This is a genomic window from Alistipes montrealensis (genome assembly GCF_018362775.1).
In the GTDB taxonomy this organism is placed as follows: domain Bacteria; phylum Bacteroidota; class Bacteroidia; order Bacteroidales; family Rikenellaceae; genus Alistipes; species Alistipes montrealensis.
In genome coordinates, this window is record NZ_JAGYXY010000003.1 from 336,188 (window position 1) to 393,858 (window position 57,671).

Here is a 57,671-nt window from a genome sequence, read left to right on the forward strand (position 1 = left end):
GAGATCATAGGCCCCTGGAAAAGCGGCACCGTAAACATACCGGTACTCTCCAACCAACCCTACGACATCGCTTTGATCAACCCCGACAACGGCTGGCTCACGCTCGACACCGAAGGCCGCGGAACGCATTTTACGGGCGACGACCTATTCAAGGTCCACATCTCGACCAACGACGGATTCCCCCGCATGGAGGGCATCCGCCTCTGGACCCGCGACCGTGCCGACACCGTATATATCAAGCAGGAAGGCTTCATCAGCCCGGAACTGAGCTTCTCGACCCGCAGCATCACGGTGCTCGGCGACGGCGGGCAGGCAACGGCGCAGCTCACCACCAACCTCGAACTGGAGGACCTCGGGCAGCAGATCGTCTACACGAGTTCCGACGAAGGCGGATGGATCTCGGACCTCGACATCAGCAACGGATTCCTGATCCTTCAGGCCGCACCCAACGCCGACCCCGAGGCCCTGCGCAATGCGCGTATCACGCTCAGCTACCGCGACGGCTGGAACCGCACCACCGAGTCGACGGTCTACATCACGCAGGCCAACGCCAAGAATGAATTCGGCCACGAAATTTCGTTCGGCGAGGTGCGCGACATGGTAGGCCCCGTCAATCGCGACGTTTTCATCGAGGGACGCGTCATCAGCGACATAGGTAACGGCAACAACGGCGAGAATTCGATGAAGACCATGACTTCGATCGACTACACGGAGACCTACCGCACGGCCTACATCCAGAGCCTCGACGGTTCGCAGGGCTTCATGATCAAGACCGCGACCGAGGACGACAACATCTTCGAACGTTACAGCAAGGTCCGCATCCTGCTCAAGGGCGCGACGGTAACGCAGGAGGTAGACCCCGAACGCTACATCATCAGCAACGTTACTTCGGCTATGGTCATGTCTTCGGTTTCGGGATCGGCTTCCGACATCCCGCAGAAGCGCAAACATTACAGCGAACTGACCGACATGGACATCTACACGTGGGTGACGCTCGCCGACTGTGAACTGCCCGTACGCAAAGGCAGCCTGACGCCGATCAACGAAGGCTATGCCCGCAACACCGGAGCCAACCGCGAAACGAAATACCCGATGCTGGTGCGCGACAAGAACGGCGACAGCTTCTACATGCTGACCAACACCACCTGCAAATACCGCCGCGACGGACAGATGCTGCCCTACGGTTCGGGCGACATCTCGGGCGTACTGGTACACGAGACCCACGACCGCTTCGTCTGGATGGGTTCGCAGGGCATGGGCGACATCGGCCGCTACCAGATCCGCCACCTCACGCGCGAGGATATTGCGCTGGAGAAAGATTTCGCGAACAGCTTCTCGGCCCTTCTGACCGAATACCGCTACGGCAAACTCGAAAGCCGCGTCTTCCGCCCCACGACCGGCGACAACGGCTACCTGACCTTCACTCTCCCCGACGAGAAATCGGGCGACGCAGGCTGGGGAGTAAGCGACCCGAGCTACCTCGGCCCCATCGGCAACAAGGACAACCTCGACAAGGAGGGTCCCACGTCGGGCATCCACACGGGTAACATCAACGGAAACGGCGTCGTCGAGAACGGCAAACAGATGTGCACCGACAAAGGAACCAACGACGACGGCAAAGGAAATGTCTCGAGCGCGGATTTCTCGGCCTGGACCAACAAGTGCCAATGGTGGAACACCGAAACCGACCGCAGCGAAGCGTGGCTGCTCCACTTCTCGACACAGGGCATCTCGACCAACGTGCTCTCGCTGCAAGTGGCCATTCAGAACCGCGTCATCGGAGGCCCCCGCTACATCAAGGTCGACTGGTCGGAACACGGCGACAACAACCGCGACGATTGGAACCCGATCACCGAATTCCAGGTTCCCGACATCGTGAACTGGTCGCTGACCCTGTACTGGCAATGTGCCGGCTACAAGTACGTCAACATACCCCTGCCGCTCGAACTGCTCGGCAAGGAGGATGTCTGCATCCGCTTCTCAGCCGCCAACCAGAAAGCCGGCGGTAAGGAAGACGACGAATTCGACAACCAGATCATCTCGACGGGAGAGATCGCCTTCTCCTACATCGGCGTCCGCTACAACAAATAAAATCAACCGGAAGCACCCCGCCTGCAAGCCTCTTACAGGCGGGGGCTTTTAAACCGCTCAACCAGAAACAAAATCGTGAAATACCTTTTATTCCTGATCCTTGCCATCCTGGCCGTCCTGCCGGGTTTCGCCGCCTGCGACAGCCGTATCCGCATCGTTCCGCGCCCCGCCTCGGTCGAAGAACTGCCGGGCTCGTTCCGTCTGACGCCGCGCACCCCGATCGTCATCGCCGACGAGCGGCTGCGCACTTCGGCGGAGATTTTCGCCGTTGCAGCCGGGAAACTCACCGGAACAATTCCAGCCGTCACCACCGCGCCCGTAAAACATGCCGTGACGCTGCAACTGCAACCCGGATACGAAACCGAGGAATACCGGCTCGAAGTCACCAAACGGGGCATTTCGGTCACCGCATCGACCCCACAGGCCGTATTGCACGGCCTGCGGAGTCTCCAGCAGTTGATCGCAGGCGGCGAAATTCCCGCCTGCATCATCCGCGACAAGCCTTCGTTCGCCTACCGCGGAGCGATGCTCGACGTTTGCCGCCATTTCTTTCCGGTCGAAGACGTAAAAAGCTACATCGACATTCTCTCGTTGCACAAGATCAACCGTTTCCACTGGCATCTGACCGACGACCAGGGCTGGCGGATCGAGATCAAAAAATACCCGCTGCTCACAGAGGTCGGGTCCCGGCGTGCCGAAACGCTCGTCGGCCGTTACGACAAGAACAAGGAAGGTGTTTATGACGGTAAGCCCTACGGCGGTTTCTACACCCAGGAGGAGATTCGCGAGATCGTCCGCTACGCCGCAGATCGCCATATCGAGGTGATTCCCGAGATCGAAGTGCCCGGACACGGGCTGGCGGCCCTGACGGCCTACCCGTGGCTCGGCTGCACGGGAGGCCCCTATGCCGTATGGACCCACTGGGGTATCAGCGACGACGTATATTGCGCAGGCAAGGAGACGACGTTCGAATTTATCGAGAACGTGCTTACGGAGGTGCTCGAACTTTTCCCTTCGAAACTCATCCACATCGGCGGCGACGAATGCCCCAAAGGCCGCTGGAAAGCATGTCCCCACTGCCAGCAGCGCATCCGCGAGGAGGAGCTCAAAAACGAATACGAGTTGCAGAGCTACTTCGTCCACCGCATCGAACGCTGGATGCACGCCCACGGCCGGGAAATCATCGGCTGGGACGAGATTCTGCAGGGCGGCATCTCAAAAACCGCGAACATCATGTCGTGGAACGGCATAGAACCGGGCATCAAGGCGGCCCGAAAGGGAAATCCCGTGATCATGACGCCCAAATGGTACTGCTATTTCGATTACAGCCAGACCTCCGATCCCGAGCGTTACGAACCGCTGGGCAATACCCGTTACGTCTCGGTACGGCAGGCCTACCGCCTCGACCCCTGCGATCAACTGACGCTTTCAGAGCAGAAACAGATCATGGGTGTGCAGTGCAACCTCTGGACAGAGTACATCGCAGACATCAAACACGTCCAGCACATGGTACTTCCTCGTATGGCAGCCCTCTCCGAAGTGGGCTGGGCCTATGACCGCAAGGATTACAACGATTTCGTACGGCGGATTCCCGCGCTGGCAGCCATCTACAAAGCCGAAGGATACAACTACGCGCCCTATCTGTTCGAGGGTATCGAGTAGCGTATTCTGCATTTCACACGGAACACCCCGCAGGTCGCAGGACCTTGCGGGGTGTTTTCGGATGCACTGTACCGACCGCCGAAGCCTCGGCGCTGCTCCTGACGGGGATATACAAGGTCCGAGACCCGGAATCGCCGCGGACGAAAGCGGTTATTTTTCAGACACGTAAAACCACCGGCCCCCTTCGAACTCGGCTTTGACCTTCCGGTTCTCCCAGCGGACGGAAAACACGAACAGGTAGTCCCGCCGCCCTGCGGCGGTTTCAATCGGCAACGATATCTCTATCCGGGTGAGTTTATCCGCATCCTGCAGCAGATTCTTGAATACCCACCGCCGGAGGTCGTAACTGTAAAAAACCCGGCTCTTAACGGCGATCGACTCCGAAATGCCGGTTCCTTTCACGACCACGGAAGGAACCTGTGCATCGTGTCTGTCGAGCAACCTCACGCCCCGGTGAAATACGCCCTCCCCGGTATTCGAAATTCCATCCACGAAAACGGCGTCATCCCAGATGATCCGGAAATTGGAGTCGCTTTCATTGGACAGAAAAAAATCGACATGCGTAGGTTCAAAGGTGAAAACGATGCGGATTACGGAATCCCGGTACACGGGCGTCGTGAAACCCTGCTCATTCCCGGGATTGCCGATAACGCCTTCCGGGGCGTTCGCGACCTCGACAGACTCCAAACAGACCCGATAATAGTCCATTTTATACCTCTTTGGCTTGGCCTGCGAGGATAGGGGGAGCGCCAGCAACAGCATGACGAACGGTAAGAAAAGTCTCATAGCTCAATATTCGGAATTCTTCCGAATTTACGGTTTTATTTCCGGTCCGCCAAATTTGGAAACCTCCAAAAATACATCCGGATCCCACTTCGCCGGAAACCGCACCGCCACCGCCGCTTTTCACGTCGCCGTCTCCGTCCGCGACGGCCCCGCTCCGGGGCTTCGGCAGCACGCGGCTATGATCTGCAAATCCCTACGGGAATAAATAAACGAAGAGGAGGGAAGTCTCCGAAAAAATTCAAAACTTCCCTCCTCTTCATTTACACGCCTGCGGCGTTTTGCGAATCATCGTCCCCGTTACGAACCAAAGTTGTCGTAGAGGATATTCTCCGGCGGCACGCCGAGGTTGTCCAGCATCTTGACAACCGATGCAATCATCATCGGAGGTCCGCACATGAGGTAGATGCAGTCCTCGGGAGCCTGGTGGTTCTTGAGGTAATTCTCGTAAAGCACGTTGTGCACGAAGCCCGGCGTGTATTTCACCCCGGCGGCGTCTGCCGCGGGATCGGGACGGTCGAGCGCAAGGTTGAACTTGAAGTTGGGGAAATCCTTCTCGATCTGGTGGAACTCGTCGAGGTAGGGAACCTCCTTCAGGGCACGCGCGCCGTACCAGAACGACACCGGTTTGCCGGTCTTCTCGGTCTTGAACAAATGCATCAGGTGGCTGCGCATCGGAGCCATGCCCGCACCGCCGCCGATGAAGATCAGCTCCTGCGTATCGGGCAGGTTGTCCGGCAGGAAGAACTCGCCGTAGGGGCCCGAAATGGTCACCTTGTCGCCCGGTTTACGCGAGAAGACATACGACGAGCAGATACCCGGGTTGACCTTCATGAAGCCGCCCGTAGCCTTATCGAACGGAGGCGTAGCGATACGGATATTGAGCATGATGATGTTGCCCTCGGCCGGGTGGTTGGCCATCGAATAGGCGCGGAACGTCGGTTCGGGGTTGGTGGTCACCAGGTCCCACATCTTGAACTTGTCCCAGTCCTCACGGAACTGCGGCTCGATGTCCATGTCGGAGAACTTGATGGCGTCGTATTTCGGAATGTCGATCTGGATGTAACCGCCGCTGCGGAACTTGAGGTTCTCGCCCGCGGGCAGTTTCACGACGAACTCCTTGAGGAAGGTCGAAATGCTGCGGTTCGAGACCACCTCGCACTCCCACTTCTTAACGCCCAGGACAGCCTCTTCGACGTGGATTTTCATATTTTCCTTCACCTTCACCTGACAGCCCAGACGCCAGTGGTCCTTGGCCATCTTACGCGAGATGAAGCCCGTTTCGGTGGGCAGGATGTCGCCGCCGCCTTCGAGCACCTGGCATTTGCACATGCCGCACGAACCGCCGCCGCCGCAGGCCGAAGGCAGGAACACCTTGTTGTTGGCCAGCGTCGCGAGCAGCGTCGAGCCGCTTTCGGTCGTGATGACCTTCTCGCCGCCGTTGATGTCGATCGTCACATCGCCCGAAGAGGTCAGTTTCGCCTTCGCATAGAGAAGCAGTGCGACCAGCACGAGCGTGATCACCAGAAAGGCTGCGATCGCTATTAAAATCGTTGTAGTCATTTTTTCAGAATCTCTTTTTAAAGGTTAGAACTGAATGCCCGAGAAGATCATGAAGGCAATGCCCATCAGACCGGTGATGATGAAGGCGATGCCGGGGCCCTTGAGCGCCGCGGGGATATGCGAATAGGTCGTCTTCTCGCGGATGGCGGCCATCATCACGATCGCCAGCCACCAGCCCAGGCCCGAACCCAGGCCGTAGACGATCGACTGCCAGAGCGTCGAAAGCTCGCCGCCGTCGACCTTCTGCTGCATGAACAGCGAGCCGCCCATGATGGCGCAGTTCACGGCAATCAGCGGCAGGAAGATTCCCAACTGGCTGTAAAGCGTCGGCGAGAACTTCTCGACGATCATCTCCACCAACTGCACGAAAGCCGCGATGGTGGCGATGAAGACGATGAACGACAGGAAGTTCAGGTCCACGCCTTCGATGAGCGCATTGGCCTTCAGCACGTATTCGTACAAGAGGTAGTTCAGCGGGACGGTCATCACCATCACGAACGTAACGGCAGCGCCGAGTCCCAGGGCCGTCTTCACGCTTTTCGACACGGCGATGTAGGAACACATGCCGAAGAAGAAGGCGAAGACCATGTTGTCGATAAAGATCGACCGGATAAAGATATTCAATGATTCCATACGTTATCCTCCTATTTTTCCTGTAAGTCCTTGTTACGCGAACGGTGCACCCAGATGATGCAGCCCACGATGATCAGCGCCATCGGCGGGAAGAGCATCAGTCCGCAGTTCGAATAGAAGCCGCCCTCGGCCATGTACCAGCTCTCGGGGATGATGCGGAAGCCCAGAAGGCTGCCCGAACCGAAAAGCTCGCGGAAGAAGGCCACGATCACCAGAATCAGGCCGTAACCGAAACCGTTGCCGATACCGTCGAGGAACGAAGCCCAGGGCTTGTTGGCGAGGGCGAAAGCCTCCACGCGGCCCATGACGATACAGTTGGTGATGATCAGGCCGACGTAAACCGACAACTGCTTCGAGACTTCGTAAACGAAGGCTTTGAGCACCTGGTCGACGAGAATTACCAGCGCGGCGATAACGACGAGCTGGACGATGATGCGGATACGCGAGGGAACGCCGTTGCGCAGCAGCGACATCACGAGGTTCGAGAATCCCGTAACGACCGTAACGGACAATGCCATAACGATGGCGGGCTTGAGCTGTACGGTGACGGCCAGCGCCGAGCAGATACCGAGGATCTGCACGATGACCGGGTTGTTCGCAGAGAACGGTCCCGTCAGGAATTTCAGGTTCTTAGCCGAAAACAAAGGCTCTTTTTCCATCTTACTCATTGTTTTCTACATTTTCTTCGTTAGACACTTCTGCCGAAACGGGAGCCGCAGCGGTACGCTTGGCCTCCAGCAGGGGCAGGTAGTTCGAGAGGCTGTTCTGAAGCATCGCCGTCACGCCGTCCGAGGTCTTCGTACCGCCCGAAATGGCGTCTACCTCGTGCGCGAGGTCCTTGGCGCCGCCCTTGCGGAGCTTCACCGAGACGAACTTGTCGCCGTCGAAGATCGTTTTGCCGACGAAATTGGCCTGGTACTTGGGCGTCGAAATCTCGGCGCCGAGGCCCGGGGTCTCGCCCTTGTGGGCCATGATGATACCGGCTACGGTATCCATGTCCTTCTCAAGCGCCACATAGCCCCAGATCGGGCCCCAGAGGCCCATGCCCGTTACGGGAATGACCACGCGGCCGTCCTTGGCCTCGAAGACCGGGAACTTGCCCGCTTCGAAGGTTCCCGGCAGGTCGTTGAGCAGCGCGAAAACGTCTTCGCCGTCGATCCGCTTACCGTCCTTGTCCACGACATAGGCGTCGATATACTCGTCGTAGGACTGATCCTGTGCCGAGAGCGACGCGAGGATGTTCTGCTTCTTCTCGTTCAGGTCGTTGGCATCCTGACGGGGTTTGAGGGCAAGGGCCGCCACGGCCAGTAACACGGCCACGACGACGACCATCACCGTCGAGTACATAATAATATAGGCGTTGCCGTTCTTGTCGCTCAGCAGACCCTTTTTCTCCTGCTTCAGTTCCGTGAACTCCGAAGCGGGAACTCCGCAGACAGGGCAGTTAGCGGGCGCGGCGTCTCCTTCGTGGATATAGCCGCAGACATTGCATCTGAATTTTTTAGTTGCCATAGTCTCCCCTATTTTACGAGTTTAACACGTTTCTTGCGGCGCGAAATATTGGCCTCGACCACGTAGTAGTCCACCAGCGGCGCCAGCGCATTCATAAAGAGGATCGAAAGCATCATGCCTTCGGGATAGGCCGGGTTCACCACGCGGATCAGCACGGCCAGCGCTCCGGTCATCAGACCCACGATGTACTTGCCCTTGTTGGTCTGGGCCGAGGTCACGGGGTCCGTAGCCATGAAGACCGCACCGAAGGCGAAACCGCCGACGATCAGATGCCACCAGGCGGGATAGGTCGTCACGCCGAGCGCCTGGAACAGGTAGCCCATCGCCAGTCCGCCGACGAATACCGAAACCATCGTACGCCACGAAGCGATGCCCGTGAAGAGAAGGATCGCAGCGCCGATGAGGATGGCCAGCGTCGAAGTCTCGGCGAACGATCCGGGGATAAAGCCCAGGAAAGCGTCCAGCGGCGAGTAGGCCATGGCGCCGGTCGTCGAGAGCTGCTCGAGGGCCGTTGCGCCCGTGATGCCGTCGACATGTGCGCCCATCATCGTCCAGTCGGAATACCAGACCGTCTCGCCCGACATCGAAGGAGTGTAGGCGAAGAAGGCGAAGGCACGCGCCAGCAGCGCGGGATTGAAGACGTTCATACCCGTACCGCCGAAAACCTCCTTACCGAAGACCACGGCGAAAGCCGTCGAAAGTCCCACCATCCAGAGCGGAGTCGACACCGGCATGATCATCGGGATCAGCAGACCCGAAACGAGGAAACCCTCGTTGACCTCGTGGCCGCGCGCCTGTGCGAATCCGAACTCGATGCCCAGACCCACGATATACGAAACGCAGACCATCGGCAGCACACGCACCAGACCGTAGAAGAAAGCCGTGAAGCCCTCCAATCCGACCTGGATACCCGTATTGTAGCAACCGAAGAAGAACGCCGGCATCAGCGCCACGACGACCATGATCATCGTACGTTTCATGTCGTTGCAGTCGCGGATATGCGCGCCCTTCGAGGTAGTGGTGTTGGGTACGAAGAGGAACGTTTCGAATGCATCGAACGTCGACTCCAGAAAGCCCAGTTTACCTCCTTTGGAGAAGGTGGGCTTGATATTATCCATTAATTTACGCAGTCCCATCTTTATGCCTCCCTGATCATTAAGTTAATACCGTCGCGGATGATCTGCTGAATCTCGATCTTCGAGGGATCGACGAACTCGCACAGCGCGAAGTCCTCTTCCGTGACTTCGTAAATGCCGAGGTTTTCCATCTTGTCGATGTCGCCGGCGAGGCAGGCCTTCAGGAGATACATCGGATAGATGTCCATCGGCAGGTACTGCTCGTAGAGCCCCGTCACGACGAACGGGCGTTCACCGCCGTTCAGGTTGGTGTCGAGATCGTAAGCTTTCTTCGGGCAGATCCACGAGAAGTAGGCGCGCGATACGGAGAACTTCCCGAAACGGGGCAGCGCCCAGCCCAGCAGTTCGTACTTGTCGCCCTCGGGGATTGCAGTCAGCTGATTGGCGTAGAAGGCGATGTAACCGTCGGCCGGGGTCTTCGTGCCCGTGAGCACATTGCCCGAAATAATGCGGACATGGTCGCCCTCCTTCTGTTTCTTGACATTGCCTTTGAGGATCGAGTCGACCTTGGCGCCCGCAACGACGCGGACGTACTGCGGACGCTCGATCTCCGAGCCGGCTACGGCGATAATCTTCGTCATGTCGACACGGCCTTCGTTGAACAGGCGGCCGATGATGGCCAGATCCTGGATATTGACCGTCCACACCACTTCGCCCTTGTTTACGGGATCTACGTGGTGAATCTGCACACCGACGTTGCCGACGGGGTGTTTTCCGGCAAAGGTGTGCAGCTCGGCGCCCTTGAGCGAAGACATCTGGCCTTCGGCCTTGGCGCGCACCGAGAGGTGCACTTTACCCGGGGTGAGCTTGCGCATCACGTCGATACCCGTCTGGAGGTTCTTCTGTTCGGCCTTGAGGACGAAGTTGTAGTCCGGGGCCAGCGGTGCGGAGTCGAAGGCGGAGATGAAGACCGCTTTCGGCGTGTCGCTGGGATCGGCAATAATGCCGTAAGGACGCTGCACGATCATCGGCCAAAGGCCCGATCGGAGCAGCAGTTCGACGATCTGGTCGCGCGAAGCCGACCCGAGGTCGGTCTTCGGAAACTCCTCGTACTCCTGGGTGGCGTCGGGAGTCACCGTCACGCTGAGAATCTTGCGTTTCTCACCGCGGTTGACGGCGGCCACCGTGCCGCTGACGGGCGACGTGAAAAGCACACGTTCGTTGGTCTTGTTGAAGAACAACGGCGTGCCGGCTTTCACCCGATCCCCCTCCTTAACCAGCAGCTTGGGAGTCACGCCCTCGAAATCGAGGGGCGAGAGGGCATACTCCGAAGCCTGCGGTGCGTCCGCGAGCGACTCCTGGGGTTTGCCCACCAGATTGATGTCTAAACCCTTGCGTAGTGTAATGATTTTCGACATGGTTAATGATTTTGATTGTTATGTTTGGAATTTAAGTTCGGCTGTTAGTGTACTAACAATTAATTCGCGTGCGAAAGTACAAATTTTTTCCCGAAATTCCCTATGCATAAACCATTATTTCTTAAATTTACTTAAGATTTAAAACGGCCGCTTTCGGGTCAAAATAAGAATCTTTCGAATGCTTGCGATCCGAAAGAATAACGGAAGAATCCGGGACAAAAACGACCGCCGGAAAGTCTGCCGGAGAGACGACGGCCGGACGGCCGGGTCCGGCGTTAAAAAATTGGCCCCAAATTCGCAATGCTCCCGTTAAAATTCCTAAATTTGCCTGCGCTATGCTCCCCTATGTCAACATACACACCCATCGCCCGACCGGTTCGGGAATCGAACTCCGTACGGAGGGAATACACCCTTGGAATGCTGACATGCAGGATATTGCGACGCTCGGCGAACGCTTAGGCGAGGCGCAGGCCATCGGCGAAACAGGGCTGGATTTCGTACGCGGCGCCGACCGCGCGGCACAGTTGGAGGCCCTGCGCGCCCAGCTCCGGCTGGCCCGTGAGCGAAACCTGCCCGTAGTGCTCCATTGCGTAAAGGCTTTCGAACCCCTGATGCGCGAACTGGCAGCATGCAGCCCGCGTGCCGTAATCTTCCACGGATTCATCGGTTCGCCCGAGCAGGCCCGCAAAGCGCTGGCAAAAGGATATTACCTCTCGTTCGGGGAACGGGCGTTCGCTTCGCCCAAGACCCTCGCGGCGCTGCGCGAAACACCCCTGTCGCAGCTTTTCCTCGAAACGGACGACAGCCCTGTCCCGATCGAAGACGTATACGTCCGTGCGGCGGGAGCAAAAGGTGTTACGACAGAGGTGCTGCAACAGGCGACACTGGAAAACTACAAACGGATATTCGGATAACTACATGGACAACTGGCTGGAAAGAACGGATTTACTGCTCGGCAGAGAGAAACTGGGCCTCCTGAAAAATGCCCGCGTGCTCGTGGTCGGACTGGGCGGCGTAGGAGCCTATGCCGCGGAGATGATCGCCCGGGCGGGCGTGGGCCGCATGACCATCGCCGACGCAGACGTGGTGAACGTCACCAATATCAACCGCCAGTTAGTGGCCCTCCACTCGACCATCGGCCGGTCGAAAGCCGACGTGCTGGCCGAGCGCCTGCGCGACATCAATCCCGGGATCGAACTCACGGTGGTCAACAAATATATCAAGGACGAGGAGACCTATATCCTGCTCGACGCCGCACGGTACGACTACGTAGTGGACGCCATCGACACCCTTTCCCCCAAGCTGGCGCTGATCGCCGCCGCACTGGAACGGGGCCTGCCGATCGTCAGTTCGATGGGCGCCGGGGCCAAGACCGACCCCACGAAACTCGAAATCGCCGATATTTCGAAAACCCACCACTGCCCGCTGGCCCACATGCTGCGCAAGCGGCTCCACAAAATAGGCATCCGCAAGGGTTTCCGGGCCGTATTCTCGCCCGAGCCGATGCGCGAGGGGGCGATGATCCTCTGCGAAGAGCAGAACAAAAAGTCGAACGTCGGGACGATCTCCTACATCCCGGCGCTTTTCGGCATCGGATGCGCATCGGTGGTGATCCGCGGTCTGATCGGGGAACTGGAATAACCGACCTCCGATTACCGGCTACATTCCCCGAAAGGCAATCAAGGGTGCAGCCAAGACCGAAAATAAAATAACGAACTACAAATAACTGACAATAATCATGGAAGCAAATATCGTTTTTCTGGACGAATCGAGCCTCGGAAGCGCCGACCTCGCACCGCTCCGGGCATTGGGCAGCTACACGGGCTACCCGGCCACCCGCCGCGAAGAGGTGCTCGACCGCTGCCGCGAAGCCGACATCGTAATCACCAACAAAGTACCTTTCCGCCGCGAAACCATGCAGGCCCTGCCCCGGCTGCGGCTGATCTGCATTGCGGCGACGGGCATGAACCACATCGACCTCGAAGCCGCCGCCGAACTGGGCGTCACGGTGAAAAATGCCGTGGGTTACTCGACGCATGCCGTTACGGAGACCACCATCGGCGCGGCAATCGGACTCCGCCGCCAAATTCTCTATTACGACCGTTACGTCAAGGCGCAGTATGCTGCGAGCGGACAGCAGTTCCACTACGGACCCGCCACCCACCAGCTTTATGGTTCGAAGTGGGGCATCGTCGGCATGGGCAACATCGGCCGCAACGTGGCCCGCATTGCCGAGGCACTGGGATGCGAAGTCCGTTACACCTCCACCTCGGGCGTTGCCCGCCGGGAGGACTACCCCGCCCTGCCGCTCTGCGAACTGCTGGCATGGGCCGACGTGGTGTCGATCCACGCTCCGCTCACCGAAAAGACCCGCGGACTGATCGGCGTACGCGAACTGGCGCAGATGAAACCCTCGGCCATCCTGATCAACGTGGCGCGCGGCGGCATCGTCGACGAAGCGGCGCTGGCCGAAGCCCTCGACAACGACCGGCTGGCCGGAGCCGGACTGGACGTTTTCGCCCACGAACCGATTGAACCGGGAAACCCGCTGCTCGCGCTGCGCAATCCCGACCGCCTGCTGCTCTCGCCTCATAACGCCTGGTCTGCCATCGAGTCGCTCAAAGTACTCGTAGACTGCATCGCACAAAATATCAAGGACTTCTACACCCAAACCCCTAACTGACAGATGACAAACCCGACCTCACTGTCGTCCCTGCGCCTGCGCGGACGTTTTAATGCCTGAACCATGGACCGCAAACAACCTGTTTTCGATTTTCTCGACGCCCACGGTATCCGATACGAGTGGTACGAACACCCCGAAGCCCCGACCATCGAAATAGCCCGTCAATGGTGGCGCGACGACGGCTCGAAGCACTGCAAGAACCTCTTTTTCCGCAACCACAAGGGCAACCGCCACTACCTCGTCTCATTCGATTCGGAGCGGTCGCTGGCCATTCACGACCTCGAAGCGCGCCTGCGGCAGGGCAAACTGTCGTTCGCCTCGGAGCAGCGTATGGAACGCTGGCTGGGATTGCGGCCCGGCTCGGTGTCGCCCTTCGGGCTGATCAACGATCCGGACAACCACGTCCACCTGTTCCTCGACGCCAACCTGCGCGACTGCCCCGCCTACTCGTTCCACCCCAACGACAACCGGGCGACGGTAGTCATCCCGCGCGAAGAGTTCCTGAAATACCTCACGGCCGTCGGCAATTCCTACGAATTCATCGAATTATACGAACAGTAAGCCGCTATTTTCTGAGCACAAAACCCATCAAAACGAAAAATATGAAGAAATTATCACTCGTTCTGCTTCTGCTCGCCGGAACGTTTTTCACACTGCAGGCACAACAGAGCACACAGGACATCATCCGCTCTTATCTGAAAAGCGAAGGCTACACCCCGACAACCGACGAGGACGGACATATTGCTTTTAAAGTACAGGGAATTACCTGCTACGCGATCGCAAGAGAGGTCGGGATCGGCTGCAACGTTGTCCAGGTAACCACAGCTTTCAAGACGGAAATCCCATACGAAAAATTGCTGGAAAAATCGAATGCCTTCAACCGGAACAAATTTATCGCCAAGTGTATAGCTTCCCGGAGTAACCCGGAAAACTACTACTCCATCAGCATGGAGTTCATCTCCGACAACCAGGCGAATACGGAAACCCAAATTGCATATTCCCTGCAACTGATTCCGATATGGGTCGAAGAATTCAAAACAATGGTTGCCGAAGAGTAACAGACGCACATAATCCGTCGCCTGTTCATTCCGAAATGGCCCGGCAAACAAAAAATCCCGCTCTTTCCGAGCGGGATTTTTTCAGGCAGGAAGGGTTTCCTGTTATTTCAGTTCCACCAGGGCTTTTCCCGTCATCTCGGCAGGCTGCTCCAGCCCCATCAGTTTCAGCACCGTAGGAGCTACGTCGGCCAGGATGCCGTCGTGCACGGCCTTCACGCGGTCGGAAACCACCACGATGGGCACGGGGTTGAGCGAGTGCGCCGTATTGGGCGTACCGTCGGCATTGACGGCATTGTCGGCGTTGCCATGGTCGGCGATCTGCACGACCTCGTAACCGTTGGCCTTGGCTGCCTCGACAACCTTCGCCACACATTTGTCGACAGCTTTCACGGCCGTCTCGATAGCTTCGTAGATACCCGTGTGGCCTACCATGTCGCCGTTGGCGAAGTTCAGGCAGATGAAATCGAACTTCTGCTCGTTGAGAGCGGCAACCAGTTTGTCAGCCACTTCCGGAGCCGACATTTCGGGCTGGAGGTCGTAGGTAGCCACTTTGGGCGAAGCTACCAGAATCCGCTCCTCGCCTTCGAACTTCTCCTCGCGGCCGCCGTTCAGGAAGAACGTCACATGGGCGTATTTCTCGGTCTCGGCGATGCGCAACTGGCTGAGACCCTGCTTCGAAACGTACTCACCGATGGTGTTGGGCACGTTGTCCTTGTCGAAAAGGATGTGCAGGCCCGTGAACTTGGCGTCGTAGGGAGTCATACAGCAGTAGTAAAGCGGCAGGGTGTGCATTCCCTCAGCGGGCATGTCCTCCTGCGTCAGCACGACCGTAAGCTCTTTGGCGCGGTCGTTGCGGTAGTTGAAAAAGATCACCAGATCGTTCGGACGGATCATGCCGACAGGCTGTCCGTTCTCGTCGATACGCACGAAAGGCTTGATAAACTCATCCGTAACGCCCTCGTCATAGGACTTCTGGACAGCTTCGACCATGTCCGACGAGCGCTCGCCAACGCCGTTCACCAGCGCGTCGTAAGCGATTTTTACACGCTCCCAGCGCTTGTCGCGGTCCATGGCATAGTAACGACCGATGACAGTGGCGATTTTGCCCGTCGATGCCGCCATGTGTTTTTCCAGATCGGCAACGAACCCCTTGCCGCTGCGCGGGTCGGTATCACGACCGTCCATGAAGCAGTGCACGAAGGTATTTTCAATTTTGTACTCGGCAGCGATGTCGCAGAGTTTGAAGAGGTGTTCCAGCGAGGAGTGCACGCCGCCGTCCGAAACCAGTCCCATGAAATGAACGTTCACGCCGTTCTTTTTGGCGTACTCGAACGCGGCCTTCACCTCGGCGTTCTGCATGATCGAGTTGTCGCGGCAGGCGCGGTTGATCTTCACGAGGTCCTGGTAAACCACGCGGCCGGCCCCGATATTGAGGTGGCCCACCTCCGAGTTACCCATCTGTCCGTCGGGCAGACCGACGTTCTCGCCGTCGGTACGCAGTTCGGCATGGGGATATTTCGCCGTCATGGCCGAAATGTATTCGGGATGTACGGTCGAAATAACGTCCGCTTTATCGTGACGGCCGTTTCCCCAGCCGTCGAGAATCATAAGTAATACCTTGTTATTCATATCTTACTCTGTTTTAATTACTACCGTTTTATTGCCTCCGGAGGCTGTATTCGTCGCCTGTGGCGCCGTTTACAAGTCTGACCCCATCCCAAACCCTTCCCTCGGGAAGGGCTTATCGCATCGCGACCGGAATGCGGACGGAAACCACACAATTATTTCACCTGCGCCCCGATCAGCTCCACAGCCTTGTCGATGGCGGCCTGCAAGCCGTCGGGATTCTTGCCGCCGGCCGTTGCGAAGAAAGCCTGTCCGCCTCCGCCGCCCTGGATGAGTTTTGCGGCCTCACGTACGACGGCTCCGGCGTTCACGCCGTGGGCCGTGATCTCGTCGCCCAGCATCACCGTCAGCGTCGGCTTCTCCTCCCAGACGGAACCGACGACAAAGACCAGTTTGGGCGAACGCTGCCGCAGGTTGTAGGCCAAATCCTTCACAAAGTCGGGACGGCGATCGGTCTGCGTGGCGAAAACCTGCATGCCGTGACGCTCGGGCGTCGAAGCGGCGATCTTGTCGGCCCACTGGGCCACCTGCTCGCGGCGCATGGACTCGACCTCCCTGGAAAGGGTCTCGTTGCTTTCGAGCATCTTCTTCACAGCCTGCATGACCTGCGGGTTATTGAGGTACTCGGCGATATTGCGCATCGTATCCTCGGCGGCGTAGAGGACCTTCTCGGCCTGCTCGCCCGTAACGGCCTCGATGCGGCGCACGCCGGCCGAAATAGCGCTCTCCGAAAGGATCTTGAAGAGGCCGATATTACCCGTAGCACTGGTGTGCGTACCGCCGCACAGCTCGACCGAAGAGCCGAAGCGGACCATGCGGACCTTGTCGCCGTATTTCTCGCCGAAGAGCATCATCGCGCCGCACTTCTCAGCCTCCTCTTTGGTCGCCTCGCGGTTCTCCTCGAGCGGATAGTTGGCGCGGATAGCCCGGTTGACAAGCTGTTCCACTTCGCGCAACTCCTCAGTCGTAACCTTCTGGAAATGCGAGAAGTCGAAGCGCAGGATTTCGGGCGTAACCATCGAACCCTTCTGCTCGACATGCTGACCGAGCACTTTGCGCAAAGCCTCGTGCATGAGGTGCGTAGCGGTATGGTTGTTGGCCGCGGCCTGTCGTTTCTCGGGGTCTACCTTCGCCGTAAACCCGGCCTCGGGATTCTCCGGGAGCTGGTTGACGATGTGGATGATCAGGCCGTTCTCCTTCTCGGTGGCGACGACCGGGATGCGCTCGTTGGCGCTCTCGATAAAGCCGATGTCACCGATCTGGCCGCCCGAATTGCCGTAGAACGGCGTACGGTCGAAAACCAGTTGGTAAGAAGTTTTACCCTTCGAGGTAACGCGGCGGTAGCGGGCGATACGGACCTTCTCGGTCAGCGTGTCGTAACCCGTGAAAACGCTCTCGCGGATCGGGAACAACTCCACCCAGTCGTCGGTATCGACGGCGGCGGCGTTGCGCGAACGCTCCTTCTGGGCCTGCAGTTCCTTCTCGAACGCAGCGAGGTCCACACCGACCCCCTGTTCGCGGGCGATCAGTTCCGTCAGGTCGATCGGGAAGCCGAAAGTATCGTAAAGTTCGAAAGCGTCTTTGCCCGAAATGAGTTCCTTGCCTTCGCTTTTGGTCTTGGAAATCACGCCGTCCAGCAGGTTGATACCCGTGGCCAGCGTACGCAGGAAGGAGGCTTCCTCCTCCTCGATCACCTTCTCGATCAGCGACTGCTGCGCCTTCAGTTCGGGGAACTGGCCGCCCATCTGCTCGACCAGTCCGGGAACCAGGCGGCAGAGCGCCGGCTCGGTAAAGCCGAGATACGTGTAGCCGTAACGTACGGCGCGGCGCAGGATGCGGCGGATGACATATCCCGCCTTGACGTTCGACGGCAGCTGGCCGTCGGCGATCGAGAACGCAATGGCACGCAGGTGGTCGGCGATCACGCGCATGGCCACATCGGCCTTCTGGTCCTCGCCGTATTTCTTGCCCGACATCGCGGCAATGCGGCCGATGGTGGGCTGGAAAACATCGGTGTCGTAATTCGATTTCTTGCCTTGCAGGATCATGCACAGGCGTTCGAAGCCCATACCCGTATCGACATTGCGCGCGGGCAGGTCCTCCAACGAACCGTTGGCTTTGCGGTTGAACTGCATGAAGACGAGGTTCCAGATTTCGATCACCTGCGGATGGCTCGTGTTGACCATCTCGCGGCCCGGCTTGAGGGCCACCTCCGCTTCGTCGCGCAGGTCGAAGTGAATCTCCGAGCAGGGGCCGCAGGGACCCGTTTCGCCCATCTCCCAGAAGTTGTCGTGCTTGTTGCCGCGGATGATGTGGTCGGCCGGAAGGAACTGGAGCCAGTAGTCGTAAGCCTCCTGGTCGAACGGCACGCCGTCCTCCTGGGAACCTTCGAACACCGTGGCGTACATCCGCTCCGCGGGCAGCCCGTAGACATCGTGCAGCAACTCCCAGGCCCATTCGATCGCCTCTTTCTTGAAGTAATCGCCGTAGGACCAGTTACCCAGCATCTCGAACATCGTGTGGTGGTAGGTGTCGTGGCCGACCTCCTCCAGATCGTTGTGCTTACCCGACACGCGCAGACATTTCTGCGTATCGGCCGCACGCGGATATTTGCGGGGCGCATTGCCCAGGAAAATATCCTTGAACTGGTTCATGCCCGCATTGGTGAACATCAGCGTGGGGTCGCCCTTGACGACCATCGGGGCCGAAGGCACGATAACATGCCCCTTCGACTCGAAGAAGTCGAGAAAAGCCTGGCGAATTTTATTCGATTCCATGATATATTGATTTATCCTATTTTTCCGTTATTCGATTCGGGTTGCAAAATTACACATTTTAAACTAAATTTGCATCTTAGAATCGGTTTAAATTTATTAAATTCATTCTGTTTATGCTCTTTCACCACTCTTTTTTACTCCTGGATTCGTTAAATAGGAACCACTATTCGCCTCATTCAGGAGTAAAAAATAGCAGTAAAATAGCTATAAAATAATTTCGTTAACAAATTTACACAGATTCTTTAAAGGAGATATTTTCCGCGATGGGGCAAAAACGGCACAGATTCGGGACCGAAACTCTTCGGTCCGGCGCAGGAGAACTGACGCACGAGGCGCAGGCTCTCACGCGCGGCGTGGTGACGGCCCCGTTCCGGCTCAGGACCTACCGCCTGATCCGCAAAATCCTGATCGGATTTATTCTCGTGTCGATCGTCAACGTCGTCTTCTCCTATTTTTTCTACACCCCCAAAATGTACCGCATCCTGCGCGACAACCGCGAGACGGTGATCAAATACCGCATCCTGCAAGACCGCATCCGCACCGCTCAACAGCGTGTCGACGAAATCCGCCACCGCGACAATTACGTCTACCGTTCGCTTTTCTCGACCGATACGCTCTCGATCCCGGGCGTGTGGCAGCCCTACCCCGATTCGAAATACGCCTCCCTGGCCGACGACGACTACGCACCGCTGCTGGTCGGGACCTGGCGGCAACTGGACGCACTGGCGCGGATGATCTATCTCGAATCGGTCTCGTTCGACGAGTTGCAGCAATTCTCGAAAAACAAGGAGCAGCTCTCGGCGGCGGTTCCGGCCATCTGGCCCATCGACCGCTCGGCATTGCATAACAACCACATCGGCGCTTTCAGCGCACGCCGCATGCACCCCGTATTGGGTTACATCCGGCCGCACACGGGCATCGACTTCGGCTGCGACCGGGGAACCCCGGTCTACGCCACGGGCGACGCCGTCGTCGAAATCGCCTCGGCCAACAGTTTCAACGGCGGTTACGGCAAACAGGTGCTGCTCAACCACGAATTCGGCTACAAAACGCGCTACGCCCACCTGAGCGAAGTGCTCGTGGAGCCCGGCGAACGCGTTACGCGCGGACAGATCATCGCCCGGACGGGCAATACGGGCCGTTCAACGGGGCCTCACCTCCACTACGAGGTGATCCACAAAGGCGTGCCCGTCAACCCGATCAACTATTTCAACCGCGACATGAGTCCCGAGGAGTACGAACGCCTGATGGAGAACATCCGCGAAACCAATTTCGAAAAGCTCTGACATGGCAGGAAAGAAGGATTTAGAGCGTCTGCGCAGGCGCAAGCGGCGCAAGCAGCGGATTATCCGCGCCACGGTCCACCTCTTCGTGTGGCTGGGCATGGCCGTGCTCTACTACGTGGGCTTCTCGATCTTCTTCGACACGCCGTTCGAATACCAGATGAAGCACTCGACCGACCGCCTGCGCCGCGAATACGAAGCGCTGGCCGAACGCTACGACTCGCTGCAAACGGTCCTCGGCAACCTCTCGGAGCGCGACCGGAACGTCTTCCGCATCCTCTTCGAATCGGAGCCTTACGACTTCGACTCGGAGCACGAAAAACGACTGAGTTCGACCTACGAAAAGATCGTGGGCCGTTCGACGCGCCAGCTCAAACGCGAACTGCGCGAAGGCGTGAACGAGATGGAACAGCGGCTCGAAGCGCTCAACGCCTCGTACCTCGAGTTGCAGGCGCGCATCGACACGGCGGGCCGCAAATGCGACAATATTCCTTCGATCCAACCCGTGATCAACAAGCAGCTGACGCTGCTCACGGCATCCTACGGCATGCGCATCCACCCCTTCTACAAAACGCTGCAATCGCACCAGGGCGTGGATTACACCATTCCCGAGGGTTCACGCGTCTTCGCCACGGCCGACGGCGTGGTGCGCGACGTGGGACAGCGCAATTCGACGCAGGGCCAGACCGTGGTGATCGACCACGGCAACGGCTACGAGACCTCGTACAGCCACCTCTCGAAGATCAACGTCCGCAAGGGCCAGACCGTGCGGCGCGGCGACATCATCGCCCTTTCGGGCGATACGGGCCTCTCGCTGGCCCCGCACCTCCATTACGAGGTGCGGCTGGACGGCATGCGCGTCGACCCGATCCACTACTTCTTCATGGAACTGACCCCCACCGAATACCAACGCCTGATGCGCATTGCCCAGACCGGTATGCAATCGTTCGATTAAAACACGGTCGATATGGACAACGAATGGATTCGGAATTTTGGCTTTTCGCACGAAGAGGTCTTTCGGAACGCACAGACGCAACAGGTAATCCGGCACATCCGCGCCACATGGGGCGACGAACCTGAATTCCTCTGGGAAAAGTTCCCGGAAAACGCAGTCTTCCGGCGGCAGGACAACGCCAAATGGTATGCGGCGCTGCTGACGGTACAATCGGACAAACTGGGCTTCCCGACGGCAGAGCGAATGGAGATCCTCGACATTCGGGCCGATGCGGAAACCATGGCGCGGTCGCTCGACTTCGAGCGTTACTTCCCCGGCTACCACATGAACAAGCGCACGTGGCTCACCGTCCGGTTGGACGGCGTCGTACCCTTTGCGGAGATCGCCGCGCTGATCGCCCGCAGCTACGAACTGGCGGCCAAAAAATAGGATTCCATGCAGATACGCCTTCTCTTGCTCGACTTCGACGGCACGCTGGCCGACACCCGGCGGGCCAACACGCTCTCCTACGTCGCCGCCCTCGGTGAAGCGGGTTACACACTCACCGAGGAAGAGTATGCCGCCAACTATTTCGGAATGCGGTGCAACGAGTTTCTCACGCGGATCGGGATCGCCGACCCCGCCGAACGCGAACGGCTGCGACTGCGCAAGATCGCCCTCTACCCCACGTTTTTCGACACCGTGCGGCTCAACGAACCGCTGTGGGAGTTCTGCCGACGGTTCCGCGCCGACGGAGGCCGCGTGTGGGTGGTCTCGACGGGCAGCCGGGCCAATATCGACAACGTGATGCGCCACCTGGGAATTACGGACGGCGTGGACGGCATCCTCTCGGGCGCCGACGTGGAGCACCCCAAACCCGCCCCGGACTGCTTTCTGGAAGCCATGCGCCGCGAAGGCTGCACGCCCCGCGAGACGCTGATCTTCGAAGATTCCGAAATCGGCATCGAGGCTGCGCGCCGCAGCGGCGCGTCGTATTTCGTCGTGAAATTATAGTTTCCGGATCACCCGGCAGGGATTTCCCACTGCAAGGACATTCGCAGGAAGGGATTTCGTGACCACACTCCCCGCACCGACCGTCGTCCCGTCGCCGATCTCGACCCCGGGCAGGATAACGCTCCGTCCCCCGATCCAGACATTGCAGCCGATCGTGACAGGCGCCGTCTGCGACCGCCACAACGGACTCTTTTCCGAAAGCCGTTCGGCAGGTTCCGTAGGATGAAACACAGTGTAGATATGTACCCCGGGGCCTATTCCCGAATAATCGCCGATCGTGATCCGGTTGCAGTCGAGAAAGACGCAGTTCATATTGATCTCGACATTGCGCCCCAAATGAATATTCTCGCCGTAATCGACAAAGAAAGGAGCGGCGATCCAGACATTCCCGCCCCGCGAACCGAGCAGAAGATCGAGCAGTGCGGACAAACGGAGCGTATCGGTCGTCGGCGTAGCATTGTACTGCGACTGCAGACGCTTGGCTTCGTGCCAGCGCGCCAGCAACACGGGGTCCGTACAGTCATACGGCTCGCCCGAAAGCATCTTTTCCTTTTCAGTCATCGGTCGTCTTATCGTTTACAGATCAGGTTGAAATCGCAGAACTTGCAGGTGTCGGCGTCCTCGCATTGGCGGAACGGCACGGCTGGGTCGTATAACTCGGAAAGGGTCTCGCGGACAAGCTGTTCGAAAGGTCCGGCGTAGAGCGTATAGCGACCGCCGCGGACACCGGTTTCCCGGTCGTCGAGCGTCGGCAGGTAGTCGGGGCGGTTCATCGCCCGCACGTAGTAAAGCGCAGGCTCGGCGTCGACGCCCCGCGTCCGGTAAAGCATCATGGCATAGAGAAGCGTCTGGAGGATGTTCGAAAGCCGTTGTTTGCCCTCGCCGCGGAAAAGGCTCTCCACCCCGGCAAATTCCAGGTGCGGGGCCCCGGTCTTGTAATCGACTACGCGCAGCGTCCCGTCGTCGAGGGCGTCGATACGGTCGGCGATACCCGCGAATTTGACCCGCATTTCGCGGTCCTGCGCCCGGAACGGAAACGAATACGCCACCTCCTGCTCCAAGCCCGTAACGGTGAAGCCGTCGTGCGCGGCATCGTAAGGCATCACTCCGCCGCGCAGGTAGCGGATGACGATATCTTTGACCAACAGCAGGTTGCCCGTATAATCGTCGGTCGTGGCCGCAGGGTCCTGCAAATAATTCTCATTGATCGCCGCCTCGACCGCCGTTGCGATCTCTCCCGTGCGGATCATCGCCCGCAGGGTTTCGCCGGGGTGCGCCTCGCCCACGATCCGGGCGTAGAGTTTCTGCACGGCGGCGTGGAGGATCGTGCCGAACATCGGGGCGTCGACCTCCTCGGAAATCTCGTCGTCGGCCTGAAGCCGCGCCACGGAGTGGAAATAGAAGCGAAGCGGACAGGCCACATAGCGGAAAAATGCCGTCGGCGAGAGCGTAGCCTTCGATTCGGGATCGGTGAAGCGTTCGAGGCGTTGCAGGATACCCTCGTCCTTGGCCACCTCGATCGGAGCCGTTTCGGCGAGGTTGACATCGACGCCCACCTCCACTTTGCGGACCGGAAATCCGCTCTCGTAATCGAGCTGGTAGATGTAACGGCTCGGCTCGCCGGTCGATTTGTCGTCGGCATGCGAACAGTAGAGCATCCACACCCGTCCGGCGCGCTGCACGAGGCGGTAGAAATAGTAGGCGTAAACCCCTTCGTGGTGCTCGGGCGTAGGCAGTCCGTAAGCCGCCCGCAGGTTGTAGGGCACGAACGACGCCTGCGCCATGTGGTTGCCCGGGAAATTGTCGTCGTTCATCGAGAGCAGAACGACGTTTTCGAAATCGAGGTTACGCGTTTCGAGGATACCCATGATCTGCACTCCCTCCAGCGGCTCGCCTTCGTAGGGGATGCGCATGGTCTGCAAATGGCGGCGCAGCAGCGACGTGTAGACCTCCGGCGTCAGCGAAATGTCACATTCGTCGAGCGAGTTGCGGAGTTTGGAAATTTCCCCCGAAATTACGGCCAGAAACTCCACCCGCTGCCGCGCATCATCGCCCTCGTAGGGCAACCGGGCCACAGCAGCCACCACCAGCAAGAGCCAGTCGGACAATTCGCGCCACTCGGCGGCGGGCGAAAAGATCAGCCGCAGCAGTTCGTTCCGTCCCAGCCACGCGGCGTCGACCGAAATGCGCCGTTCGCGCACGATTTCGTCCTGCATCGTCCGGGTCCCGCGGGCATCGCTGTCCGAGACATAGGGATGGGCGAGAATACCGACGGCGTCGGCATGGTAGAAGGTGCACCCCGCACCCTTTTTGCGGCGGTGGGCCTGCAACTCCACGAGGCGTTCGATAAACGTGTAGGCCAGGCTGGCCCGCAGCGGATAACCCATCGTGACGTTGACCTTCCCGATCTCGGGCGGCAGGGCGTAGAGCAGCGGCAGGAGCAGGTTTTCGTCCGTCAGCACCACCGCCGTACGTTTGTCCAGCGGCCCCCGGGCTGCCAGTTCGCGCAGGATCGCTGCGGCATGCTTGCACTGCACGGCATTCGACACGGCGGCCACGGCGGTCAACTGCTTCGCCTGCCGCATGTTGTCGTGCGACACGGCTCCGCGCGGGGGAAACTGCACGACGTTTTCGCGGACGAACATGCCGGCCTCCTGCTCGGGGTCGTCCTTGTAATAGGAGTCGTAATCCCAGTAAAAATCGGTTTCGGCGGCGGTCGAAAGGAATTTGAAAAGCAGTTTTTCGCACTCCGACAAGGCGTTGAAACCCGCCACGACGTACTGTCGCGGTTCGGGGAACGCATAACCGCCTTCGCGAATACGGTCGGCGGCGGCCCGCTGGACCATGCCGTTGTAGGCGATACCCAGTTCGGCCAACCGTTCGCGGAAACGGCAGTAGACCGGTCCCAGCGTCTTCCAGATCGCCAGGAAGCGGCGCTTCTCCTCCGAGAGGTCGGCCTCGTCTGCGAGCGTCGACCAGAAACGCAGGATTTGCAACTGCGCAGGGGTGAGGTACGAAATATCGGCCTCGATTTCCTTGATCTCCGAGATGTTGCGGAACAGCATCCCAGCGTCGATCCGATACTTGTCGATGGTGTCGAAGTCCGTCAGGAGCATGTCGCCCCAGAAGTAGAATTTGTCGAACGGCTCGGCGTGGTATTCCGAATAGATTTTATAGAGTTCGGTGATCAGCCGTACGCGGTCGCCGGTCCTGAGACCCGAAATTTCGGCCATCAGGTCGTCGATCGTCACCCACCGGGGCTGCCACATCGGACGCCCCGCGATACCCGTCAGGGCATCGACGAAAAACAGCCGTGCACGCCGCGACGGAAAGAGCATCGCCCTCTCGGAAAGCCCTTCGCCATAGCGTTCGTAAAGGTCCCGGGCGACTTCGAATAAGAAAGTTTTCATAGCAAAACCAATAAGCCCCCGCCCGAGGCGGGACGGTGGGGACGGGTCAAGCATCCACATGCCGCCGCAAACCGCATATACGCCGCCCGGCAGCAGGACGCCGCCCTGCCGGCATGACCGGAAACCTTATTCCACACGGGTTATGTCCCCGCCCATGAACTTCGATCCGCTGCGAACGATCGGCGGGACACCCTTGTAAGTGATCTTGCCTCCGGTCGAGGTCTTGCCCTGGAAACGGTCGGTCACCCACAGCGAAGCGGAGCCCGAACTGGTAACGTTGATCTCGGCAGCCATCACCTCCAACCCTGCGGCGTCGAGTTTCCCGGTCGAGACAAACAGCGAAAGGTAGCGCACGGCGCCTGTCAGCTTCGCCGAACTTTTGCCCGTGAGTTCCATCTTGAGGTCCTTGACATCCATCGCTGCCGTCACCTGCGCCATGCCGCCGACGGTCATGTCGAGCAGCGTCGCCGTGAGCGTTCCCTCGAACGTCGCAACGGCATCGGCGACGGCGATCCGCTCCAGCGAATTGTAGTAGACCGTCACTGCGGTCCGCTCGGGCCTGCGGGCATCGGAGCGTTCCGAAATACGCAGCACTTTATCCTTCACCTCGGCGCGGAATTTGGTCGTATAGGAGCCTTTGGTGTCGTAGACGATTTTGGGGGCTTCGGTATCGGGAACCTGCACGAATTTAACGTCGAGCGGCGCCGATACTTCGACGGCGTTGAACGAGGTGAGCCATTCGCGGCGTTCCCCGGCTTCGGCGGGCTGCTGCGCCCGGCAGAGCACTGCGGCGGCCAGCATCACGGCCGTCAGAATCATTTTCTTCATAACAAGGTCTTGTTTTACCTCCGCTAAATTACAAAATTATTGCGAAGTTCGGGATTTGTTTTGTATTTTTACCCTTTAAAAAGACATTTCGGACAGTGAGAGCGAAGATTCTGAATGCGAGCGCCGGGTCGGGAAAGACCTACCAGTTGGCCTACAAATACGTCCGCGACGTGATCGGCCAGCCCGGTCTCTACCGCCATATCCTCGCCGTAACCTTCACCAACAAGGCTACCGAGGAGATGAAATCGCGCATCCTCAAGGAGATTCACGCCCTGGCGTCCGGCGCCGCAAGCCCTTATCTGGAAAACCTCTGCCGCGAGTTGTCGCTCGACGAACGCTCCGTGCGCAAGCGCGCCGCCGAGGTGCGTTCGAAAATACTGCACGACTATTCGCGTTTCACGGTACTGACCATCGACACTTTTTTCCAGCGCATCCTCCGGGCCTTCATCAAGGAACTGGGCATCGACCTCAATTACAACGTGGAGATCGAGACCTCTTCGGTGCTGTCGAAAGGCGCCGACACGCTCATCGAGCAGATCACCATCGACCGCGACCTACAGCGCTGGCTCACAGATTTCGTACAGGAGCGCATCGACGAAGGCCGCAAATGGGATATCCGCGACGGCATTCTCTCGCTCGCAGGCGAGTTGTTCAAGGAGAAAAACAAGGATGCCCTGAGCCGCTCGCGGTCGCGCGAAGAGTTGGCGAAGATCGTCTCCCGAGCGACGGCGAACGCCGAAGCGACCAAAACGCAGATGCAGCAGACCGCCGCCCGAGCCGTCGGGATCATCTCCCGGGCCGGGCTTACGGCAGCCGATTTTTCGGGCAAAAGCCGCAGTTTTGCCAACTACTTCTTTACGGTCGCCGCAGGCGAACTGAAGCCCTACGGCGCCACGGCGGCCAAAATGGCGGCCACGACCGAGGGCTGGGGCGCCAAAGGATCGCCCGCGCAGGCGCTGGCCCCCGAACTGCAACCCCTGCTGCGCGAGATGTGCGACACCTACGACGCCAACGTCAAAAGCTGGAACACCTGCGACCTGCTGCGCGAGAACTACCGCAGTTTCGCCCTCTTGTCGGACCTCTACGCCCGGGTGCAACAACTGTGCGACGAACAGAACATGATGCTCCTTTCGGAGACCAAATACGTCCTTTCGGAGTTCATCGGCCACAACGACGCGCCGTTCATCTACGAAAAGGTCGGCAACCGCTTCGAACGTTTCATGATCGACGAATTCCAGGATACTTCGGCCAAGGAGTGGGAGAACTTCCTGCCCCTGCTGCAAAACGCCATGGCGCAGTCGGAGGAGACCTCGGTGCTGATCGTGGGCGACATCAAGCAGTCGATCTACCGCTGGCGCGGCGGCGACTGGAAAATCCTCCACGACAAGGCCCAGCAGGCACTGGGTAAGGGCGACACCGAAGTCGAGGTACTCCGGGAGAACTACCGGAGCCTTCCCGCCGTGGTCGATTTCAACAACCGCATCATCTCGCATATCGTCGCCGCGGACAACCTCGCGCTCAACGAAACCCTTTCGAAAGCGGCCGACGAGGGGGCCATAGACCCCGCAGAGACCGCAGCGTTGCGCGACACCCTTGCCGACGCCTACCGCGAACATGCCCAGATACCCCGCCGCAAAGCCGAACACCCGGGCTATGTCTCGGTCGAGACCTTCGCCGAACAACCGCCCGTCGTGGAGCGCATATGCACGCTGATCGACAAAGGGTTTCGCCCGTGCGACATCATGATCCTCGTACGCGGGGCCACCGACGGCGCAAAGGTCGCCGCCGAACTGCTCGACTTCAAACGCCGCAACGAAGAGCCGCGCTACCGCTTCGACGTGATGACGCAGGAGGCCCTGATCGTCGGCAACGCCCCCGTGAGTTCATTCATCGCCGCCGCCCTGCGGCTGGCGCTCAACCCCGACGATTCGCTTTCACGCGCCGTCTACAACCACTACCTCGGCCATCCGTTCGACCGCACGCTCACCGACGGCGAACGCGACTTCTTCCGCTCGATCCGGCTTCTCTCGCCCGAAGAGGCGTTCGAACGGATCGTCATGCAGCACACCCTGCAGGGCGACCGCCGGCAGACGGCCTACCTGCAGGCCATCCACGAGCAGATCATCGCCTTCTGCGCGACGAAGATCGCCGACATCGCACTTTTCCTGCGCTGGTGGGAAGAGACGGGCAAAAACCGCTCGCTGAGCGTCGACGAAAGCGCCACTACGGTCGAGATCACCACCATCCACAAAGCCAAGGGGCTCGAAAAACGGGCCGTCCTCATCCCCTACTGCTCGTGGTCGCCGGACCCCAAGTCGAGCGGCACGGTGCAGAATATCGTCTGGGCCGAGGCCCGGGGCGACCAAGCGGAAGAGATCGGCCGCTTCCCGGTAAGATACAAGAAGGCGATGGCCGAATCGGGGTTCTCGGCGGAGTATTTCCGCGAACTGGTCTACGCCCACGTCGACAATATCAACCTGCTGTACGTGGCCCTCACACGCGCCGCCGAATCGCTCCACGTCTTCATCCCGCAGAAGGGAGGCCGCACGGTCGGAGGACTGCTGCTGCAAAGCATCCGCACCGACGGCGACAAAGCCCTGCTGGGCGACACCGAAGGCCGTTACACTGCCGACGAGGCGGGCGAACACTTCGCTTTCGGGGAGTTCGCAGGGCCCGTCGCAGGCGGTGCGAAACGCTCCGAAGCGGAACACGTCATCCTGGAGGACTACCCCACGGCACAGGCCGACCTGCAGCTCCGGCTCCCCTCACAGCGTTATTTCGAGGACGGCGGCGAGGTGGAACTCTCGCCCCGCAACCTCGGCATCCTGATGCACAAAGCCTTCGAGCAGGCCGACGACGAGGCGCAGATCGACGAAGCCGTAGCAGGCATGCAGGCCGACGGCACGCTGTCCGGGACTGAGGCCGAAACCCTGCGGCAGATGATCGCCCGGGCGCTCGCACAGCCCGAAGTCCGCGAATGGTTCGGCGGAGGCTGGCAGCGCGTACGCAACGAAAACGAAATCATCATTCCCGGAAGTTCGTCGACACGGCGGCCCGACCGCGTGATGATCGACGGACAGCGGGCCGTCGTCGTCGATTACAAATTCGGCGACCACGACGCCGAACGCTACCGCCGGCAGATACGCGAATACCTCCACCTGCTCGGAGAGATGGGTTACGCCCCGGCCGAGGGTTATTTATGGTATGTAAAACTGGGTAAGATCGAAAAAATAGAGCCATGAGAAGCATCCTCGAAAGCCTTCCCGCGGCATTCCGCCGCCGGGGCCTCGGCATAGCCGCTACCCTCGTGCTGCGCGCCGTGCTCAACCTGGCGGGGCTTGCCGCCCTGCTCCCGGTGCTGACGCTGGTGCTCGATCCCGCAGGATTCGAGGGCGACGGGGCGTTGGCGCGCGTCTACGCCTGGTCGGGCGCCGATTCACCGCAGGCGTTCGCATTAGCGGTCTGCGGAGCCGTCGTAGGGTTCATCATCCTCAAATGCGGCATCAATTTCCTGCTCGCACGCGCCGAGCGCCGCTATATCTACGACCTCTACCGCACCCTTTCGCGCCGCCTCTACATCGCCTACCACGACCGCGGACTGGCCTTCATCAACAACTCCAACTCCTCGGTGCTGGCACGCAACGTCAACGTCGTCTGCCTGGCATTCGCCGCCGGGGTCCTGCGTCCCGCCGCCGCCATAATCGCCGAGGCGATGCTCCTCATCCTGCTTTTCGCCTCGCTGGCCTTCTATACACCACTCGCAGCGCTGCTGGCCGTGGTGATCTTCCTGCCTGCCGTATGGCTCTACTACGCACTGGTCCGCAACCGGATCAACCGCTACGGCGAGTTGGAAAACCGCGCCCAGCGCGAAAAGGCGCGGCTCGTGGCCGAGACCTTCCGGGGTTTTGCCGACATCGAGCTAAGCAACGCCTTTCCGGGGATGCTCCGCGCCTTCGACCGCACGATGGACGAAGTGGTACGCACCCGTTCGTGCGAAGCAGACATCGGCCAGTTGCCCCAGTTGTTCACCGAAATCGGGCTTGCCATAGGCATGGCCCTGCTGGCGGCCCTCAGCTTCGGCGGCGGACAGTCGCAGTTGTTATTCGGCGTCTTCGCCGTGGCGGCCCTGCGGCTGATGCCCTCCGTGCGCGGCATCATGTCGGGCTGGGCCACCATCCGCTACAACCGCTACACCGTCCCCATCCTGCGCGAAGCGGCCCTGCACGAACCGGCTTCCGCACAGCCCGACTCTCCGACGACCGAAACGCTGCCCTTCGAACGCGAAATCGCCGTCCGCAACCTCTCGTTCCGCTTCACCGACGAAGGACGGGAACTGTTCCACGGCCTTTCGCTCACAATCCGCAAAGGTGAACGCATCGGCATCCGCGGAACCTCGGGAGCGGGCAAGACCACCCTTTTCAACCTCCTGCTGGGGCTTTACGAACCCTCGTCAGGTGAAATTACCGTCGACGGCGCGCCCCTCACGGCCGCCAACCGCCGGGCGTGGCAGAACCGCATCGGCTACGTTTCGCAACACCTGTTCCTCACCGACGGAACGTTTGCGGCCAACGTCGCGCCGGGCGTTCCCGCCGCCGAAATCGACCGAAAACGGGTCGCCGAGGCCCTCGAAGCCGCCCAGTTGGGCGAGTTCGTCGCCGCCTTGCCCCGGGGCATCGACACGCCCGTCGGCGAATGCGGCAGCCGCCTCTCGGGCGGACAACGCCAGCGAATCGGCATCGCCCGTGCCCTTTACCGCCGGGCCGACGTACTCTTTTTCGACGAAGCGACTTCGGCGCTCGACAATCGCACCGAAGGGGAGATCAACCGCTCGATCGCTGCGATCGCAGCGCGAAATCCGGGCCCGACCCTGCTGGTGATCGCCCATCGAGAAACCTCGCTCGAATATTGTGACCGAATCATAACACTTGGAGAATAAATGGAATACACAATCGCAGGCTTACGCCTCAGCCTGCCCGAAACACTCATAAACCGCCATTTCAGCCGTGCACTGCAACCCTTCGCATCGGCATGCCCCGGCACGCCCGACCTGACGCTCGATGCCGGAACGGAGGTCACGCCCCTGCCCGATTACCGCGAGCTTCACAGCTTCGAGTTTACCGACGCAGACGCAGACTGCCGTTTCGGAGCCGACGCCGACGGCTACCTGCTCGAAATGACGCCCCGCGACGGAAGCGCTCCGGCCCGCTTCCGCATGGCCTACGGCGCAACGACGGCCCAGAGCGACATCACCCCGGAGCATAACCCCGCGCTGTTCCGGTTCGGGGCCTGGACCCTCTTCAACATCGCGGCACTGCCCCACGGGGCTGTGGCCTTCCACTCCTCGGTAATCCGTTACCGCGGCAAAGGCGTGCTATTCCTTGGCGAATCGGGAACAGGCAAAAGCACCCACACGCGGCTGTGGCGGGAACATATTCCGGGCGCTGAACTGCTCAACGACGACAGCCCGATCATCCGGGCCACGGAGCGCGAAGCCATCGTCTTCGGCTCGCCGTGGAGCGGCAAAACCCCTTGCTACCGCAACGAAAGCTGTCCGATCACCGCCGTCGTACGGCTCTCGCAGGCCCCGCACAACCACATCCGCCGCCTTCGGCCGATCGAAGCCATCGGAGCCCTGCTGCCCTCCGCACCCCCGGCTTTCGCCCGGGACGAACGGCTTTCGGACGACACCTGTGGCCTGCTCTCCCGGCTGATTGCACAGGTTCCGGTCTACCACCTGGAGTGTCTGCCCGACGCCGCAGCAGCACAGCTCTCCTGCGACACGGTTTTCAACCGGCAGCCACTATGATACTGCTCCCCAACCAACTCTTTTTCGAGCAGGTCGAAGCGATGCTCGCCGAAGGCCGCGAAGTCCAGATCCGCATGAAAGGCCACAGCATGCGCCCCCTACTGCGCAGCGAGCGCGACCAGATCGTACTGAGCCCCTGCACCGACCCTGCGCGCCTCCAACCGGGTGACATCGTACTGTTCCGCACTTACGGCCGCCATATCCTCCACCGCATCGTCCGCCGCGACGGGGACCGCCTCACACTCGCCGGCGACGGAAACTACCGCATCACGGAACAATGCACGACGCGCGATGTCGTCGGCGTCGCTACACGGGCCATTCGTGCCTCGGGGCGCACCGTTAGTTTCGATTCACCCGGCTGGCGGCTCCGGTCGCGCCTCTGGCTCTCGATTCCGCCGTGGCTGCGGCGGCAGTTGCTGCGCGTGCTCTGGCACACAGGCTTCAAATAAAAAAGCAGGACTTTGCAGTCCTGTTTTTTTTGGAGACAGCCCTCCGGGCTGCATGCTTCACGAAAAAATCCCCGGATGGTAGTACCTGAGTACTTTCCAGCCGGGGATTTCGAGGGATGTGCGGAAATATCCGCTTAAAATCGAAAACTATTCGCCCAGAGCGAAACGCTTGTAAGCGATAACCGTAGCCTCTTTGTCAGCCTTGTGGATGTACTCGGCGATCGTCTCCTTCTCGCCTACCACCGGCTGGGCCAGCAGCGTGTTCTCCTCGAAGAACTTGCGCATCTTACCTTCGGCGATCTTCTCGAGGATTGCGTCGGGCTTGTTGGCGTTCTTGGGATCCTGCTTCATGGCCTCCATGGCGATCTTACGCTCGTGCTCAACGACCTCTGCGGGGCAGTCGGCCTCCGAGATCGAAACGGGAGCCATAGCCGTAGCCTGCATGGTTACGGTGTGGGCAACCTCGGCGGGAATCTCCTTGTTGAAGCCCAGGATCGTACCGAGCTTCTTGTTGAAGTGCACGTAAGCAGCGCAGTAAGGAGCCTCGATACGGCCATAGTAGGCCAGTTCGATCTTCTCGCCCGTCTGGCCCGATTTCTCGGTCACCATCTCTTCGACGGTACGGCCTTCGGCGTTCTTCGAAGCCATCAGCGTGTCGAAGTCGGCAGCATCGTTCTTCACGGCAACCTCCAGCATAGCCTCGGCCGAAGCGGTATACTCGGCATTCTGGGCTACGAAGTCGGTCTCGCAAGCCAGGCAGAGGATGTAAGCCTTCTGGCCTACGATCTTCGTTACGACAACACCCTCGGTAGCGGTGCGGTCGGCGCGCTTGGCGACGATGAGCTTACCCTTCTCGCGGATAATGTCCTGAGCACGTGCGAAATCACCTTCGGCCTCGATGAGGGCATTCTTGCAGTCCATCATACCAGCACCGGTCATCTTGCGGAGCTTCATTACATCAGCAGCTTTGATTTCCATAATTTTGTCCTTTCTCTTAAGGTTCGTAAATACAATTATTCTGCCTTTTCCACGGCTGCCTCGGCAACAGCTTCGGCAACTTCGGCTACCTCGGCAGCAGGCTCCTCAAACGGAGTCTCGACAGCGGCTACAACCTCTGCCACGGCAGCCTCCTCGGCATCTACCGAAGCCTTCACGGCTTTCTTGATGCGGGGCTTGCCCTCCTTCTTAACGGCTGCACCTTCGGCGTCTGCCTCCTGTGCTTCCTTCTCCTTCTCGAGTTTGCGCTCCTCGGTTCCTTCCGCGATAGCGGCGCACATGGCATCGAGAACCACGGCGATCGACTTGGTAGCATCGTCATTTGCAGGGATAACGTAATCAATGTCGGTCGGATCACAACAAGTGTCTACCATTGCAAATACGGGGATGCTGAGGCGTTTGGCCTCTTTCACGGCGTTGGACTCCTTCTGAACGTCTACGACAAACAGGGCAGCCGGAAGACGCGTCAGGTCGGCAATCGAGCCGAGGTTCTTCTCCAGCTTCGCACGCTGGCGGGAGATCTGGAGTTTCTCGCGCTTGGAGAAATTATCGAACGTGCCGTCGGTCGCCATCTTGTCGATGGTAGACATTTTCTTGACGGCTTTACGTATGGTGGGGAAGTTTGTCAGCATACCGCCTGCCCAACGCTCGGTGACGTAAGGCATACCGACGGATGCCACCTTTTCGGCAACAATGTCCTTGGCTTGTTTCTTGGTGGCTACGAACAGCACACGGCGACCGCTCTTGGCGATCTGCTTGATGGCTGCAGCAGCCTCATCGATCTTCAGCACGGTCTTGTGCAGGTCGATGATGTGGATGCCGTTCTTCTCCATGAAGATGTAAGGAGCCATTTTAGGGTTCCATTTGCGCTTCAGGTGACCGAAGTGCGCACCGGCTTCCAGTAATGTATTAAAATCTGTACGTGACATTTTAATTCAATTCGTTGATTAATTTTAATTCTCTTTTCTTCAACCCTCCGGGTAGCGGCCTGGCCGGTCCCGGGAAGTTTTCCGCGGCGTGGCAACCGGGCGGTAATACGCGATATATAATATATAGGTAGTCCGCTTGGTTTGTAAACCGACGCCGTGCGTTGCCGAAATTCCGGTCGTGCGTATTAACGCTTGCTGAACTGGAACTTGCGGCGTGCTCCGGGCTGACCGGGCTTCTTACGCTCAACCTCGCGGGAATCGCGCGTGAGGAATCCGGCTTTCTTCAGTACCGGACGCATCTCAGCGTCGATTTCGCACAATGCGCGTGCGATGCCCAGACGAGCGGCCGAAGCCTGTCCCGTGATACCACCGCCATCGAGGTTGATGACGATGTCGTAATTCTCAGCGGTGTTGGTAGCCAGCAGGGGCTGCTTCACCTGATACTGAAGAATTTCGAGCGGGAAGTAAACTTCAAGCGCTTTGCGGTTGATTGTAATCTGACCCTTGCCCGGCTTCACGTATACGCGAGCCACAGCGGCCTTACGACGACCTACGGTGTTTACAACTTCCATAACTCTTACTTAATCTCGTTTAATTTAATAGTCTTCGGGTTCTGTGCGACGTGGGGATGCTCCTCGCCGGCATACACCTTCAGGTTCGTGAGCAGTTTATCGCCCAGGCGGTTCTTGGGCAGCATGCCCTTGACGGCCTTCTCGATGATAAACGTCGGTTTCTTTGCCAGATAATCGGCAGGCGTAGCGAAACGCTGGCCTCCGGGGTATCCGGTGTGACGCGTGTAGACCTTGTCGGTCATTTTGTTGCCCGTGAGCTTCACCTTCTCCGCGTTGATGACGATAACATAGTCACCGCAATCGACGTGGGGTGTGTAGCTGGGCTTGTTCTTGCCTCGGAGGATCTTCGCGATCTGCGATGCAAGACGTCCCAATACCTCGTTCGTAGCGTCGATCACCACCCATTCCTTGGTAGCGGTCGCTGCATTCACCGAGATAGTCTTGTAGCTTAATGAATCCACTGTTTTTACGTTTAATTTAACTTATTGTAATCCGTTCCCCGCACATTGCGGGTGCGCAAAGGTACGAAAAAGTTTTCGATCTGCAAAAACAATTGAAAATCAAAATCGAAAACCACGAAAAAAAACCGCAACGGCCCCGTGTTCAAGGGAGTTGCGGTGTCCGGAAGCGCTGTGGGCGGGACTCGATTCACGGCCGGAGGGTCCGGCTGCCGAACGAGGCGCCGGGAACGGGCCACGGCTTGCCCTTCTCGATCCGGAAATCGACGGGAAGCGTGAATTTCGCAGGTACGGCCTCGCCGTCCCTGCGACCCGGGGTCCATTCGGGAGCGGTCCGAAGCGCATTTTCGACCTCCCGGGAGAGAAGCTGCGACGGCGATTGGAGAATCTCCACCGACCCGACCGAACCATCCGCGCCGACGATGAACGACACCAGGACACGGCCCTGGATACCGGTTTTCAGGGCCTCGGACGGGTAGCGGACCGTCTCCATCACCCAGCGGCGGAACTCCATCAGGCCGCCGCCGCGGAACTTGGGCTCCACGTCGAAAACCGCCGTGGAGTCTTTGGCCGGCCGCTTTTCCGCCTCCCGGAAATCGAGAATCTGCGTGACCTGGAAACGGACTTTTTCACCGGCCAGTTGGGCCGGGGACCACAGCGGGATGTTATCGACAGCCCGTCGCACCAGCTTCGAAAAAGCCGTGTGCTTCATGGAGTGGGCTACTCTGATACCGGTAACCGTACCGTCGCGTTCGACGACGAAGCGCACGACAATCCGGGCCGGAGGTGCAGAAACCGAAGGCCCCAGCAAACTGTCCACCTGCTTATAGACCCAATTGCTGAAATCCTCGAAACTCCCACGTCCATGGAACAGCGGCAGCTTGTCGACCTGCTTGTAAGCCGTATAATCTTCGGAACGAAGCCCTTCGGGCGTGCGATGCAGCAACAGGTTGAAACGCATCTTAAAATAAACGTCATAAGGCTTTTCGGCGGGCGTCCAGTCGGGCGACGACGAGATCGCCCGGCGAATCCGGTTGGCGAAATCCACATCGCTGAACCCCGGCGTGTCGACCTTCCGGACCCGGCCTTTCTTGTTGACGCAGAATTCAGCATCGACCCAGCCTTCATCCCCGGGATAGAAGACGTCGTCCTGCAATTCGAGATTGCGGAGCACCCAGCGTTTGAACGCTATCCGGTCGCCGCCCTGGAATGTCGGCATCACCTGCTGCTCGGGTTCCGCATGTACGTTGAAATCAATCGGAATGGTGAACTGAACCCGTACGGGCTCCCCGTCACGCATGCCGGGAGTCCAGACAGGCGACTGCCGCACGACGCGCATGGCAGCCTCGGAAAGCACACGATCGGGCGACGCCAGCGTGGTTACCTCGCCCACCGTGCCGTCGCGTTCGACAACGAACGCGATCACCACACGACCGCGGATACAACTTTCGATCGCCTCGTCGGGATAGACCAGCCGCTCCTGCACCCAATGGCAGAACGCCGTAATATCGCCCCCGTTGAAAGCAGGCATCGGATCGGCAAGCAGGAAAGGCGCATCGCCCGAAAGGGAATCCAAAGTCACCACGGACACGGAATCGGCAGCCGGAGGATCGTCCGGCGCCGCATGTCCCAAGGACGAGGCGCGCCCGGGAAGGAGTGCGCAAAACACTCCCGCAACCAGGGCAAAACGAATCAGACAGGAACTATTCATCATTCACAATGCTAATGTAGGACCGACTTCAAAAGGTATCCGGAAACAAACCCACGCCGGATATTGCGTCAATACGAGCGGGAGGCGCCCGGACTCCGGCCGAAATTTCCGGCTCCGGAAGCCTGCGTCCCCGGCGGAATCCGGAAATCGACCGGCAGCGTGTATTTCACCCGGACCGCCCGGTCTTTCTGTATACCGGGCTTCCACAACGGCGATTGTTCCAAGACCTGCACGACCGCGTCCGTAAACAGCGGATGCGGCGAACGCATCACCTTGATCGACGAAAGCGCCCCGTCGCGCTCGATGACGAAGGTAACCACGACACGGCCCCCGATGCCCTCCCGGTAAAGTTCCGAAGGATATTTGAGATGTTGCTGTACCCAAATGCGGAAGGTATTCAGGTCGCCGCCCTGGAACTCGGGCATCTTCTCGGCAACCAGGTAAGGCGAAGGAAGTCCGCTCGAATCGGCGGCTTCGGCCTTTTCGGATTCGGGACTGAAATCGAGCGATATGGAGGTGCGGAAGCGAACCGGCTCGCCGTCGATCACGGCAGGGGTCCAGACCGGAACCGCATAGTGGCGTTGCCGCACCTTTTTCGTCGAATAGCCCTTGCCGCGCCGCGCCTGCAAATCGAGGTCCGACATCGTACCGTCGCATTCGACCACGAAGCGGAGCGACACCCGGGACTGCAACTCCTCCACAGAAGTGCCTGTCAAGCTGTCGGCCAGGTGGACCATCCACGCCTGAAACTCCCTGGGACCGCCGCCCCGGAAAGCCGGCGACTTGTCGGCCTGCCTGTAAGCGGCAATATCCTCGGCACGAAGCGCCCCGAAAGCATCGCGCACCAGCCGCAGGTCGAAAAGCACCTTCACCGCCTGCGCCTGCGGCTTCCCGTCCTGCATGGCAGGCGCCCATGCGGGCGACGCGGCAATGGCTTTTTCGATACGCCTGCCAAGGGCCGATACCCCGAGTTTCGACACGTCTAGTTCCCTGAGCTTTCCGTTTTTAGCCACCACGAACGACACTTCCCCGCGAATTTCATCGCCTTCGCTGAAAAGACTGCCCGAAAGGTCGAGGTTCCGCAACACCCAGCGTTTAAAGGTGACGGGGCCTCCTCCCCCGAACTTAGGCATCTCAGGCACAGATTGGCCGTCAACTTGTGCCGGTCCGTCCGCAAAGGCGGCGGCATGCAGCAATACGAAGCACACGGTCCATGTAATCAAACGTTTCATGGCAATCGGGTATTTGAAGAGTTCGGTTTCGTAAATATAGCAAAAAAAGCTACATATGCAATGAACGGAGCGCAAAAAAAAGAGGTTCCGGCGAACCGGAACCCTCTTCTTATCAGGCATCGGGCCCTGCGGCCCGGAATCGATCTCTTATCCGAGGAACGAAAGCAGGATACCTGCGGCAACCGCCGAACCTACCACACCGGCCACGTTGGGACCCATGGCGTGCATCAGCAGGAAGTTCGAAGGATCGGCCTTCTGACCCTCGGTCTGCGACACGCGGGCGGCCATCGGAACAGCCGAAACACCGGCCGAACCGATCAGCGGGTTGATCTTGTTACCCTCTTTGCTCAAAGCATTCATCAGTTTGGCCAGCAGCACGCCGCCGGCAGTACCCATCGCGAAGGCAATGACACCCAACACGAGGATGAACAGCGTCCGCGAATTGAGGAACGCCTCGGCCGTAGCCGTAGCACCCACCGTAAGGCCCAGGAAGATAACGACGATGTTCATCAGCTCGTTCTGCACCGTCTTCGACAGACGGTCCACCACGCCGCACTCCTTCATCAGGTTGCCCAGCATGAGGCAGCCTACGAGGGGAGCAGCCGACGGCAGCAGCAGCGCGATAATCACGGTGATGATCAGCGGAAAGAGGATCTTCTCGGTCTTCGACACCGGACGCAGCTGGCGCATCTTGATCTTACGCTCCTTCTCCGAAGTGAGCAGACGCATGATAGGCGGCTGGATCACCGGCACGAGAGCCATGTAAGAGTATGCGGCCACGGCGATCGGGCCGAGCAGTTCGGGCGCCAGGATTGCGGTGAGGTAGATCGACGTAGGACCGTCGGCGCCGCCGATGATACCGATCGAAGCCGCCTGGTCGGGCGTGAACCCGAGCGCATAAGCGCCGATGAACGTCAAAAAGATACCGATCTGGGCGGCAGCGCCCAGCAGAAAACTCTTGGGATTGGCGATCAGCGGACCGAAGTCGGTCATGGCTCCCACGCCCACGAAGATAAGGCAGGGGTAAATACCGAGTTTCACGCCCAGGTAGAGGTAATCGAGAAGCCCTGCATTGGCGACGAAAATATCCCAATGAACGTGTCCTCCGGCAAAAAGGTCCGTGTGGAAGAGGTTGGCTCCGGGAAGGTTCGTCAGCAGCATGCCGAACGCAATGGTCAGCAGCAGCAGCGGCTCGAACTTATGCTTGATGGCGAGGTACAACAGGAAGAAGGCCACACAAATCATAATCAGGCTGCCCCACCCCATATTGGCGAAGAGGCCGGCGACACCGGTCGACGCGGCAAAATTTTCCAGACTGTCCAGCACGAAGTTGGAGCCGGAAGTCAATACACTCCACATAAGCCTATTCGATTACGATTAAAACGTCGCCTTCCATTACCGTAGCGCCCTGCTGTACGAGGACCTGCTTCACAACACCACCGCGGTCCGCGTCGATGTTGTTCTCCATCTTCATGGCTTCGAGCACTACGAGCGTCTGGCCTGCCGTGATGGTATCGCCGGCAGCGACCTTCACGCTCAGGATCGTACCCGGCAGCGGGCATTTCACGCTGTAACCCGACGAGGGGGCAGCGGGAGCGATACGCGGCGAAGGAGTAGCCGTCGAAGGGGTGATCATGGCGCTGTTTGCCGACTTGGGAGCCGGGGCGACCTGCGGTTTGGAGGCCGAAGAAGACTTGGCGCCCTCGATCTCGACCTCGTAATCCACGCCGTTGACCACGACGTGCGCAACCGTCGAGGTCTCGTTTACGTTGTCGATCTGGACGTTGTAATTATGTCCGTTGATTTTCAGTGAGTAATCTTTCATGTTCTTTTTTGGGTTGTCATGCTCCTACGAAAAGTTCTATTTCCGGTCGGGAAGCTGGGTTAAACCGTGAATTTTCGAATTCCAGGGCGAATAGGCCCGCTTGATGTTGAGAATGGTCAGCACCTCGGACTCCCGATCGTGCAGCGCTCCCTTGTAGATTTTGAGCGCCGTGGCGATGGCGGCGATCTCCTCGTCGCTGATCATCGGCTGGGCGTCGACCTTCTTGCCGCTCGCAGGACGAACCTTGAAGCAGGCGCCGAAACCCTTCATGATGAAGATCAGCGCCACAAGCAGGAAAACTACCAGGCAGAAACCGATCAGCGATACCCAGAGTATCTCGGACCATCCCCAGTTCGTTACAGTCAGTATTATCATCTTCTCAGGCTGTTAGAGGGGAATATTCGAATGTTTCTTCGCGGGGTTCTGCAAACGCTTCGTCGCCAGCGACTGCAGGGCGCGAATCACACGGAAACGCGTATTGCGCGGCTCGATCACGTCGTCGATATAACCGTAACGGGCAGCGTTGTAGGGATTCGAGAACTTGTCGTTGTACTCCTTCTCCTTGTCAGCCACGAACTGCGCCTTCTCGGCCGGGTCGGCAATAGCGGCCACCTCCTTGCCGTAGAGCACCTCGACAGCGCCGCTGGCGCCCATCACAGCGATCTCGGCCGTCGGCCATGCGTAGTTGATGTCGCCGCGGATGTGCTTCGAAGACATCACGATGTAAGCGCCTCCGTATGCCTTGCGCAGCGTCACGGTAACCTTGGGAACCGTAGCCTCGCAGTAAGCGAACAGCAGCTTCGCGCCGTGGGTGATCACGCCGCCGTACTCCTGGGTCGTACCCGGCAGGAAGCCCGGAACGTCCACGAGGGTGACGATCGCGATGTTGAAGGCGTCGCAGAAACGGATGAAACGCGCGGCCTTGCGGCTGGCGTTGATGTCCAACACACCGGCCATGAATTTGGGCTGGTTGGCGATGATGCCCACCGACTGTCCGTTGAAACGGGCGAAGCAGGTGATGATGTTCTTGGCATAACCCGCAGCCGATTCGAGGAACTCGCCGTTGTCGACGATGGCTTTGATGACCTCGGCCATGTCGTAAGGCTTGTTGGCGCTGTCGGGAATGATATCGTTGAGCGAATCCTCCAGACGGGTGATCTTATCCGTGCAGACGGCCAGCGGAGCATCCTCCATGTTGTTCTGCGGCATGTAGGAGATCAGCTTCTTGATCAGCTCAATGCCCTCCTCCTCGGTGTCAACGGCAAACTGCGCCACGCCCGACTTGGTGGTGTGCATCGCGGCGCCGCCCAACTGCTCCTGCGTCACGTCCTCGCCCGTCACGGTCTTCACGACCTTCGGGCCGGTGAGGAACATGTTCGAAGTCTCCTTCTTCATGATGATGAAGTCGGTCAGCGCGGGCGAATAAACCGCACCGCCGGCGCAGGGGCCGAAGATAGCCGAAATCTGCGGGATGACGCCCGACGACATCACGTTGCGCTGGAAGATGTTGGCATAGCCGGCCAGGGCGTTGACGCCCTCCTGGATACGGGCGCCGCCCGAGTCGTTCATGCCGATGCAGGGCGCGCCGTTACGCAGCGCCATGTCCATCACCTTACAGATTTTGTCGGACATCGACAGCGACAGCGAACCGGCCGTCACGGTGAAATCCTGTGCGAAAACATACACCAAACGTCCGTCGATCGTACCGTAACCCGTCACCACTCCGTCGCCGAAGGTGTGCTTCTTCTCCATGCCGAAGTCGTAGCAGCGGTGGGTCACAAACATATCGAACTCCTCGAACGAACCTTCGTCGAGGAGCATCTGGATGCGTTCACGGGCGGTATATTTGCCCTTTTCGTGCTGTTTGTCGATCGCTTTCTGACCGCCGCCCATGCGGGCCGTCTCGCGGTTCTCGATCAGTTTGTTGATCTTATCCTGAATCTGGCTCATAATCTCTTATTTGTTTTTGTTTTCGCAAAGCTCCGTCAGGATGCCCTGGGTCGATTTCGGGTGCAGGAAGGCGATGGTCATACCCTCGGCGCCCTTGCGCGGAGTCTTGTCGATCAGGCGGATGCCTTTGGCCTCCGCGTCGGCAAGCTGCTCCTCGATGTTCTCACAGGCCAGCGCCATGTGATGAATACCGACTCCGCGGTTTTCGATGTACTTGGCGATCGTCGACTCCTCCGAAGTGGGCTCCAGCAACTCGATCTTGGTCTGACCCAGCATGAAGAACGCCGTGCGGACCTTTTGGTCGGCAACCTCTTCGATGGCGTAGCACTTCAGGCCCAATACGTTTTCCCAATAGGGAATTGCCTCGTCGAGACTCTTCACGGCAATGCCAAGATGCTCGATATGAGAAACTTTCATAGCAAAAATTAAATTTAAGTTAGTGAATATTTATGTGTATTTTCGTTCGTTGTTATTTTGCGAACACAAAGATAGGCGAATCTTTCAGAATCGCCAAAATTAGACGGACTTTTTTTGGCAATACTTTGGCTTCGAAATTCGCAGGATGTGTCGGAAAGGACGATTCGGGGTCCGACCGGCTTCGGAGAAGTTACGATTCGAAAGCCGGGAATTCCATCCCGCAGGTCCGGACGGAACAGGTAGGCCCGAAAAAATTTTGCGGTTTCGTCTTTTTTTCATAACTTTGTTCATAGGCATCACTAAAACCAAGCACTTATGCAAATGAAAACCACTCCGAACACGGGGGGGGGTCCGAGTACCTGACCCCTGAAATCACCGCTTTCGACATCGCCGTCGAAAAAGGATTCGCCGAATCCGCCCGCCTTCTCGAGGACATCACCTACGACGATTCGTGGGAATCGGCAAACCAATAACTCCGACGGCCATGAATACGAAACCCATCCTCCGCTGCGCCGCGGCTCTCGCGGCCCTTGCAGTGCTCGCCTGCTCGAAAGACGACACGGCCGAACCCGGAACTCCGGACACCTCCGGCTCCACCACCCCCTTCACCATCACCGCCACGATGGACGATGCACCCGAAACCCGCGTCTCGGCATCGGACGACGGTGCTAACAAAATCGAACTCAAATGGCAACGGAACGACAAGATTTATGTCGTCAACAGTGCCGAAACAGGTACCACATCGGCCGGAACACTCTACAAATTTACCGCCCAAAGCATCTCGACCGACGGTAAAACCGCTTCGTTTACAGCTCCCGCGGGATATGAGGGAATGCCCGCCTATGCCGCCTACGCGGGAACCTTATCTTCTTTCTTCAATCCGGCGAGCATAGGCATCGGCATCGGCGCTTATAGAACCTCGGCATCTGGCCTGCCCGAGATCTACCCGCTGTACGCCGCCTACGACGCCGAAACCCGACAGTTGAAATTCAAGCCCCTCTTCGCCGTGCTCAAACTCAACGTCACCCTGCCCGAAGGGGCCTCGGGTGTCCTCTCCCGGCTGAGGATCGGTTCGGAGGACGGCTCTGAAATCTTCTACTACGGTTCTTACGACATCACTTCCGGGGAGGCGGTACGCAAAAGCAGTTCGGTAGCCAACAAAATCATCCAGTCAGGCAGTTCGCCGTTTACCGGCAACACGGAACAATCCGTCTATCTCTCCGTCAATCCCGGGACCGAACTGACGGGAAAGGAGCTCGAAATCGACCTGATCGTCGGAACGAGCGTCTACACCGCCACGGTCAAGGGCGCAAAGCTCGAAGCCGGAAAGTGTTATCCCCTGACACTCGGGACCGCGAAATGGACCGCACGCAAAATCTACGAAGGCGGAACGGGCGCCCAGAACGATCCTTACCGAATCACAACCGAAACGAACCTGCGGGCCCTGGCACGGACCGTAAGAACCGGAGAAACTTATAAAGGCAAATACTTCCTGCTGACAGGGGACATCTCCGGCATCCAAACCTCCGAGGCGGAGCCGTGGCTGCCCATCGGAACGGGTGAATCCTTTTTCGGCGGGAATTTCGACGGAGGGAACCACACCGTCGGCGGCACGTTCCAGTTTTCGGACAAGGACGGAACAAGTCTCGGGCTTTTCGGGTATTGTAGCGGCGGCAGTATCTCGAACCTGACGCTCGCCGGCGATGTAGCTTACAGCGGCACCCAAACAGCTACGGTTCGTTTGGGCGGCATCGCGGGGTATTGCGAGGGCACAATCACCGGATGCACCCATACGGGAGCGCTGACGGCGACAAACGCGCAGGCGAACACGATCTATGCAGGCGGCATTGCGGGGGATTACAGCGGCACAATCATCACCGGATGCACCCAACAAAACGGAAACATCCTGGTGAATGCGGGTAATTCTACCCGTGTCGGGGGCATCGTGGGCTATATGTACCAATCTTCGTCCGTGATGCATACCTGCCACAACAGCGCGAGCAGCATCGTGGCGACTGGACAATATACCGTTAGTGCCGGAGCGCTGGTCGGGAGCAACAACGGCACGGTTTACAGCTGTTCGACGTTCACGGGACTGACGATCTCCGAAAAAGGCACGCAGCAGAACCCCGTAAGGGCTATCGGCTACGGCTACCCGGGGCAGGACGTGACCCAGCCGTGTCCCGAAGGGCACACCGACTGATCCCGTTCTCCCCCCCCCCGAAAATGCAGACGGACGGCCCTTCGAAAAGGACCGTCCGTCGTTTTGCCGATCGGGAAAGGGGCTCAAAGAGGGGCGGGCACAGAATCAGACGGAAAGCGTTGCGCCAAACCGTTCGCATCCTGAAACGGCGGGTTACAGCGACGTGTAAATCTGCATGAGCCGTTCGGCGACGGCGTATTCGGAAAAGAGTTCCGCACGGCGGCGTTCCCGGTCGCGCATCGTGCGGCGCCACGACTCGTCTTCCAGGGCATTTTCAAGCGCCGCAAGAACCTCGCCCGGCACTTCGGGACGCACATAGGCCGCGGCGTTTCCGGCCGCTTCACGGTTGATCTGCGTGTCGCTCAGCACCATCGGCAGCCCCGCGCGCAGGGCCTCGACCACGGGAACAATCGACGCTTCGGCATCGGCGTCGGGCAGGTAAACAAAGATTCGCGCGAGGCGGAACAGCGCCGGAAGGTCCGCCGGGGTCAGTTCGTAGATAAAATCCACCCGGGTCGCGATATGACGTTCGCGGGCATAGTCCAACAAAAAATCGGAGTAGGCCGTACGGCGGCCGCAGACGACCACCCCGGCGGTGGACTCCATAGCGAGCAGGGCATCGAAAACCGCCTCGTGGTTGTGGCGCGGTTCGACAGTTCCTAACATCAATATAAACCGCTCTGGCAAACCATACTTACGCCTTGTATGTTCAAGTTCCGCTTGAGATGGATTCTCACGCGGCACGGGAGCCGCCAGCGGCATCATGACTTCGATTTTCGACGGGTCGATGCTGAGGCGTTCCGACAACTCTTCGCGGGCCGGAGTGCTGACCGTGATAACCCGGCTGGCCCGCCGCAGCGCACGGCGATAGAGCGTAAGGGCGAAGAGCCGCTCGGAAAGCGTATAAAGCTGAGGGTAACGCAGGAAATTGAGGTTCGGGACCGTCATCACCGAAGGCACGCGCCGCAGGCGGACGGCAAGCGGCAGCGACGGCTTAAAGCCATGGTAGAGGTCAACCTGTTTATATGACTTTCCATCAACGACATATTCATGTTCCGGAGCATAATGAGCCAACACTTTGGCAAGGTGTTGGGAGTAGGTCCCGCGGGGTGTGGCGGGAGCCGTGTCGAGTCCTATTTTCATAACTTGATCCTAAAAAATTGGTCCATATGGCAAATAATTGTTATCTTTATCGAATAAAACGAGGCTCTCTTATGAAGAAAGTGCTGCTTATATGGTTGTTGGCCGCGGGTTTCGCATCCGCAGGCGTCACGGCCCAGAACATCGCCCTCGGCGAACGCGTCCCCGAACTCAAAGCCCAGGCATGGCTCGACGACCGCCAGCCGATCCCGGCCCCGATGACTTACATCGAGTTCTACCATTCGACGAACCCCGCATGCAAAACCTCGCTCGAACGCCTGAAGGAACTCACGGGCAAATTAGGGACCAAACTACGCGTAATCGTCGTAACCAAGGAAGATGCCGCGAAAATCGCCCCGCTGCTGCGCCCCTACCTTTCGGAGCGGCTCACGGTAGTCCTCAACGCCGAAAAGGGTTTCACGGCATTCGGCGTGACCTACCTGCCGTTCGGCGTGCTGACCGACGCCAAAAACCGTGCCCTGTGGATGGGAAACTCACTACAAATCAATGAAAAACTGATCGAACAATCAACCCGGTAACATACCATGTCATTCACCAAGATAGACCACTACGAAAAAGAGTACGCAGACACGCACCACGACACAGCCCTCAACGTCACACAGGGCGTTGAAGATCAACCGATAATAAACCCTTACTTCAAGCGTCGCAAGAAGCAGGCGCTCTCTACCGGAGAGTATGTCGCAGGCATACTCGCGGGCAATATCACCATCCTCTCGCAGGCCATCACGCTCGTCGAATCGAACAATCCCGAGCATTACGCGCAGGCGCAGGAGATCATCGAAGCCTGCCTGCCCCACGCCGGAAAATCGGTCCGCATCGGCATCACGGGCGTCCCGGGAGCCGGCAAGTCGACCTTTATCGAAGCCATCGGCAATATGGTCGTTTCATTGCGGCACAAACTGGCCGTGCTGGCCATCGACCCCTCGTCGGAGCGCAGCGGCGGATCGATCCTCGGCGACAAAACCCGCATGGAGAGCATCTGCAACAACCCCTCCGTCTTCGTGCGGCCCTCGCCCTCGGCGGGATCGCTGGGCGGCGTAGCCCGCAAGACGCGCGAGACGATCGTACTGTGCGAGGCCGCCGGATTCGACGTGGTATTCATCGAGACGGTCGGCGTCGGGCAGTCGGAAACAGCCGTGCATTCGATGGTCGACCTCTTCATGCTGTTGCAGATTTCCGGCGCAGGCGACGAGCTGCAAGGCATCAAGCGCGGTATTATGGAGATGGCCGACCTGATGGTCATCACCAAGGCCGACGGCGAGAACATCCACAAGGCTGAACTGGCGCAGACGCAGTTTCAGGGCGCACTGAGGCTCTTCCCCATGCCCGAATCGGGCTGGCGGCCCAAGGTATACACCTCGTCGGCGGTGGCCAAAACAGGTTTGGAGGAGGTTTGGAAGGGAGTGGAGGAATATCTCGACCATATCCAGAAGAACGGCTATTTCCAGCACAACCGCAACCGCCAGAACAAATATTGGATGTACGAATCGATCAACGAGGTGCTGCGCAACAGTTTCTACCGAGACCCGGCCGTAGAGGCCCATATCGGGGAGTATGAAAAGCGCGTGCTGGAAGACAAAATCTCGTCGTTCATCGCCGCCAAGGAATTACTGGACATCTATTTCAAGGATACCCGGACACTCGAATAACGGCCCTAAAAACGAAGAACCCCGCCGCCCGAAAGGGAACGGCGGGGTTTTCTATGACGGGAGTCCGGAACCGACGGAAAACAGAGCACGCGCGACCGGACAATCAGCATACCGACCGTCCTCCCGCAATCTAAAACCCGGCGTTTTACGCCGACAGGACGGTTATTTCAGTACCGGAAGGCGGAGTTTGAAAACTACGGCGACGATCCGGACCGCAATGACGCTTACGGCGGCGGCAATCTGGAGCGCGGCGCCCGAAAGCCCCAGCAGTTGGCATCCCCAGAAAACCACGCCGCCGAAAACACAGGCCAGGGCGTAGATTTCCTTGCGGAAGATCAGCGGTTCCTCGTTGATGAGGATATCACGCAGGACACCTCCGGCAGCGCCCGTGATCGTACCCATAACGACGGCCACCCACATCGGGAATCCCGCGGCGAGGGTCTTCTCGATCCCCACGACGGTAAACAGGCCCAGGCCGACGGCGTCGAAGATATAAAACGTATTGTCGAGGCGGACGAGGTATTTGCGCAGGCCGATAACGATCGCCAGGGCGAAGGCCGTAACGACCAGGTAATCGCCGTTCAGCATCCAGAACGGCGTCAGGTCCAGCATGATGTCGCGCATCGTACCACCTCCTATCGCCGTAGTGATTCCCACGACATAGGCCCCGAACCAGTCGAAGCGTTTCGCCGCAGCCAGCCGGATACCGCTGATGGCGAAGGCCAGCGTACCCACAATTTCGATAACAGAGAAAAAGGTCATAATCCGAATTTGTTACAGCCGGGAGTCCCCGTCTGAATTGGGACTGCAAAGATAGGACAAATCTGCAAAAGAGAAAACACGCCGCACGGAATACGGCAACGACTACCGGGAAAAATCGCACCGCCGTATCGTCACGGAAATATCCATGAACAATGCAGCGGTGCGACGTTACAAAACCGAAACCGGGTTATTCGGGCCAGGCGAACTCCAGCGTGCAGTCGAAGCTGTCGGAACCGTCGACGACCGAAACCTTCGTCGGGTAGCCCTCGGCGTCGAACTCATAGCGGAAATCGCGTCCGGCGTTCGACAGCAGGTGCTTCGTGCCCGGCCCCATCACCCCGGCCAGATAGCCGATGTAGCCAAAGCCCAGACCGTCGTCGTCGAAATCGAAGCTGAAAACCTCCGGGGCCTCGAACGGAAGCATCAGTCCCGCGACGTTCTCCGTCGGGGAGTAGCGATATTCGACCTTGTTCCACGTATATTCCAGAATATCCTCCTGGTTGTATACCCCGTCGCCGTTCAAGTCGAAATCGGGAACCCCGTCGCCGTTAGGGTCCCAGTCGAAACGCTCCTTCACGTACTCTTTCACCAGATCGCCGTCCGTCCATGTCGCCTGACAAAAGGCGACGAACTGCGCCCGGTCGTCGGTCAATTCGTAGAAACAGAGCCGTCCGGCGGAGTTATAAGCGAGATTGGCGGCCCCGAGGAACGTCTTGTTCTTCGTATCGGTGGCCGCAATGCGCACGGCGCGGCCCTAGGCGTCGAGGGTATAGACCGCCGTAACGGCCGCGTCGTAAACCCCGTCATCGTCCGTAAAACGTCCTTCGAGCGTCGCGGTCAGCTTGCCGGGGGCGTAGTCGAGGCGGCAGGCCGCAGTCTCGCCGTCGCCGCTGCCCTCGATCTTCGCCAGGCGGCCGTCCTGCCATGTGAAGCGGAACTCGACGGTTCCTTCGCCGGGGATCACGGCTTTCAGGCTTTTCAGCCGGCGCGCCGAAGGCAGGTCTTCGCTCACGGGGGAGGCGGTCATCTTGGAGACATGTGCGTTCCCGTTGGGGAAAACCACTGTTATTGCGGCGCTGCCCGCATGCAGTTCGTCGAATCGAATATTGCAAACCGAATTCTGTTCGCGATCCAGAAGCACCAAAGCCCTCAAATCCCCCAAAACGACGTAAGTTCCCGAGATCACGGGGACGGCGGGGGCCTGGGAGCGCACTTCGCTGCCGACCGGAACGAGCAGGAACGAGTCGGACATCAGGGTCAGCGATTCATAGGGGAAGCCGATAGTGCCTGTTTTATCGAAAACCCATGTTTTGCAGACGGCGGCCTGCAGGGCTTCGATCGTCGCGGGATATTCGGTCAACTCGGCCTCCTGCGTTACGGTGAGCGCGGCGCAGGTTTTGCCGCCGGCCTCGATACTGACGGTGGCCGCGTCGGGCTCGCGGTCCGTGGTGTTGGGATCGGCCGAGACGGTGAATTTGCCCGCGGCAGAGATGACTTTGCACCACGCCTTGTCCGACGAGGCTTTCCACGCCAGGTCGGAAGTGACGGTTACGGTGTAACTCTCGGTCGCGGCAGCCGAGAAGCGGATGGGATTTTCACGCGACAGAAGTACCGCAGGAGCCTCATTCGGCGGCGTGGGGGGGGGTGTCGGCGGATCGCCGCCCTTGTCGCCGCAGGCGGTGAAGAGAAGCGGCAGGCTGAGAAGGAAAAGAATTCGTTTCATCGTAAATGGAGTTTGGTGTTTAGTACAAAGATAGCATAATTATTGAATCCGGATCAGTCGCCCCACATAAAAAAGAATCCGCCGGTCTTTTCCATGTAGACCGCATCGAAGGCAATGACATTCGACGCAGCGGTGTAGGGGTTTGGATAACGGTTGCCGAGTCCCTGCGGCCACCCGAACGAAAAAAAGGGAATGCGCTCCTGCGATGCAGGCATATAAAAAACGTGGGACTAAACCCTTTATTTGAGTGTGAGGTCTTAGGATACCCTGGTAGTCAAATAAAACAGTAAAGCCCACGCGTGATGCGCGAGCGATCTGCCCTATCCCCGACTACCATCTGAAAGTTCCTAAGTTTCACACAGCAGGAATAAAAGCTGACGCTTCTTATATGTAGAGTCCGTCGCGGACGGACATGCGGACGATGTGTTTTCTAAACGATAGGCGGAGGTTTTAAGGTTATGCAGACAAATTTAATGAAAAATTCCGAATATCAAAAGGACAGCCCGAAAACCATCCGCCCGAACGGGTGCGAAAAGATGCCCCGGCAGCAAAAATGCCTCGGAACAAAGACGATACAAACAAGCGTTTCACACGGTGTAACGGTATAACGAACGCGGGCGGGGCAGAGCCGGGAGCGAACACCGAAACCGGAACGTGCGGTCAGGCCTCTTGGGCGTGGAGGCTTTCGGCAGTGACAGCGTACCGGGCACGCAGGCGGTCGGCCAGTTCGGGAACGCCCTCGGCGGCGCGTTTGCGGATCACTTCGAGCGGATTACGCACCCCCTTGATCGCCGGGCGGCCGGGATCGACCACGTAAACCGGAATGTCGGGACGCACGCAGCGCACCAGCGAGGCCGCCGGATAGACCGCCAGCGACGTGCCCACGACGACCAGGATGTCGGCTTCGGCAGCCAGAGCGGCGGCCCGGTCGAATTCGGGAACAGGTTCGCCGAAAAAGACGATGTGCGGGCGCAGCAGCGATCCGTCGGGCGCACGGTCGTTGAGCCGCTGTTCGACACCGTCGAACGGCACAATAAGCGACGGATCGGCCGTCGAACGCAGTTTGGTCAGTTCTCCGTGCAGGTGGAGGATATGCGTCGAACCTGCCCTTTCGTGGAGATTGTCGACATTTTGGGTGATGACCTGTACGTCGAAATCGCGTTCCAGGTCGGCAATGGCCAGGTGGGCCGCATTGGGCATGGCTTTGCGCATTTCGGCGCGCCGGTCGTTGTAGAAACGGATCACGCCCCGGCGGTTAAAACCGAGCGCTTCGGGGATACAAACCTCTTCGATCCTGTAATTTCCCCATGTTCCGTCAGAGTCACGGAACGTCGCCAAACCGCTGTCGGCGCTGACGCCAGCGCCGGAGAAGACAACGAGTTTTTTCATAGTAAGATGTAGTTTCGCCGGGTAAAGATAACAAATTTATGGCATAGTTCATGCAAGATTCGGACGATGTAAACCAAATTAAATTTTTTTACACTATGGATCAACAAAAACACACCACCGAAGACACCCTGACCGACATTTTCGGCTCGAAGGAGATGCGCTCGCCCGCCCCGACGGAGTTCATTCCCAAAAACAAAACCGCGCCCGAAATCGCCTATCAGTTAGTCAAGGACGAGACCTATCCCCAGACCCAGCCGCGGCTGAACCTGGCTACGTTCGTGACTACCTACATGGACGATTATGCCACGCGTCTGATGAACGAGGCCATCAATATCAATTACATCGACGAGACGGAGTATCCGCGCGTTGCGGTGATGTGCGGACGTTGCCTGAACATCGTTGCCAACATGTGGAACACGCCCGAAAAGGCCGAGTGGAAGACCGGCGCACTGGGCATCGGATCGTCCGAAGCCTGTATGCTGGGCGGCGTGGCCGCATGGCTGCGCTGGCGCAACCGCCGCAAGGCCGCAGGCAAACCCTTCGACAAACCGAACCTGGTGATGAGCACCGGATTCCAGGTCGTATGGGAGAAGTTCTGCCAGTTGTGGCAGATCGAGATGCGCACCGTGCCCCTGACGCTCGACAAACCGACGCTCGATATCGACGCGGCGCTGAAGGTCTGCGACGAGAACACCATCTGTATCGTGCCGATCGCCGGTGTGACGTGGACGGGCCTCGACGACGACATCGAAGGGCTGGACAAGGCGCTCGACGCCTACAACCAGAAGACCGGCTACGAAATTCCGATCCACGTCGACGCGGCTTCCGGCGGTTTCATCCTGCCGTTCCTGCGTCCCGAAAAGAAATGGGACTTCCGCCTCAAATGGGTGCTGTCGATCTCCACGTCGGGCCACAAATACGGCCTGGTGTACCCCGGTCTGGGATGGGTCGTATGGAAGGACAAGAAGTACCTGCCCGATGAAATGTCGTTCTCGGTCAACTACCTGGGCGCCAACATCACGCAGGTGGGCCTGAACTTCTCGCGTCCCGCGGCGCAGATCCTCGGCCAGTACTACAACTTCATCCGCCTGGGATTCGAAGGTTACAAGGAGGTGCAGCAGAACTCGATGGACATCGCCAAGTACTGCCACCAAGAGATCGGCAAGATGCCGTGCTTCAAGAACTACGCCAAGGAGGTCGTCAACCCGCTGTTCATCTGGATGATGGATCCCGAGTACGACAAGAAAGCCAAGTGGACGCTGTTCGACCTGCAGGCCGCCCTGCAGCAGAGCGGCTGGATGGTTCCGGCGTACACCATGCCCAAGAACATCGACGATCTGATCGTCATGCGTATCGTGGTTCGCCAGGGTATGTCGCGCGACATGGCCGACATGCTGCTGGGCGACATCAAGAACGCCGTAGCCGAGTTCGAGAAACTCCAGTACCCCACTCCTTCGCGTATCAAGTACGAGAACAAGGAGCACCAGAAGGGTAAGGTTTACACGCACTGATAGACCCGCCGCCCCTTTCGGCGGCAAACGACAGCTCTGCTGCCCCGAAGGACGTTTTCCCGCGGCCGGTAACGGCTGACCGAACATTCAGGGACCTTCCCCGCGACACGCGCCCTCTCCGGGCGGCAGAACACCGGACGGCTCCCGCTTCACCCCGAAGCGGAGCCGTCTTTTTTGTGTCCCGCCAAAATATCCGCCGCCGAAGCGGTTTTTTTCCAGCCCGCGGAACCGGAACCGGGCAACAACCGCTTTCCACCTCCGAAACCCATCCCACGGGCAGGTGGCGAACGCTGCTGCCAAACAGGACAATATACCTGTACACCGGAACTTGTCCGGACCGGAAAAAATACCTATCTTTCGTCCGTTTTATCCCCATCGACTATGAAAGAGAATTTCGACCTGTTCCTGATCGTCATGGCCCTGCTCGCCGCCGTGGTTTATGCCGCACTGCACTTCTTCGAAGCGGGCTACGGCTACCTTTTCGACCGCCGCTACGGGCCTCCCGTGCCCAACCGCCTGGGCTGGATGCTGATGGAATCCCCGGTTTTCGTGCTGATGTGCCTGCTGTGGGCTTCGTCCGAGAGGATGTGGCAGGCCGGGCCGCTGGCGCTGTTCATCCTTTTCCAGTCGCACTACCTCCAGCGGGCCTTCATCTTCCCGCTGCTGATCCGCGGCAAAGGCAAAATGCCCCTCGGAATCGTGCTGATGGGCATGGTATTCAACACGCTTAACGCCCTGATGCAGGGCGGCTGGATTTTCTACGTCTCGCCCTCAGGCTATTACGACGACTGGTTCGCACAACCCTACATCTACATCGGCGGGGCGCTGTTCCTGGCCGGAATGGCCGTAAACCTCCATTCGGACCACATCATCCGCAACCTGCGCCGTCCGGGCGACACGCGCCACTACATACCCCGCGGCGGAATGTTCCGCTACGTCTCGTCGGCCAACTACTTCGGCGAACTGCTGGAGTGGACGGGCTTCGCCGTGGCCTCGTGGTCGTGGGCGGGCGCCGTGTTCGCCTGGTGGACCTTCGCCAACCTCGCGCCCCGCGCCGCATCGCTGCGCAGGCGCTACGAGCAGGAGTTCGGCGAGGAGTTTTCGCGACTCGGGCGCAAACGTATCATTCCTTTTATTTATTAACCCATGTCCGACCTTTTTACCCCTTACAAATTAGGCCCTTTCACGCTGCGCAACCGCACGATCCGTTCGGCGGCCTTCGAGTCGATGGGCAAGGATTTCGGCCCTACACAAGAACTCAAAGATTACCATGTCGCAGTAGCCCGCGGAGGCATCGGCATGACGACGCTGGCCTACGCCGCGGTGTGCCGCAGCGGGCTTTCGTTCAACAAACAGTTGTGGCTGCGCCCCGAGATCGTCCCGGGGCTGCACGATATCACCGACGCGATTCACCGCGAAGGAGCTGCGGCGGCCATACAGATCGGCCATTGCGGCAATATGACCCACCTGACGACCGCCGGGCAGATTCCGATCGGCGCCTCGACGGGATTCAACCTCTACGCCTACACCCCGGTCAGGGGCATGCGGCGCAGCGAGATCGAACAGGTCGCCAAAGATTTCGGCACGGCGGTCCGTACGGCCCACGACGCCGGATTCGACTCGGTGGAGGTGCATGCCGGACACGGCTACCTCATTTCGCAGTTCCTCTCGCCCTACACCAACCGCCGGCGCGACGAGTACGGCGGGTCGCTGGAAAACCGCATGCGGTTCATGCGCATGTGCCTGGGCGAAGCCGTCGAAGCCGCGCGCGCGTGCGGCATGGCCGTCACGGTGAAACACAACATGTACGACGGATTCCGCGGCGGCATCGAAATCCCCGAGAGCCTCGAAATCGCCAAGGTCATCGAGTCGTTCGGCGTGGACGGCATCGTTCTTTCGGGCGGATTCGTCTCGAAAGCCCCGATGGCCGTGATGCGGGGGCTGATTCCGATCTACACGATGAGTTACTACTCGCCGCTGTGGCTGCGCTACTTCATCCGCTGGTGCGGCCCCTTTATGATCAAACAATTCCCCTTCGAGGAGTGCTACTTCCTCGAAGACGCCAAGAAGTTCCGGGCCGCGCTCCGGGGACCGCTGATCTACGTCGGAGGCCTCGTGAGCCGCGAGGGCATCGACCGGGCGCTCGACGCCGGATTCGAACTGGTGCAGATGGCCCGCGCACTGGTCAACGACCCGGCCTTCGTCGAGAAACTCCGCGCGGGCGACGCCTTGACGCGCAGCGCATGCGACCACCGCAACTACTGCATCGCGCGGATGTATTCGGTGGATATGAAGTGCTGCAAGCATTGCGACGGCCTGCCGCGGAAGATTGCCGAAGAACTCAAACGCCTGCCCTGATGAAACGCGGAGCAATCACACCGGGAAGCACCTGGGCGCTGGTGACGGGCGCCGGATCGGGCATCGGACGCTGCTACGCCCTGCGGCTGGCCGCGCTGGGCTACAACCTCGTACTGGCGGGCAACCGCCGCGAACCGCTGGAGACGGTGAAGGGCGAGATACTCGGCGATCCCACGGCTCCGGGAACCGCCGCCGGGTTCCGGCCCGACGTGCGGACGATCGAAATCGACCTGGCGCGCACGGAAGCCGCCGCGGAACTCTGGCAGGCCGTACGCCACGAAGGCGCCGCGATAGACGTGCTGATCAACAACGCCGGGATGTTCTCGTTCCTCGACATTCTGCAAACCCCTGCCGAGCGTATCGAACGCATCGTGCTGCTGCACGACCTGACGAACACCCAGTTGTGCCGCCTCGCGGCAGCCGACATGGCGAAGCGCGGCAGCCGGGGCCACATCCTCAACATGTCCTCCTACTCGTTGTGGATGCCCTTCCCGGGACTGGCGCTTTACAGCGCATCGAAGGCCTACCTGCGGTCGTTCTCGGTGGCCTTCGCAAAGGAGGTGGCGGAACACGGCATCCGCGTCACGGCGGTCTGTCCGGCAGGCGTGGCGACCGATCTTTACGGGCTGACGCCCCGCTGGCAGCGCATCGGCACACGCCTCGGGGTGCTCATCACGCCCGACTCGTGTGCCCGGAGGGGACTGCGCGCCCTGTGGCGGGGCCGCCGCTGCATCGTTCCCGACTGGTGGAACCGCGCATGGATTCCCCTCTGCAAGGTGCTGCCGATGTGGATGCTGCAGCCGGTAAGGAAGTTCACGATGAAATTCCAGAAATAGGCATATCTAACGAATAGCGAAAAACATGAAAGATTTGATAAACACACGCTGCGGCTGGGCCGGGACAGACGAACTGTACATAAAATACCACGACGAAGAGTGGGGCAAACTCGTTACCGACGACAATGTCCTGTTTGAATTTCTGGTGCTCGAAAGCGCCCAGGCCGGGTTGTCCTGGATCACGATCCTCCGAAAAAGGGAGGGATACCGGAAAGCATTTCACGGCTTCGACGTGAAGAAAGTGGCGCAAATGACCCCGGAAGACATCGAGCGACTGATGCAATTTGACGGGATCGTCAAAAACAGGCTGAAAATCAAGAGTACGATCAACAATGCAAAACTGTTCATGGCCATTCAGGAAGAGTTCGGCAGTTTTTACAAATACACCCTGTCCTTTTTCCCCGACGGGAAACCCATCGTCAACGATTTCAAGACCCTGAGCCAGATTCCCGCCACATCGCCCGAATCGGACGCCATGAGCAAAGACATGAAAAAACGGGGCTTCAAGTTCTTCGGATCGACGATCTGCTACGCCCATTTGCAGGCGGCGGGTTTTATCAACGACCATTTGGAAGGCTGTTTCTGCAAATCCACGGCCTGCGACCAGCATTCGTAAACCGCTTATTCCGTACGCAAAACAACAATATCTATGGATAAAATCAAAAACGTCGTCTTCGACCTCGGAGGCGTGCTGGTCGGCATCGACCTCAACCGCTGCATCGCGGCGTTCCGCAAACTCGGCATGGACGCCGTGGCCGAAATCATCAATCCCTACTACCCTGCCGAGATGATCGGACGGCTGGAACACGGCGACATCACGTTCCACGAAGCCTGCAACCAGATGCGCGCCCTGTCGGGCACGCCGGAGGTCACCGACGACGAGATCGCCCGGGCCTACGGAGAGTTCCTCACGGAGATTCCCGTCGCAAAACTCCGCCAGATCGACGACCTGCGCCGGCGGGGATTCCGCACCTACGTGCTCTCGAACAACAACACCGCGTCAATGGAGTACGTGCGCCGGATGTTCACGGCCGACGGCAAGACGATGGACGACTATTTCGATGCCGTCTACCTCTCCTACGAACTGCACGAACTGAAACCCTCGGAGGCGATTTTCCGCAAGATGATCGCCGCGAGCGGCATGATTCCCGAAGAGACCCTTTTCATCGACGACGGACAGAAGAACGTCGACGCCGCGCAGGCGCTCGGGTTCTCGGTCTACATGCCCGCCTACGGAGAGGATTTCGGACACATCCTAGAAAACCTCAACAGCTATGAAGAGAGCCTATAAAATCACCCTGATCGTAGTCGCCGCACTGATCGTACTGGTGCTGGCCGTCGCCGTCGCGGTTTCGCCCGTGACCAAAAACTACATCGAAAAGC

53 protein-coding genes (2 of these 53 running past the window's edge) are annotated in these 57,671 nt (G+C 59.0%); 25 read left to right on the plus strand and 28 right to left on the minus strand.

All coding sequences use genetic code 11. The features are described from left to right. A protein-coding gene (locus KG007_RS07540; RefSeq protein ID WP_213347951.1) for a BACON domain-containing protein crosses the window boundary here: on the plus strand, nucleotides 1-2,091 show its 3' portion. 129 nt of this gene lie to the left of the window's left edge; the window shows 2,091 of its 2,220 coding nt (coding positions 130-2,220); its start codon lies off the left edge, out of view; its stop codon occupies nucleotides 2,089-2,091. A gap of 75 nt (nucleotides 2,092-2,166) precedes the next feature. Continuing rightward, entirely contained in the window at nucleotides 2,167-3,753 is a 1,587-nt protein-coding gene (locus KG007_RS07545) for a beta-N-acetylhexosaminidase (RefSeq protein ID WP_213347953.1), read from the plus strand. Nucleotides 3,754-3,903: 150 nt separating this feature from the next. Here the strand turns inward: KG007_RS07545 and KG007_RS07550 are convergent, their stop codons facing one another. From KG007_RS07550 to KG007_RS07580, 7 genes are all read right to left on the minus strand, one after another. Continuing rightward, nucleotides 3,904-4,539: a hypothetical protein gene (locus KG007_RS07550; protein ID WP_213347955.1), complete on the minus strand. Its 636-nt coding sequence runs from the start codon at nucleotides 4,537-4,539 to the stop codon at nucleotides 3,904-3,906. 297 nt (nucleotides 4,540-4,836) lie between these two features. After that, nucleotides 4,837-6,099 (minus strand): NADH:ubiquinone reductase (Na(+)-transporting) subunit F, encoded by a 1,263-nt coding sequence (gene nqrF / locus KG007_RS07555; protein WP_195460687.1) that lies wholly within the window; start codon nucleotides 6,097-6,099, stop codon nucleotides 4,837-4,839. Nucleotides 6,100-6,123: 24 nt separating this feature from the next. Further along, nucleotides 6,124-6,732, minus strand: coding sequence for an NADH:ubiquinone reductase (Na(+)-transporting) subunit E (nqrE, locus tag KG007_RS07560; protein ID WP_195460688.1), 609 nt, complete (start codon nucleotides 6,730-6,732; stop codon nucleotides 6,124-6,126). 11 nt (nucleotides 6,733-6,743) lie between these two features. Next, complete coding sequence (locus tag KG007_RS07565) at nucleotides 6,744-7,391, minus strand: NADH:ubiquinone reductase (Na(+)-transporting) subunit D (protein ID WP_195460932.1); 648 nt, start codon at nucleotides 7,389-7,391, stop codon at nucleotides 6,744-6,746. Nucleotide 7,392: 1 nt separating this feature from the next. Next, entirely contained in the window at nucleotides 7,393-8,244 is an 852-nt protein-coding gene (nqrC, locus tag KG007_RS07570; protein ID WP_195460690.1) for an NADH:ubiquinone reductase (Na(+)-transporting) subunit C, read from the minus strand. A gap of 8 nt (nucleotides 8,245-8,252) precedes the next feature. Continuing rightward, nucleotides 8,253-9,362 (minus strand): NADH:ubiquinone reductase (Na(+)-transporting) subunit B, encoded by a 1,110-nt coding sequence (gene nqrB / locus KG007_RS07575; RefSeq protein WP_195460692.1) that lies wholly within the window; start codon nucleotides 9,360-9,362, stop codon nucleotides 8,253-8,255. Between the two features lie 20 nt (nucleotides 9,363-9,382). After that, complete coding sequence (locus KG007_RS07580) at nucleotides 9,383-10,738, minus strand: Na(+)-translocating NADH-quinone reductase subunit A (protein ID WP_213347957.1); 1,356 nt, start codon at nucleotides 10,736-10,738, stop codon at nucleotides 9,383-9,385. Nucleotides 10,739-11,073: 335 nt separating this feature from the next. Here KG007_RS07580 and KG007_RS07585 point away from each other — a divergent pair, with 335 nt between their 5' ends. The 5 genes from KG007_RS07585 (at nucleotide 11,074) to KG007_RS07605 (ending at nucleotide 14,479) form a co-directional block, all read left to right on the plus strand. Next, nucleotides 11,074-11,652 carry a TatD family hydrolase gene (locus KG007_RS07585; RefSeq protein WP_213347959.1) on the plus strand — a complete coding sequence of 193 codons (579 nt, stop codon included), beginning with the start codon at nucleotides 11,074-11,076 and terminating at the stop codon, nucleotides 11,650-11,652. Between the two features lie 4 nt (nucleotides 11,653-11,656). Continuing rightward, nucleotides 11,657-12,379: a tRNA threonylcarbamoyladenosine dehydratase gene (locus tag KG007_RS07590; protein ID WP_213347961.1), complete on the plus strand. Its 723-nt coding sequence runs from the start codon at nucleotides 11,657-11,659 to the stop codon at nucleotides 12,377-12,379. A gap of 97 nt (nucleotides 12,380-12,476) precedes the next feature. Continuing rightward, nucleotides 12,477-13,421 carry an NAD(P)-dependent oxidoreductase gene (locus KG007_RS07595; RefSeq protein ID WP_213347963.1) on the plus strand — a complete coding sequence of 315 codons (945 nt, stop codon included), beginning with the start codon at nucleotides 12,477-12,479 and terminating at the stop codon, nucleotides 13,419-13,421. 63 nt (nucleotides 13,422-13,484) lie between these two features. Then, a complete protein-coding gene (locus KG007_RS07600) occupies nucleotides 13,485-13,982 on the plus strand; it encodes a prolyl-tRNA synthetase associated domain-containing protein (RefSeq protein ID WP_195460705.1) in 498 nt (165 codons plus the stop codon). 41 nt (nucleotides 13,983-14,023) lie between these two features. Beyond that, nucleotides 14,024-14,479, plus strand: coding sequence for a YbjN domain-containing protein (locus KG007_RS07605; protein ID WP_213347965.1), 456 nt, complete (start codon nucleotides 14,024-14,026; stop codon nucleotides 14,477-14,479). A 102-nt stretch (nucleotides 14,480-14,581) separates the two neighbouring features. On the opposite strand, the gene gpmI is transcribed toward KG007_RS07605, so the two are convergent. Both gpmI and alaS read right to left on the minus strand, forming a co-directional pair. Next, entirely contained in the window at nucleotides 14,582-16,108 is a 1,527-nt protein-coding gene (gene gpmI / locus KG007_RS07610; protein WP_195460708.1) for a 2,3-bisphosphoglycerate-independent phosphoglycerate mutase, read from the minus strand. Nucleotides 16,109-16,260: 152 nt separating this feature from the next. Continuing rightward, nucleotides 16,261-18,882 (minus strand): alanine--tRNA ligase, encoded by a 2,622-nt coding sequence (gene alaS / locus KG007_RS07615; RefSeq protein ID WP_213347967.1) that lies wholly within the window; start codon nucleotides 18,880-18,882, stop codon nucleotides 16,261-16,263. Between the two features lie 263 nt (nucleotides 18,883-19,145). On the opposite strand from alaS, the gene KG007_RS07620 reads away from it, so the two are divergent. From KG007_RS07620 to KG007_RS07635, 4 genes are read left to right on the plus strand one after another with little or no spacing between them, the layout of a single operon-like run. Beyond that, entirely contained in the window at nucleotides 19,146-20,168 is a 1,023-nt protein-coding gene (locus KG007_RS07620; protein ID WP_195460713.1) for a M23 family metallopeptidase, read from the plus strand. Between the two features lies 1 nt (nucleotide 20,169). Beyond that, nucleotides 20,170-21,120 carry a M23 family metallopeptidase gene (locus KG007_RS07625; RefSeq protein WP_213347969.1) on the plus strand — a complete coding sequence of 317 codons (951 nt, stop codon included), beginning with the start codon at nucleotides 20,170-20,172 and terminating at the stop codon, nucleotides 21,118-21,120. Nucleotides 21,121-21,132: 12 nt separating this feature from the next. Next, nucleotides 21,133-21,549, plus strand: a complete 417-nt coding sequence (locus tag KG007_RS07630) for an MmcQ/YjbR family DNA-binding protein (protein WP_195460717.1) — start codon at nucleotides 21,133-21,135, stop codon at nucleotides 21,547-21,549. 6 nt (nucleotides 21,550-21,555) lie between these two features. Further along, the gene (locus tag KG007_RS07635) at nucleotides 21,556-22,113 is read left to right on the plus strand and encodes an HAD family hydrolase (protein WP_195460719.1); all 558 of its coding nucleotides are present in this window, start codon (nucleotides 21,556-21,558) and stop codon (nucleotides 22,111-22,113) included. Here the strand turns inward: KG007_RS07635 and KG007_RS07640 are convergent. From KG007_RS07640 to KG007_RS07650, 3 genes are all read right to left on the minus strand, one after another. Next, nucleotides 22,108-22,674: a sugar O-acetyltransferase gene (locus KG007_RS07640; protein ID WP_249413278.1), complete on the minus strand. Its 567-nt coding sequence runs from the start codon at nucleotides 22,672-22,674 to the stop codon at nucleotides 22,108-22,110. The two genes, KG007_RS07635 and KG007_RS07640, sit on opposite strands and share 6 nt — an antisense overlap. A gap of 8 nt (nucleotides 22,675-22,682) precedes the next feature. Further along, the gene (locus KG007_RS07645) at nucleotides 22,683-25,523 is read right to left on the minus strand and encodes a PD-(D/E)XK nuclease family protein (RefSeq protein WP_213347971.1); all 2,841 of its coding nucleotides are present in this window, start codon (nucleotides 25,521-25,523) and stop codon (nucleotides 22,683-22,685) included. Nucleotides 25,524-25,649: 126 nt separating this feature from the next. Continuing rightward, a complete protein-coding gene (locus tag KG007_RS07650; RefSeq protein ID WP_213347973.1) occupies nucleotides 25,650-26,351 on the minus strand; it encodes a head GIN domain-containing protein in 702 nt (233 codons plus the stop codon). A 95-nt stretch (nucleotides 26,352-26,446) separates the two neighbouring features. Here KG007_RS07650 and KG007_RS07655 point away from each other — a divergent pair, with 95 nt between their 5' ends. From KG007_RS07655 to KG007_RS07670, 4 genes are read left to right on the plus strand one after another with little or no spacing between them, the layout of a single operon-like run. After that, nucleotides 26,447-29,593 (plus strand): UvrD-helicase domain-containing protein, encoded by a 3,147-nt coding sequence (locus tag KG007_RS07655; RefSeq protein WP_213347975.1) that lies wholly within the window; start codon nucleotides 26,447-26,449, stop codon nucleotides 29,591-29,593. Next, complete coding sequence (locus tag KG007_RS07660; protein ID WP_213347977.1) at nucleotides 29,590-31,287, plus strand: ABC transporter ATP-binding protein; 1,698 nt, start codon at nucleotides 29,590-29,592, stop codon at nucleotides 31,285-31,287. Before KG007_RS07655 ends, KG007_RS07660 begins: the two co-directional genes overlap by 4 nt. Further along, entirely contained in the window at nucleotides 31,288-32,157 is an 870-nt protein-coding gene (locus KG007_RS07665) for a hypothetical protein (protein WP_213347979.1), read from the plus strand. It begins immediately after the preceding gene. After that, entirely contained in the window at nucleotides 32,154-32,606 is a 453-nt protein-coding gene (locus tag KG007_RS07670; protein WP_213347981.1) for a S24/S26 family peptidase, read from the plus strand. Before KG007_RS07665 ends, KG007_RS07670 begins: the two co-directional genes overlap by 4 nt. A gap of 147 nt (nucleotides 32,607-32,753) precedes the next feature. On the opposite strand, the gene tsf is transcribed toward KG007_RS07670, so the two are convergent. The 11 genes from tsf to mce form a co-directional block, all read right to left on the minus strand. Continuing rightward, nucleotides 32,754-33,584, minus strand: a complete 831-nt coding sequence (gene tsf / locus KG007_RS07675) for a translation elongation factor Ts (RefSeq protein WP_195460735.1) — start codon at nucleotides 33,582-33,584, stop codon at nucleotides 32,754-32,756. Between the two features lie 35 nt (nucleotides 33,585-33,619). Continuing rightward, nucleotides 33,620-34,531 (minus strand): 30S ribosomal protein S2, encoded by a 912-nt coding sequence (gene rpsB / locus KG007_RS07680; protein ID WP_195460736.1) that lies wholly within the window; start codon nucleotides 34,529-34,531, stop codon nucleotides 33,620-33,622. Between the two features lie 185 nt (nucleotides 34,532-34,716). Further along, the gene (gene rpsI / locus KG007_RS07685; protein WP_022061029.1) at nucleotides 34,717-35,103 is read right to left on the minus strand and encodes a 30S ribosomal protein S9; all 387 of its coding nucleotides are present in this window, start codon (nucleotides 35,101-35,103) and stop codon (nucleotides 34,717-34,719) included. A gap of 5 nt (nucleotides 35,104-35,108) precedes the next feature. Further along, nucleotides 35,109-35,564, minus strand: a complete 456-nt coding sequence (gene rplM, locus KG007_RS07690; protein ID WP_195460738.1) for a 50S ribosomal protein L13 — start codon at nucleotides 35,562-35,564, stop codon at nucleotides 35,109-35,111. 187 nt (nucleotides 35,565-35,751) lie between these two features. Beyond that, nucleotides 35,752-37,275, minus strand: a complete 1,524-nt coding sequence (locus tag KG007_RS07695; protein WP_213347983.1) for a TonB family protein — start codon at nucleotides 37,273-37,275, stop codon at nucleotides 35,752-35,754. 65 nt (nucleotides 37,276-37,340) lie between these two features. Then, nucleotides 37,341-38,504, minus strand: a complete 1,164-nt coding sequence (locus KG007_RS07700; protein WP_213347985.1) for an energy transducer TonB — start codon at nucleotides 38,502-38,504, stop codon at nucleotides 37,341-37,343. Between the two features lie 147 nt (nucleotides 38,505-38,651). Then, nucleotides 38,652-39,863, minus strand: coding sequence for a sodium ion-translocating decarboxylase subunit beta (locus KG007_RS07705; RefSeq protein WP_213347987.1), 1,212 nt, complete (start codon nucleotides 39,861-39,863; stop codon nucleotides 38,652-38,654). 4 nt (nucleotides 39,864-39,867) lie between these two features. After that, the gene (locus KG007_RS07710) at nucleotides 39,868-40,329 is read right to left on the minus strand and encodes a biotin/lipoyl-containing protein (RefSeq protein WP_195460744.1); all 462 of its coding nucleotides are present in this window, start codon (nucleotides 40,327-40,329) and stop codon (nucleotides 39,868-39,870) included. 36 nt (nucleotides 40,330-40,365) lie between these two features. Further along, a complete protein-coding gene (locus KG007_RS07715; protein WP_213347989.1) occupies nucleotides 40,366-40,704 on the minus strand; it encodes an OadG family protein in 339 nt (112 codons plus the stop codon). A gap of 12 nt (nucleotides 40,705-40,716) precedes the next feature. Continuing rightward, entirely contained in the window at nucleotides 40,717-42,279 is a 1,563-nt protein-coding gene (locus tag KG007_RS07720) for an acyl-CoA carboxylase subunit beta (protein WP_195460747.1), read from the minus strand. A 6-nt stretch (nucleotides 42,280-42,285) separates the two neighbouring features. Beyond that, nucleotides 42,286-42,696, minus strand: coding sequence for a methylmalonyl-CoA epimerase (mce, locus tag KG007_RS07725; RefSeq protein ID WP_064976574.1), 411 nt, complete (start codon nucleotides 42,694-42,696; stop codon nucleotides 42,286-42,288). 484 nt (nucleotides 42,697-43,180) lie between these two features. Between mce and KG007_RS07730 the strand changes: the two genes are divergently transcribed. Further along, nucleotides 43,181-44,899 (plus strand): hypothetical protein, encoded by a 1,719-nt coding sequence (locus tag KG007_RS07730; protein ID WP_213347991.1) that lies wholly within the window; start codon nucleotides 43,181-43,183, stop codon nucleotides 44,897-44,899. 153 nt (nucleotides 44,900-45,052) lie between these two features. On the opposite strand, the gene KG007_RS07735 is transcribed toward KG007_RS07730, so the two are convergent. Beyond that, on the minus strand, nucleotides 45,053-46,042 hold the full coding sequence (locus KG007_RS07735) for a glycosyltransferase family 4 protein (RefSeq protein WP_195460751.1): 990 nt from the start codon (nucleotides 46,040-46,042) through the stop codon (nucleotides 45,053-45,055). A 71-nt stretch (nucleotides 46,043-46,113) separates the two neighbouring features. Between KG007_RS07735 and KG007_RS07740 the strand changes: the two genes are divergently transcribed. Continuing rightward, nucleotides 46,114-46,578: a thioredoxin domain-containing protein gene (locus KG007_RS07740; protein WP_195460752.1), complete on the plus strand. Its 465-nt coding sequence runs from the start codon at nucleotides 46,114-46,116 to the stop codon at nucleotides 46,576-46,578. A gap of 6 nt (nucleotides 46,579-46,584) precedes the next feature. Further along, nucleotides 46,585-47,709 carry a methylmalonyl Co-A mutase-associated GTPase MeaB gene (gene meaB, locus KG007_RS07745; protein ID WP_195460754.1) on the plus strand — a complete coding sequence of 375 codons (1,125 nt, stop codon included), beginning with the start codon at nucleotides 46,585-46,587 and terminating at the stop codon, nucleotides 47,707-47,709. A 162-nt stretch (nucleotides 47,710-47,871) separates the two neighbouring features. Here the strand turns inward: meaB and KG007_RS07750 are convergent, their stop codons facing one another. The 4 genes from KG007_RS07750 to KG007_RS07765 form a co-directional block, all read right to left on the minus strand. Next, nucleotides 47,872-48,474 (minus strand): trimeric intracellular cation channel family protein, encoded by a 603-nt coding sequence (locus tag KG007_RS07750; RefSeq protein WP_394369665.1) that lies wholly within the window; start codon nucleotides 48,472-48,474, stop codon nucleotides 47,872-47,874. 184 nt (nucleotides 48,475-48,658) lie between these two features. Further along, nucleotides 48,659-49,216, minus strand: a complete 558-nt coding sequence (locus KG007_RS07755) for a hypothetical protein (protein WP_213347993.1) — start codon at nucleotides 49,214-49,216, stop codon at nucleotides 48,659-48,661. A 9-nt stretch (nucleotides 49,217-49,225) separates the two neighbouring features. Further along, nucleotides 49,226-50,194 (minus strand): BACON domain-containing protein, encoded by a 969-nt coding sequence (locus KG007_RS07760; protein WP_213347995.1) that lies wholly within the window; start codon nucleotides 50,192-50,194, stop codon nucleotides 49,226-49,228. Nucleotides 50,195-50,854: 660 nt separating this feature from the next. After that, complete coding sequence (locus KG007_RS07765; RefSeq protein WP_195460759.1) at nucleotides 50,855-51,583, minus strand: SIR2 family NAD-dependent protein deacylase; 729 nt, start codon at nucleotides 51,581-51,583, stop codon at nucleotides 50,855-50,857. Between the two features lie 95 nt (nucleotides 51,584-51,678). Here KG007_RS07765 and KG007_RS07770 point away from each other — a divergent pair, with 95 nt between their 5' ends. The 7 genes from KG007_RS07770 to KG007_RS07800 form a co-directional block, all read left to right on the plus strand. Next, a complete protein-coding gene (locus KG007_RS07770) occupies nucleotides 51,679-53,094 on the plus strand; it encodes a glutamate decarboxylase (RefSeq protein ID WP_195460762.1) in 1,416 nt (471 codons plus the stop codon). A 381-nt stretch (nucleotides 53,095-53,475) separates the two neighbouring features. Further along, entirely contained in the window at nucleotides 53,476-54,237 is a 762-nt protein-coding gene (locus KG007_RS07775) for a DUF1295 domain-containing protein (protein WP_195460763.1), read from the plus strand. A 3-nt stretch (nucleotides 54,238-54,240) separates the two neighbouring features. Continuing rightward, complete coding sequence (locus KG007_RS07780; protein WP_213347997.1) at nucleotides 54,241-55,452, plus strand: NADH:flavin oxidoreductase; 1,212 nt, start codon at nucleotides 54,241-54,243, stop codon at nucleotides 55,450-55,452. Further along, nucleotides 55,452-56,288, plus strand: coding sequence for an SDR family NAD(P)-dependent oxidoreductase (locus tag KG007_RS07785; protein ID WP_213347999.1), 837 nt, complete (start codon nucleotides 55,452-55,454; stop codon nucleotides 56,286-56,288). The genes KG007_RS07780 and KG007_RS07785 overlap by 1 nt, the downstream gene beginning before the upstream one ends. Nucleotides 56,289-56,313: 25 nt before the next feature. Next, entirely contained in the window at nucleotides 56,314-56,904 is a 591-nt protein-coding gene (locus KG007_RS07790; protein ID WP_213348001.1) for a DNA-3-methyladenine glycosylase I, read from the plus strand. A gap of 33 nt (nucleotides 56,905-56,937) precedes the next feature. Further along, the gene (locus KG007_RS07795) at nucleotides 56,938-57,579 is read left to right on the plus strand and encodes an HAD family hydrolase (RefSeq protein ID WP_213348003.1); all 642 of its coding nucleotides are present in this window, start codon (nucleotides 56,938-56,940) and stop codon (nucleotides 57,577-57,579) included. Next, nucleotides 57,563-57,671: the beginning of a DUF748 domain-containing protein gene (locus KG007_RS07800; protein ID WP_213348005.1), read on the plus strand. 2,339 nt of this gene lie beyond the right edge of the window; 109 of the gene's 2,448 nt are visible here — the first part of the coding sequence; it begins with the start codon at nucleotides 57,563-57,565; its stop codon lies off the right edge, out of view. The genes KG007_RS07795 and KG007_RS07800 overlap by 17 nt, the downstream gene beginning before the upstream one ends.

Excerpts from the sequence above, each read along its gene's own strand:
- KG007_RS07550 (WP_213347955.1), bottom strand. The coding sequence starts at position 4,539 with ATGAGACTTTTCTTACCGTTCGTCATGCTGTTGCTGGCGCTCCCCCTA.
- nqrF (WP_195460687.1), bottom strand. The coding sequence starts at position 6,099 with ATGACTACAACGATTTTAATAGCGATCGCAGCCTTTCTGGTGATCACG.
- nqrE (WP_195460688.1), bottom strand. The coding sequence starts at position 6,732 with ATGGAATCATTGAATATCTTTATCCGGTCGATCTTTATCGACAACATG.
- KG007_RS07565 (WP_195460932.1), bottom strand. The coding sequence starts at position 7,391 with ATGGAAAAAGAGCCTTTGTTTTCGGCTAAGAACCTGAAATTCCTGACG.
- nqrC (WP_195460690.1), bottom strand. The coding sequence starts at position 8,244 with ATGGCAACTAAAAAATTCAGATGCAATGTCTGCGGCTATATCCACGAA.
- nqrB (WP_195460692.1), bottom strand. The coding sequence starts at position 9,362 with ATGGATAATATCAAGCCCACCTTCTCCAAAGGAGGTAAACTGGGCTTT.
- KG007_RS07580 (WP_213347957.1), bottom strand. The coding sequence starts at position 10,738 with ATGTCGAAAATCATTACACTACGCAAGGGTTTAGACATCAATCTGGTG.
- KG007_RS07585 (WP_213347959.1), top strand. The coding sequence starts at position 11,074 with ATGCTCCCCTATGTCAACATACACACCCATCGCCCGACCGGTTCGGGA.
- KG007_RS07590 (WP_213347961.1), top strand. The coding sequence starts at position 11,657 with ATGGACAACTGGCTGGAAAGAACGGATTTACTGCTCGGCAGAGAGAAA.
- KG007_RS07595 (WP_213347963.1), top strand. The coding sequence starts at position 12,477 with ATGGAAGCAAATATCGTTTTTCTGGACGAATCGAGCCTCGGAAGCGCC.
- KG007_RS07600 (WP_195460705.1), top strand. The coding sequence starts at position 13,485 with ATGGACCGCAAACAACCTGTTTTCGATTTTCTCGACGCCCACGGTATC.
- KG007_RS07605 (WP_213347965.1), top strand. The coding sequence starts at position 14,024 with ATGAAGAAATTATCACTCGTTCTGCTTCTGCTCGCCGGAACGTTTTTC.
- gpmI (WP_195460708.1), bottom strand. The coding sequence starts at position 16,108 with ATGAATAACAAGGTATTACTTATGATTCTCGACGGCTGGGGAAACGGC.
- alaS (WP_213347967.1), bottom strand. The coding sequence starts at position 18,882 with ATGGAATCGAATAAAATTCGCCAGGCTTTTCTCGACTTCTTCGAGTCG.
- KG007_RS07620 (WP_195460713.1), top strand. The coding sequence starts at position 19,146 with ATGGGGCAAAAACGGCACAGATTCGGGACCGAAACTCTTCGGTCCGGC.
- KG007_RS07625 (WP_213347969.1), top strand. The coding sequence starts at position 20,170 with ATGGCAGGAAAGAAGGATTTAGAGCGTCTGCGCAGGCGCAAGCGGCGC.
- KG007_RS07630 (WP_195460717.1), top strand. The coding sequence starts at position 21,133 with ATGGACAACGAATGGATTCGGAATTTTGGCTTTTCGCACGAAGAGGTC.
- KG007_RS07635 (WP_195460719.1), top strand. The coding sequence starts at position 21,556 with ATGCAGATACGCCTTCTCTTGCTCGACTTCGACGGCACGCTGGCCGAC.
- KG007_RS07640 (WP_249413278.1), bottom strand. The coding sequence starts at position 22,674 with ATGACTGAAAAGGAAAAGATGCTTTCGGGCGAGCCGTATGACTGTACG.
- KG007_RS07645 (WP_213347971.1), bottom strand. The coding sequence starts at position 25,523 with ATGAAAACTTTCTTATTCGAAGTCGCCCGGGACCTTTACGAACGCTAT.
- KG007_RS07650 (WP_213347973.1), bottom strand. The coding sequence starts at position 26,351 with ATGAAGAAAATGATTCTGACGGCCGTGATGCTGGCCGCCGCAGTGCTC.
- KG007_RS07660 (WP_213347977.1), top strand. The coding sequence starts at position 29,590 with ATGAGAAGCATCCTCGAAAGCCTTCCCGCGGCATTCCGCCGCCGGGGC.
- KG007_RS07665 (WP_213347979.1), top strand. The coding sequence starts at position 31,288 with ATGGAATACACAATCGCAGGCTTACGCCTCAGCCTGCCCGAAACACTC.
- KG007_RS07670 (WP_213347981.1), top strand. The coding sequence starts at position 32,154 with ATGATACTGCTCCCCAACCAACTCTTTTTCGAGCAGGTCGAAGCGATG.
- tsf (WP_195460735.1), bottom strand. The coding sequence starts at position 33,584 with ATGGAAATCAAAGCTGCTGATGTAATGAAGCTCCGCAAGATGACCGGT.
- rpsB (WP_195460736.1), bottom strand. The coding sequence starts at position 34,531 with ATGTCACGTACAGATTTTAATACATTACTGGAAGCCGGTGCGCACTTC.
- rpsI (WP_022061029.1), bottom strand. The coding sequence starts at position 35,103 with ATGGAAGTTGTAAACACCGTAGGTCGTCGTAAGGCCGCTGTGGCTCGC.
- KG007_RS07695 (WP_213347983.1), bottom strand. The coding sequence starts at position 37,275 with ATGATGAATAGTTCCTGTCTGATTCGTTTTGCCCTGGTTGCGGGAGTG.
- KG007_RS07700 (WP_213347985.1), bottom strand. The coding sequence starts at position 38,504 with ATGAAACGTTTGATTACATGGACCGTGTGCTTCGTATTGCTGCATGCC.
- KG007_RS07705 (WP_213347987.1), bottom strand. The coding sequence starts at position 39,863 with ATGTGGAGTGTATTGACTTCCGGCTCCAACTTCGTGCTGGACAGTCTG.
- KG007_RS07710 (WP_195460744.1), bottom strand. The coding sequence starts at position 40,329 with ATGAAAGATTACTCACTGAAAATCAACGGACATAATTACAACGTCCAG.
- KG007_RS07715 (WP_213347989.1), bottom strand. The coding sequence starts at position 40,704 with ATGATAATACTGACTGTAACGAACTGGGGATGGTCCGAGATACTCTGG.
- KG007_RS07720 (WP_195460747.1), bottom strand. The coding sequence starts at position 42,279 with ATGAGCCAGATTCAGGATAAGATCAACAAACTGATCGAGAACCGCGAG.
- mce (WP_064976574.1), bottom strand. The coding sequence starts at position 42,696 with ATGAAAGTTTCTCATATCGAGCATCTTGGCATTGCCGTGAAGAGTCTC.
- KG007_RS07730 (WP_213347991.1), top strand. The coding sequence starts at position 43,181 with ATGAATACGAAACCCATCCTCCGCTGCGCCGCGGCTCTCGCGGCCCTT.
- KG007_RS07735 (WP_195460751.1), bottom strand. The coding sequence starts at position 46,042 with ATGAAAATAGGACTCGACACGGCTCCCGCCACACCCCGCGGGACCTAC.
- KG007_RS07740 (WP_195460752.1), top strand. The coding sequence starts at position 46,114 with ATGAAGAAAGTGCTGCTTATATGGTTGTTGGCCGCGGGTTTCGCATCC.
- meaB (WP_195460754.1), top strand. The coding sequence starts at position 46,585 with ATGTCATTCACCAAGATAGACCACTACGAAAAAGAGTACGCAGACACG.
- KG007_RS07760 (WP_213347995.1), bottom strand. The coding sequence starts at position 50,194 with ATGAAACGAATTCTTTTCCTTCTCAGCCTGCCGCTTCTCTTCACCGCC.
- KG007_RS07765 (WP_195460759.1), bottom strand. The coding sequence starts at position 51,583 with ATGAAAAAACTCGTTGTCTTCTCCGGCGCTGGCGTCAGCGCCGACAGC.
- KG007_RS07770 (WP_195460762.1), top strand. The coding sequence starts at position 51,679 with ATGGATCAACAAAAACACACCACCGAAGACACCCTGACCGACATTTTC.
- KG007_RS07775 (WP_195460763.1), top strand. The coding sequence starts at position 53,476 with ATGAAAGAGAATTTCGACCTGTTCCTGATCGTCATGGCCCTGCTCGCC.
- KG007_RS07780 (WP_213347997.1), top strand. The coding sequence starts at position 54,241 with ATGTCCGACCTTTTTACCCCTTACAAATTAGGCCCTTTCACGCTGCGC.
- KG007_RS07785 (WP_213347999.1), top strand. The coding sequence starts at position 55,452 with ATGAAACGCGGAGCAATCACACCGGGAAGCACCTGGGCGCTGGTGACG.
- KG007_RS07790 (WP_213348001.1), top strand. The coding sequence starts at position 56,314 with ATGAAAGATTTGATAAACACACGCTGCGGCTGGGCCGGGACAGACGAA.
- KG007_RS07795 (WP_213348003.1), top strand. The coding sequence starts at position 56,938 with ATGGATAAAATCAAAAACGTCGTCTTCGACCTCGGAGGCGTGCTGGTC.